The organism is Streptococcus dentiloxodontae (assembly GCF_053206925.1).
Map to the genome: position 1 here is coordinate 1 of NZ_JBRUHR010000010.1, position 57,671 is coordinate 57,671.

The 57,671-nt window shown below is 40.1% G+C and carries 50 protein-coding genes, 2 tRNA genes and 3 pseudogenes (1 of these 55 running past the window's edge); 41 read left to right on the forward strand and 14 right to left on the reverse strand.

The window, feature by feature from the left end; genetic code table 11:
* The first annotated feature begins 256 nt into the window (after positions 1–256).
* From ACVRZ8_RS06305 to ACVRZ8_RS06345, 9 genes and pseudogenes are all read left to right on the forward strand, one after another.
* Entirely contained in the window at positions 257–973 is a 717-nt protein-coding gene (locus tag ACVRZ8_RS06305) for a YebC/PmpR family DNA-binding transcriptional regulator (RefSeq protein WP_447448473.1), read from the forward strand.
* A gap of 167 nt (positions 974–1,140) precedes the next feature.
* On the forward strand, positions 1,141–1,533 hold the full coding sequence (locus tag ACVRZ8_RS06310) for a preprotein translocase subunit YajC (protein WP_447448474.1): 393 nt from the start codon (positions 1,141–1,143) through the stop codon (positions 1,531–1,533).
* Between the two features lie 119 nt (positions 1,534–1,652).
* Positions 1,653–2,402 carry an undecaprenyl pyrophosphate synthase gene (uppS, locus tag ACVRZ8_RS06315; protein ID WP_447448475.1) on the forward strand — a complete coding sequence of 250 codons (750 nt, stop codon included), beginning with the start codon at positions 1,653–1,655 and terminating at the stop codon, positions 2,400–2,402.
* 12 nt (positions 2,403–2,414) lie between these two features.
* Entirely contained in the window at positions 2,415–3,209 is a 795-nt protein-coding gene (locus tag ACVRZ8_RS06320; protein ID WP_447448476.1) for a phosphatidate cytidylyltransferase, read from the forward strand.
* 19 nt (positions 3,210–3,228) lie between these two features.
* Positions 3,229–4,491, forward strand: a complete 1,263-nt coding sequence (rseP, locus tag ACVRZ8_RS06325; protein ID WP_447448477.1) for an RIP metalloprotease RseP — start codon at positions 3,229–3,231, stop codon at positions 4,489–4,491.
* 176 nt (positions 4,492–4,667) lie between these two features.
* Positions 4,668–6,524, forward strand: a complete 1,857-nt coding sequence (locus tag ACVRZ8_RS06330; protein WP_447448478.1) for a proline--tRNA ligase — start codon at positions 4,668–4,670, stop codon at positions 6,522–6,524.
* A 416-nt stretch (positions 6,525–6,940) separates the two neighbouring features.
* Positions 6,941–8,863 carry an ABC transporter substrate binding protein gene (locus ACVRZ8_RS06335; protein ID WP_447448479.1) on the forward strand — a complete coding sequence of 641 codons (1,923 nt, stop codon included), beginning with the start codon at positions 6,941–6,943 and terminating at the stop codon, positions 8,861–8,863.
* Entirely contained in the window at positions 8,863–9,666 is an 804-nt protein-coding gene (locus tag ACVRZ8_RS06340) for an ABC transporter ATP-binding protein (protein WP_447448480.1), read from the forward strand. Before ACVRZ8_RS06335 ends, ACVRZ8_RS06340 begins: the two co-directional genes overlap by 1 nt.
* Positions 9,667–9,699: 33 nt before the next feature.
* Positions 9,700–10,092 (forward strand): annotated as a pseudogene (locus ACVRZ8_RS06345) (hypothetical protein).
* 24 nt (positions 10,093–10,116) lie between these two features.
* Here the strand turns inward: ACVRZ8_RS06345 and ACVRZ8_RS06350 are convergent.
* Both ACVRZ8_RS06350 and ACVRZ8_RS06355 read right to left on the reverse strand, forming a co-directional pair.
* Positions 10,117–10,205: transfer RNA gene (locus tag ACVRZ8_RS06350), tRNA-Ser, on the reverse strand.
* A gap of 141 nt (positions 10,206–10,346) precedes the next feature.
* Positions 10,347–10,429, reverse strand: a tRNA-Leu gene (locus ACVRZ8_RS06355).
* A gap of 116 nt (positions 10,430–10,545) precedes the next feature.
* Here ACVRZ8_RS06355 and rsgA point away from each other — a divergent pair.
* The 20 genes and pseudogenes from rsgA to ACVRZ8_RS06455 all read left to right on the forward strand — a co-directional run bounded on the left by rsgA (position 10,546) and on the right by ACVRZ8_RS06455 (position 35,963).
* Positions 10,546–11,418, forward strand: a complete 873-nt coding sequence (gene rsgA / locus ACVRZ8_RS06360) for a ribosome small subunit-dependent GTPase A (protein WP_447448481.1) — start codon at positions 10,546–10,548, stop codon at positions 11,416–11,418.
* 9 nt (positions 11,419–11,427) lie between these two features.
* Positions 11,428–12,087, forward strand: coding sequence for a ribulose-phosphate 3-epimerase (rpe, locus tag ACVRZ8_RS06365; protein ID WP_447448482.1), 660 nt, complete (start codon positions 11,428–11,430; stop codon positions 12,085–12,087).
* Positions 12,080–12,721, forward strand: a complete 642-nt coding sequence (locus ACVRZ8_RS06370; protein WP_447448483.1) for a thiamine diphosphokinase — start codon at positions 12,080–12,082, stop codon at positions 12,719–12,721. Before rpe ends, ACVRZ8_RS06370 begins: the two co-directional genes overlap by 8 nt.
* 65 nt (positions 12,722–12,786) lie before the next feature.
* Positions 12,787–13,992 (forward strand): DNA recombination protein RmuC, encoded by a 1,206-nt coding sequence (locus ACVRZ8_RS06375; protein WP_447448523.1) that lies wholly within the window; start codon positions 12,787–12,789, stop codon positions 13,990–13,992.
* A complete protein-coding gene (locus ACVRZ8_RS06380) occupies positions 13,982–14,923 on the forward strand; it encodes a 3'-5' exoribonuclease YhaM family protein (protein ID WP_447448484.1) in 942 nt (313 codons plus the stop codon). The genes ACVRZ8_RS06375 and ACVRZ8_RS06380 overlap by 11 nt, the downstream gene beginning before the upstream one ends.
* A 94-nt stretch (positions 14,924–15,017) precedes the next feature.
* Positions 15,018–15,830, forward strand: coding sequence for a pur operon repressor (gene purR / locus ACVRZ8_RS06385; RefSeq protein ID WP_447448485.1), 813 nt, complete (start codon positions 15,018–15,020; stop codon positions 15,828–15,830).
* Positions 15,831–16,228: 398 nt separating this feature from the next.
* The gene (gene rpsL / locus ACVRZ8_RS06390) at positions 16,229–16,642 is read left to right on the forward strand and encodes a 30S ribosomal protein S12 (RefSeq protein WP_447448486.1); all 414 of its coding nucleotides are present in this window, start codon (positions 16,229–16,231) and stop codon (positions 16,640–16,642) included.
* A gap of 20 nt (positions 16,643–16,662) precedes the next feature.
* Positions 16,663–17,133, forward strand: a complete 471-nt coding sequence (gene rpsG, locus ACVRZ8_RS06395) for a 30S ribosomal protein S7 (protein ID WP_447448487.1) — start codon at positions 16,663–16,665, stop codon at positions 17,131–17,133.
* Positions 17,134–17,367: 234 nt separating this feature from the next.
* Positions 17,368–19,446, forward strand: a complete 2,079-nt coding sequence (gene fusA / locus ACVRZ8_RS06400) for an elongation factor G (RefSeq protein ID WP_447448488.1) — start codon at positions 17,368–17,370, stop codon at positions 19,444–19,446.
* A 192-nt stretch (positions 19,447–19,638) separates the two neighbouring features.
* Complete coding sequence (gap, locus tag ACVRZ8_RS06405) at positions 19,639–20,652, forward strand: type I glyceraldehyde-3-phosphate dehydrogenase (RefSeq protein ID WP_447448489.1); 1,014 nt, start codon at positions 19,639–19,641, stop codon at positions 20,650–20,652.
* Between the two features lie 152 nt (positions 20,653–20,804).
* Positions 20,805–22,001 carry a phosphoglycerate kinase gene (locus tag ACVRZ8_RS06410; RefSeq protein WP_447448490.1) on the forward strand — a complete coding sequence of 399 codons (1,197 nt, stop codon included), beginning with the start codon at positions 20,805–20,807 and terminating at the stop codon, positions 21,999–22,001.
* A 912-nt stretch (positions 22,002–22,913) separates the two neighbouring features.
* A pseudogene (locus tag ACVRZ8_RS06415) lies at positions 22,914–23,391 on the forward strand (FUSC family protein).
* An 80-nt stretch (positions 23,392–23,471) separates the two neighbouring features.
* On the forward strand, positions 23,472–23,843 hold the full coding sequence (locus ACVRZ8_RS06420; protein WP_447448491.1) for a MerR family transcriptional regulator: 372 nt from the start codon (positions 23,472–23,474) through the stop codon (positions 23,841–23,843).
* 39 nt (positions 23,844–23,882) lie between these two features.
* Entirely contained in the window at positions 23,883–25,229 is a 1,347-nt protein-coding gene (glnA, locus tag ACVRZ8_RS06425) for a type I glutamate--ammonia ligase (RefSeq protein ID WP_447448492.1), read from the forward strand.
* Between the two features lie 167 nt (positions 25,230–25,396).
* Positions 25,397–29,914 carry a glutamate synthase large subunit gene (gene gltB / locus ACVRZ8_RS06430; RefSeq protein WP_447448493.1) on the forward strand — a complete coding sequence of 1,506 codons (4,518 nt, stop codon included), beginning with the start codon at positions 25,397–25,399 and terminating at the stop codon, positions 29,912–29,914.
* Position 29,915: 1 nt separating this feature from the next.
* A complete protein-coding gene (locus ACVRZ8_RS06435; protein ID WP_447448494.1) occupies positions 29,916–31,352 on the forward strand; it encodes a glutamate synthase subunit beta in 1,437 nt (478 codons plus the stop codon).
* Between the two features lie 819 nt (positions 31,353–32,171).
* A complete protein-coding gene (locus ACVRZ8_RS06440) occupies positions 32,172–32,696 on the forward strand; it encodes an FUSC family protein (protein ID WP_447448495.1) in 525 nt (174 codons plus the stop codon).
* Positions 32,697–32,793: 97 nt separating this feature from the next.
* The gene (locus tag ACVRZ8_RS06445) at positions 32,794–33,168 is read left to right on the forward strand and encodes a MerR family transcriptional regulator (protein ID WP_447448496.1); all 375 of its coding nucleotides are present in this window, start codon (positions 32,794–32,796) and stop codon (positions 33,166–33,168) included.
* Positions 33,169–33,213: 45 nt separating this feature from the next.
* Positions 33,214–34,557: a type I glutamate--ammonia ligase gene (gene glnA, locus ACVRZ8_RS06450; RefSeq protein WP_447448497.1), complete on the forward strand. Its 1,344-nt coding sequence runs from the start codon at positions 33,214–33,216 to the stop codon at positions 34,555–34,557.
* Positions 34,558–35,321: 764 nt separating this feature from the next.
* The gene (locus ACVRZ8_RS06455; RefSeq protein ID WP_447448498.1) at positions 35,322–35,963 is read left to right on the forward strand and encodes a CHAP domain-containing protein; all 642 of its coding nucleotides are present in this window, start codon (positions 35,322–35,324) and stop codon (positions 35,961–35,963) included.
* Positions 35,964–36,004: 41 nt separating this feature from the next.
* Here ACVRZ8_RS06455 and rnjA read toward each other — a convergent pair whose 3' ends face one another.
* From rnjA to ACVRZ8_RS06475, 4 genes are all read right to left on the reverse strand, one after another.
* Entirely contained in the window at positions 36,005–37,690 is a 1,686-nt protein-coding gene (rnjA, locus tag ACVRZ8_RS06460; RefSeq protein WP_447448499.1) for a ribonuclease J1, read from the reverse strand.
* Between the two features lies 1 nt (position 37,691).
* Positions 37,692–37,922 (reverse strand): RNA polymerase epsilon subunit, encoded by a 231-nt coding sequence (locus tag ACVRZ8_RS06465; RefSeq protein ID WP_447448500.1) that lies wholly within the window; start codon positions 37,920–37,922, stop codon positions 37,692–37,694.
* A gap of 195 nt (positions 37,923–38,117) precedes the next feature.
* Entirely contained in the window at positions 38,118–38,564 is a 447-nt protein-coding gene (locus tag ACVRZ8_RS06470; protein WP_447448501.1) for a DUF6790 family protein, read from the reverse strand.
* Positions 38,564–39,022, reverse strand: a complete 459-nt coding sequence (locus ACVRZ8_RS06475) for a MarR family winged helix-turn-helix transcriptional regulator (protein WP_447448502.1) — start codon at positions 39,020–39,022, stop codon at positions 38,564–38,566. The genes ACVRZ8_RS06470 and ACVRZ8_RS06475 overlap by 1 nt, the downstream gene beginning before the upstream one ends.
* Before the next feature lie 166 nt (positions 39,023–39,188).
* Here ACVRZ8_RS06475 and ACVRZ8_RS06480 point away from each other — a divergent pair, with 166 nt between their 5' ends.
* Positions 39,189–39,479 (forward strand): putative quinol monooxygenase, encoded by a 291-nt coding sequence (locus tag ACVRZ8_RS06480; protein WP_447448503.1) that lies wholly within the window; start codon positions 39,189–39,191, stop codon positions 39,477–39,479.
* 56 nt (positions 39,480–39,535) lie between these two features.
* Here the strand turns inward: ACVRZ8_RS06480 and ACVRZ8_RS06485 are convergent, their stop codons facing one another.
* A complete protein-coding gene (locus ACVRZ8_RS06485) occupies positions 39,536–40,573 on the reverse strand; it encodes an SDR family oxidoreductase (protein ID WP_447448504.1) in 1,038 nt (345 codons plus the stop codon).
* A gap of 139 nt (positions 40,574–40,712) precedes the next feature.
* Between ACVRZ8_RS06485 and ACVRZ8_RS06490 the strand changes: the two genes are divergently transcribed.
* The 6 genes from ACVRZ8_RS06490 to ACVRZ8_RS06515 are packed head-to-tail and all read left to right on the forward strand — an operon-like array spanning position 40,713 to position 44,370.
* Positions 40,713–41,213: a MarR family winged helix-turn-helix transcriptional regulator gene (locus ACVRZ8_RS06490; RefSeq protein WP_447448505.1), complete on the forward strand. Its 501-nt coding sequence runs from the start codon at positions 40,713–40,715 to the stop codon at positions 41,211–41,213.
* Positions 41,194–41,880, forward strand: a complete 687-nt coding sequence (gene tsaB, locus ACVRZ8_RS06495) for a tRNA (adenosine(37)-N6)-threonylcarbamoyltransferase complex dimerization subunit type 1 TsaB (protein ID WP_447448506.1) — start codon at positions 41,194–41,196, stop codon at positions 41,878–41,880. The genes ACVRZ8_RS06490 and tsaB overlap by 20 nt, the downstream gene beginning before the upstream one ends.
* Before the next feature lies 1 nt (position 41,881).
* A complete protein-coding gene (gene rimI / locus ACVRZ8_RS06500) occupies positions 41,882–42,295 on the forward strand; it encodes a ribosomal protein S18-alanine N-acetyltransferase (protein ID WP_447448508.1) in 414 nt (137 codons plus the stop codon).
* 11 nt (positions 42,296–42,306) lie between these two features.
* On the forward strand, positions 42,307–43,317 hold the full coding sequence (tsaD, locus tag ACVRZ8_RS06505; RefSeq protein WP_447448509.1) for a tRNA (adenosine(37)-N6)-threonylcarbamoyltransferase complex transferase subunit TsaD: 1,011 nt from the start codon (positions 42,307–42,309) through the stop codon (positions 43,315–43,317).
* 47 nt (positions 43,318–43,364) lie between these two features.
* Positions 43,365–44,057, forward strand: coding sequence for an AzlC family ABC transporter permease (locus ACVRZ8_RS06510; RefSeq protein WP_447448510.1), 693 nt, complete (start codon positions 43,365–43,367; stop codon positions 44,055–44,057).
* Positions 44,044–44,370, forward strand: coding sequence for a branched-chain amino acid transport AzlD family protein (locus tag ACVRZ8_RS06515; RefSeq protein WP_447448524.1), 327 nt, complete (start codon positions 44,044–44,046; stop codon positions 44,368–44,370). The genes ACVRZ8_RS06510 and ACVRZ8_RS06515 overlap by 14 nt, the downstream gene beginning before the upstream one ends.
* Before the next feature lie 380 nt (positions 44,371–44,750).
* On the opposite strand, the pseudogene recD2 reads toward ACVRZ8_RS06515, so the two are convergent.
* The 3 genes and pseudogenes from recD2 to rnhC form a co-directional block, all read right to left on the reverse strand.
* Positions 44,751–46,949: pseudogene (recD2, locus tag ACVRZ8_RS06520) on the reverse strand (SF1B family DNA helicase RecD2); the annotation flags it as partial.
* A gap of 47 nt (positions 46,950–46,996) precedes the next feature.
* Positions 46,997–47,611 carry a signal peptidase I gene (gene lepB / locus ACVRZ8_RS06525; protein ID WP_447448511.1) on the reverse strand — a complete coding sequence of 205 codons (615 nt, stop codon included), beginning with the start codon at positions 47,609–47,611 and terminating at the stop codon, positions 46,997–46,999.
* 10 nt (positions 47,612–47,621) lie between these two features.
* Positions 47,622–48,518: a ribonuclease HIII gene (gene rnhC / locus ACVRZ8_RS06530; RefSeq protein ID WP_447448512.1), complete on the reverse strand. Its 897-nt coding sequence runs from the start codon at positions 48,516–48,518 to the stop codon at positions 47,622–47,624.
* 263 nt (positions 48,519–48,781) lie between these two features.
* On the opposite strand from rnhC, the gene ACVRZ8_RS06535 reads away from it, so the two are divergent.
* Positions 48,782–49,099: a cell division protein ZapA gene (locus ACVRZ8_RS06535; RefSeq protein WP_447448513.1), complete on the forward strand. Its 318-nt coding sequence runs from the start codon at positions 48,782–48,784 to the stop codon at positions 49,097–49,099.
* A complete protein-coding gene (locus tag ACVRZ8_RS06540; RefSeq protein ID WP_447448514.1) occupies positions 49,096–49,638 on the forward strand; it encodes a CvpA family protein in 543 nt (180 codons plus the stop codon). The genes ACVRZ8_RS06535 and ACVRZ8_RS06540 overlap by 4 nt, the downstream gene beginning before the upstream one ends.
* 122 nt (positions 49,639–49,760) lie before the next feature.
* Here the strand turns inward: ACVRZ8_RS06540 and ACVRZ8_RS06545 are convergent, their stop codons facing one another.
* A complete protein-coding gene (locus tag ACVRZ8_RS06545) occupies positions 49,761–52,106 on the reverse strand; it encodes an endonuclease MutS2 (RefSeq protein WP_447448515.1) in 2,346 nt (781 codons plus the stop codon).
* Between the two features lie 58 nt (positions 52,107–52,164).
* Positions 52,165–52,320, reverse strand: a complete 156-nt coding sequence (locus tag ACVRZ8_RS06550) for a hypothetical protein (protein WP_447448516.1) — start codon at positions 52,318–52,320, stop codon at positions 52,165–52,167.
* A gap of 165 nt (positions 52,321–52,485) precedes the next feature.
* Here ACVRZ8_RS06550 and polA point away from each other — a divergent pair, with 165 nt between their 5' ends.
* Complete coding sequence (gene polA / locus ACVRZ8_RS06555) at positions 52,486–55,125, forward strand: DNA polymerase I (RefSeq protein WP_447448517.1); 2,640 nt, start codon at positions 52,486–52,488, stop codon at positions 55,123–55,125.
* A 94-nt stretch (positions 55,126–55,219) separates the two neighbouring features.
* Positions 55,220–55,651 (forward strand): CoA-binding protein, encoded by a 432-nt coding sequence (locus ACVRZ8_RS06560; protein WP_447448518.1) that lies wholly within the window; start codon positions 55,220–55,222, stop codon positions 55,649–55,651.
* 170 nt (positions 55,652–55,821) lie between these two features.
* Here ACVRZ8_RS06560 and ACVRZ8_RS06565 read toward each other — a convergent pair whose 3' ends face one another.
* Both ACVRZ8_RS06565 and ACVRZ8_RS06570 read right to left on the reverse strand, forming a co-directional pair.
* A complete protein-coding gene (locus ACVRZ8_RS06565) occupies positions 55,822–56,283 on the reverse strand; it encodes a DUF975 family protein (RefSeq protein ID WP_447448519.1) in 462 nt (153 codons plus the stop codon).
* Positions 56,240–56,548: a hypothetical protein gene (locus ACVRZ8_RS06570; RefSeq protein WP_447448520.1), complete on the reverse strand. Its 309-nt coding sequence runs from the start codon at positions 56,546–56,548 to the stop codon at positions 56,240–56,242. Before ACVRZ8_RS06570 ends, ACVRZ8_RS06565 begins: the two co-directional genes overlap by 44 nt.
* A 140-nt stretch (positions 56,549–56,688) precedes the next feature.
* Here ACVRZ8_RS06570 and tgt point away from each other — a divergent pair, with 140 nt between their 5' ends.
* Positions 56,689–57,671, forward strand: partial view of a tRNA guanosine(34) transglycosylase Tgt gene (tgt, locus tag ACVRZ8_RS06575; RefSeq protein WP_447448521.1) — the 5' portion only. The gene runs 160 nt beyond the window's last position; the window shows 983 of its 1,143 coding nt (coding positions 1–983); it begins with the start codon at positions 56,689–56,691; the stop codon falls past the right edge of the window.

Genomic DNA, 57,671 nt, shown 5'->3' on the forward strand with positions numbered 1-57,671 from the left:
CATAGGAATCTTTCTAATGATGGTTTTGTCGCTTTTCATTATAAGTCATATGGGACTTTTTGTGTATACACTCAAAAAGCCCTATAATATCTGAATGAGATTTACCCACTACAGATATTATAGAGCCCCTTTTGACAGGGGGCTTTTTGAGAATTTGATTTTACTAACGCTTGCCAAAGTGCTATAATACTAAGGATATTGCAGAGAGGCTCTGCAATTTTCCAAATAAGAAAAACGATAGTAAGAGGTGTTTATAATGGGACGCAAATGGGCTAATATTGTAGCTAAAAAAACTGCCAAAGATGGGGCTACTTCCAAAGTTTATGCTAAATTTGGGGTTGAAATCTATGTAGCTGCTAAACAAGGTGATCCAGATCCAGAGTCAAATTCAGCTCTCAAATTTGTTTTGGAACGTGCAAAACAAGCACAAGTACCAAAACATGTTATTGATAAAGCTATTGACAAGGCTAAGGGAAATACAGATGAAACCTTTGTTGAAGGACGTTACGAAGGTTTTGGTCCTAATGGTTCTATGATTATTGTAGATACTCTGACATCAAACGTCAATCGTACGGCGGCCAATGTGCGTACTGCTTACGGGAAAAATGGTGGTAACATGGGAGCGTCAGGGTCTGTATCGTATATGTTTGATAAAAAGGGTGTTATCGTGTTTAAGGGTGATGATGCTGATAGTATCTTTGAACTGCTTTTAGAAAATGATGTTGATGTTGATGATGTTGAAGCAGAAGAGGGTTCAATTACTGTCTACACAGCTCCAACTGACCTTCATAAAGGGATTGAAACCCTGCGTGCTAATGGTGTTGAGGAGTTTCAGGTTACCGAACTGGAGATGATTCCGCAATCGGAAGTCACTCTTGAGGGTGAAGATTTAGCAATTTTTGAAAAATTGGTTGATGCACTTGAAGCTGATGATGACGTTCAAAAAGTCTATCACAATGTAGCAGACTTTTAGATGACTTGATAGTAAAAGCTGTATCTTGGCATAGTATGTTGAATAGCTAAGCAGATTTTTAGCTATTAGCAAAAAAGAGTTGTGTAAACAGCTGATATTCTGTCTTGCCTGCTCTGCTTTATTTTGATATAGTAGTAGCCAAGCTATATTAGTTGGAGGAATTCGAGATGAATATGTGGACATTGCTGTTAATTTATGCAGTAATTATGGTGATTTGGTTTTCTTATTCGCGTCGCAAGCAAACGAAAGCACAGGAAGATCGCTTTGCTAGTTTGAAAAAAGGTGCAGAGGTAGAAACTATCGGTGGTTTGATTGGAATTGTTGACGAGATTGATAAAGACAACAATCGTATTGTTTTAGATGTTGAAGGAGTCTATCTGCCTTTTGACTTGAATCGTTCCATTTTGAAAGTTTTGACGCCTGCGTCAGCTGATGATACGAATCAAGAGGATACAGCAGTTGAGTCTGACGATAAAGAAAACAATGAAACGGCTGATAATGGTATTTCTGAAACAAGTGAAACAGTCAGTGAGGCTGATGAAACAGCCATTCAAGAATAGATTTTTACTTCTCAAGTCTGAGATTATTGTCTCGGGCTTTTTGATTTCACACCAAATGTTACTCAAAATAGTTAGTTATGTGGTAAAATAAAAGGTAAAGTACATTTTGAGGATGACGTATGTTTAACTTTAAAAGAAAAATGAAGGCTGAAAATTTAGACAAGATTCCTAAACATATTGGTATTATCATGGATGGGAACGGCCGTTGGGCTAAAAAACGTTTTCAGCCGCGTGTTATGGGGCATAAGGCAGGAATGGATGCTTTGCAAGATGTGACCATTCAAGCCTCAGAACTCGGTGTTAAGGTTTTGACTGTCTATGCTTTCTCAACGGAAAATTGGTCGCGTCCAGAGGATGAAGTGGCTTTTATCATGAATCTTCCTGTTGAATTTTTTGATAAATATGTGCCCAAACTTCATGAAAATAATGTTCGTATTTTGACAATGGGTGATAATTCACGTCTGCCTGAAGCAACTTTGGAAGCGCTCAAAAAAGCAGTGGAGAAGACTAAACATAATTCTGGTTTAATTTTGAATTTCGCCTTGAATTACGGAGGGCGTGCTGAGCTTGTTCGAGCTATTAGTTTAATTTCTCAAGATGTTTTGGATGCTAAGATTAATCCTGATGATATTACAGAGGATCTTGTGTCAGATTATCTATTAACCAATCAGCTTCCTTATCTTTACCGAGATCCTGATTTGGTGATTCGAACGAGTGGGGAGTTACGTCTGAGTAATTTCCTACCTTGGCAGACAGCATACAGTGAACTTTATTTCACAGATGTGCTTTGGCCCGATTTTAATAAATCAGGCTTACGCTCTGCCATTTCAGAATATAATAACCGTCATCGTCGTTTTGGTGGCGTATAGAAAGGAATACCCATGCGTGAACGTGTTATTGGAGGAGGAATTGCAGCGGCTATTTTTCTTCCCTTGATGTTTATTGGAGGCCTGCCTTTTCAGCTTTTAGTCGGAGCAATGGCTATGATTGCTGTTTCTGAAATGCTGAGAATGAAGGGGTTGGAAATTTTTTCTTTGGAAGGTGTGCTGGCTATGTTTGCTAGCTTTATCTTGGTTATCCCTGTTGATCATTATATAGCAGGTCTTCCTATGGATGCCAGCGTGACTGGCTTTGCTCTCGTATCGTTTTTGATTTTGGCGGGAACAGTACTTAACAACAGCCGTTACTCTTTTGAAGATGCGGCTTATCCAATAGCAGCAGCCTTTTATGTTGGTTTTGGTTTTCAACATCTGGTTAATGCTCGTTTAGATAGCTGGGATAAGGTGCTTTTTGCTCTTTTCATCATCTGGGCGACGGATATAGGTGCTTATTTAGTGGGCCGCCAATTTGGCCAGCGTAAGCTTTTAGCCAGCGTTTCACCTAACAAAACAGTCGAGGGAAGTTTAGGCGGTATTGGTATAGCCGTTCTTGTAGCAGCTCTTTTTATGCTTATTGACAAATCCGTTTATCAGCCGCATAATTTTTTGGTGATGATTATCTTTGTGATCCTATTTAGCATTTTTGGTCAATTTGGTGATCTGGTTGAGTCAGCTCTTAAACGTCATTTTGGTGTCAAAGATTCTGGCAAACTTATTCCAGGACATGGCGGTATTTTAGATCGTTGTGATAGTTGGATTTTCGTCTTTCCTATCATGCACTTTTTAGGCCTCTTTTAGAATAGCGGAGCTAAGTTAGATGAAAGCTATTATTACATTTATCATTATTTTTTGTGTCATTGTTGTTGTCCATGAATTTGGTCATTTCTTCTTTGCCAAACGTTCTGGGATTCTGGTTCGCGAATTTGCTATTGGAATGGGACCTAAGATCTTTGCGCATACAGGAAAAGATGGGACAGCTTACACTGTTCGTATTCTGCCTCTAGGAGGCTACGTTCGTATGGCTGGCTGGGGCGAAGATAAGACAGAGATTAAAACAGGAAGTCCAGCTAGTCTGACCATCGGCCAAGATGGCAAGGTGACTCGGATTAACTTGTCTAGTCATCAAATTGATCAGACAGCTCTGCCCATGAATGTAACGGGCTATGACTTGGAAGATGAGCTGACAATTACGGGTCTTGTTCTTGACGAAAGTAAGACTTATTCGGTGGATCATGATGCAACAATTGTTGAAGAAGATGGGACCGAACTTAGAATTGCGCCGCTGGATGTCCAGTATCAAAATGCCAGCGTCTGGGGACGTCTTATTACTAATTTTGCTGGGCCGATGAATAATTTTATTTTAAGTCTTGTGGTTTTCATTGCCTTGGCTTTTGTTCAAGGCGGTGCTCAAGACACCTCAACAAATGCGGTAACTGTTACTAGTGGCGGAGCCATGCAGGCAGCTGGCATCAAAACAGGCGATGAGATCCTTTCGATTGATGGTGACAGTATTACGGATTGGGCCAGTCTGAAAGAAGCTGTTGCTGAGAATACAGCTGATTTTTCAGAAGAAGACAGTTTGTCGGTTGCTGTTAAAAGCAGTGATGGTGTGAAAAAGACGGTTGAGGTAAAGCCTGAAGAACATGATGGTTCTTACTTTATCGGTGTCAGTCCAGCACTCAAAACAGGATTTTGGGATAAAATCGTTGGTGGGATACAGCAAACCTGGATAGGTGCAACAGCCATTTTTTCTGCCTTGGGAAATTTGATTACTAATTTTAGTCTCAACAAACTAGGTGGGCCGGTGGCCATGTATCAAATGTCAGCTCAAGCCTCTGAAGCAGGGTTAGCATCAGTTCTTTATCTGATGGGAATGATTTCCATTAACCTTGGTATCTTTAACCTGATTCCTATACCAGCTTTAGATGGCGGGAAAATTGTCATTAATATTATTGAAGCTGTCCGGCGTAAACCTTTGAAACAAGAAACGGAGACTTATATTACCCTAGCAGGAGTTGCTGTCATGTTTGTCCTGATGATTGCAGTCACATGGAATGACATCATGCGCGCATTCTTCTGATCTTAGGTCTCTTTAAATAATCATAAACCTGCTGTATTTGCACAGGTTATCTCTTTAAGTTAAGAATGAAAGGAATTGATCGTAAGTTAAAACTTTAGCAATGGCTTGTTTTTCTTATACTGCCACATGGCAGACGTGACTTTGCTTAGTTTTAAATGCTTTTGGTATCTTATTTTATGAAACAATCAAAAATGCTTATTCCGACACTTCGCGAAATGCCTAGTGATGCTCAAGTTATTAGCCATGCCCTCATGTTGCGTGCAGGTTATGTCCGTCAGGTTTCTGCTGGAATTTATGCTTATTTGCCGCTGGCCAATCGTACCATTGAAAAATTCAAGACCATCATGCGTCAGGAATTTGAAAAAATCGGTGCAGTAGAAATGCAGGCGCCAGCTCTCTTGACAGCAGATCTTTGGCGTGAATCGGGACGGTATGAAACTTATGGTGAAGATCTGTATAAACTTCAAAACCGTGACAAGTCTGATTTTATTTTGGGGCCAACCCATGAGGAAACCTTTACGACTCTCATTCGTGATGCGGTCAAATCTTACAAACAGCTTCCGCTTAATCTTTATCAAATTCAGTCTAAATACCGTGACGAAAAACGTCCGCGCAATGGGCTTCTCAGAACTCGTGAATTCATTATGAAAGATGGCTATAGTTTTCATGCTAATTATGAAGACCTTGATGTGACTTACGAAGACTACCGTAGAGCCTATGAAGCAATATTCACACGGGCAGGACTTGATTTTAAGGGAATTATTGGTGATGGCGGAGCTATGGGAGGTAAAGACTCTCAGGAATTTATGGCTATTACCCCAGACCGAACTGACCTTGAACACTGGCTGGTTTTGGATAAGACAATTGCGTCTATTGATGATATCCCTGAAGATGTTTTAGCAGATATCAGAAAAGAATTAGATTCGTGGTTGGTTTCAGGTGAAGACACGGTTGCTTATTCTAGCGAATCTAGCTATGCAGCGAATCTGGAAATGGCTGCTAACGAATATAAACCTTCAACCAGAGTCGTTACCCAAGAAGAGCTTGCAAAAGTTGAAACACCTGACTGTAAATCTATTGATGATGTTGCTGCTTTCTTGAAGGTTGATGAATCTCAAACAATCAAGACTCTTCTTTTCATTGCTGATGAAGAACCTGTTATTGCTTTACTAGTTGGCAATGATCAAGTTAATGATGTCAAATTGAAAAATTACCTTGGCGCCTCATTTCTTGAGCCAGCAACTGAGGAAGAGGCACAAAACGTTTTTGGTGCTAATTTTGGCTCTCTTGGTCCAGTTAATGTTAAAGAAGGCATTCGTATTATAGCTGACCGAAAGGTTCAAGATACTGCTAATGCTATTGTCGGTGCTAATGAGGATGGCTTCCATTTCACAGGCGTTAATCCGGGACGTGATTTCCAAGCGGAATATACCGATATTCGCGAAGTTAAAGAAGGAGAAGTCTCTCCGGACGGTCAGGGAGTTCTCAAGTTTGCTCGCGGCATCGAAATTGGCCACATTTTCAAATTGGGCACACGCTATTCTGAAAGCATGGGGGCTAATGTTCTGGATGAAAATGGCCGAGCTGTTCCTATTATTATGGGAAGCTACGGAATCGGTGTCAGCCGTATCTTATCGGCTGTTATTGAACAGCATGCGCGTCTCTTTGTGACCAAGACACCAAAAGGCCTTTACCGTTTTTCTTGGGGGATTAATTTCCCTAAAGAATTAGCGCCATTTGATGTGCATGTCATCACGGTTAATGTCAAAGACGAAGCAGCCAATACTCTGACGAAACGTATTGAAGACATTCTGCAAACCAATGGCTATGAGGTACTAACTGATGATCGTAATGAACGTGTCGGATCAAAATTCTCAGACAGCGATTTGATTGGTTTGCCAATTCGTGTGACGGTTGGTAAAAAAGCAGCAGATGGTGTTGTTGAAGTAAAAATGAAAGCAACTGGCGATACAATTGAAGTTAATGCGGAAAATCTGATTGAGACCCTTACCATTTTGACACAAAATGCTTAAAGGGGACAAACAGCCGTTTGAATAAAAAATGAAACCGTGATTTCAAAAAGTCACGGTTTTTCAATGAGCTATTAATAGGTAAAGGAAGCATTATTGACAGAAATTTACAAATAGTGTAAACTTAAAGAAATCATAAAAGGAGATATCGTATGTGCCATCACTTGCCCTGCTTGGGAAATCATAAAGTTTATTATTACTTTAGTTTCTTTAGATAAGGCATTTGTATTTTTATAGATGCAAATGTCACTAGTGTTTGTATCTATGAAGCTAAGGCATTTTGTGATGGATTAGCCGATTAGATGATAGGTCTAACCGGCAGATAAAGGCTAGTTTTCACTGGCTAACTTGTATCGAACCAGTTAGATATCGTCTGACTGGTTTTTTCCTGCATGATAAAAAATATAGAGGTAAGGAAAATGAAGAAAATCTTAGTTAGCTTAGCGGCTATCTTGTCAGTAGCCCTTCTTTTGACCGCATGTAGCAAGTCATCTGACAGTCAAAATAAGACAGTTCATATTGGGATTCTCCAGTACGTGGAACACGAGTCATTAACGGCAGCACGCAAAGGTTTTGTTGAAGAATTGGCAGACGAAGGCTATGTTGATGGTGACAATATCGTCATTGATTATGAAAATGCTCAAGGAGATCAATCCAATTTGCAAACGATTTCGCAGTCTCTGCTTGATGATAATGACCTAGTGCTTGGGATTGCTACACCAGCGGCTCAGTCTTTGGCAAATTTGTCGGAAGACAAACCCATTCTATTTACAGCGGTAACGGATCCTGTTTCAGCTAAATTGGTTAAGAGCATGGATAATGTTGGTGGTAATGCAACAGGAACCAGTGACATGTCTCCGATTGCAAAACAGGTAGAGCTGCTCCAAAAAGTGATGCCGGATGTCAAGACCGTTGGGATTATGTACACAACTAATGAGCGTAATGCTGAAGTACAGGTTGAAGAAGCAGAAAAAGCCTTCTCTGATGCTGGTATCAAAACAATTACAAAAGGCATCTCATCAACCAATGACGTTCAAGATACGGCTAAAAGTTTGATGAGTCAGACTGAGGTGCTCTTCATTCCAACGGATAATACAATTGTGTCTGCCATCAATTTGGTAACAGATTTGTCTAAGGAAATGAAGGTTCCAGTTGTCGGCGGTTCGGCAGATATTGTGGAAAGCGGTGTTCTTTTTACTTATGGAGCGAATTATAAAGCTCTTGGACGTCAAACAGCAAAGATGGCTGTGCGTCTGATTGAGGGTGAAAAAGTTAGTGATATTGCAGCCGAATACCCTGATACCCTTGATGTTGTTGTCAATGAAGATATGGCTAAGCTTCTTGGTATAGATGTGTCTGCCATCAAAGAAGGTGCTTCAACCACTGGCAATAGCACTAAGGAAGCCTCGGATAATTCAAACGCATCATCTTCGAACGGTTTTCTTGATGTTATTTTATCAGCTATTTCTCAAGGTCTCTTGTGGGCAATCATGGCGATTGGTGTTTTCATTACCTTCCGTATCTTAGATATTGCCGATTTGACCGCTGAAGGCGCTTTTCCTCTGGGTGCTGCTGCAACAACAATTATGATTGTAAATGGTATTAATCCTCTTATTGCTACTTTGGGAGGTTTTGTGGCAGGTATGTTTGCAGGAGCAGTTTCTGGTTTCTTACACACCAAGATGAAGATTCCTGCGCTTTTGACAGGGATTATTACGCTGACTGCTCTTTACTCTGTTAACCTTTTGGTCTTGGGAAGTTCCAATGTTTCTTTATCAGATCAAAAAACTTTAGTAACCATGATGACAGGATTTGGCCTGCCTAAGCTTTACGGAGTCATTGTTTTGGGTGTCATTTTTGTCAGTCTGGTTATCGGATTGCTTGTTATACTTTTGAATACTCAGATTGGTCTGGCTCTGCGTGCGACAGGAGATAATCTTGCCATGGGAGAAGCAAACGGCATTAAAGTTGTTCGTATGAAGATTCTGGGTTACATGATTTCAAATGGTTTGATTGCTCTTTCGGGTGCTCTTTTGGCACAAAATAATGGCTACGCGGATATGAATATGGGGACAGGTACCATTGTTAATGGTCTGGCTGCTATTATTCTGGCAGAAGTTATTGTCAAATACCTGCCGTTAGGAAAACGTCTCTGGTCTATTGTGTTGGGAGCAGTGCTCTACCGTTTGGTATTGGTTATTATTCTTGCTATGAATGTAGATGCTCAAATGCTGAAATTAGCGTCAGCTATTCTCCTTGCTATTATCCTCTATGTCCCAGAAATTCGTAAGAGACTGCATATTAAACCAAACAAAACATTGACACCAGGAGGTAAAGACTAATGACTCTTTTAACTCTAAAAAATATTCATAAAACATTTGAAAAAGGGACTGTAAATGAAAACCACGTTTTGCAGGGCCTGAATCTGGATATTGAACAGGGGGATTTCATCTCTGTTATCGGTGGTAACGGCGCTGGAAAATCCACTCTCATGAATTCTATTGCAGGCGTTCTCAGTGTTGATGAAGGAGATATTCTTTTAGAAGGGCAATCTATCAAAAATTTGTCGGTTGATGTTCGTTCTAAAGATATTAGCCGCGTTTTCCAAGATCCCCGCATGGGGACAGCGACCAACCTCTCTATTGAGGAAAATATGGCGATTGCTTATCGTCGCGGAAAAAAACGCAGCTTCTTCAAAAAATCTATCACAGAAGATGAGCGTAAGATTTTCAAGGAATCTCTGTTGGAACTTGGTCTTGGTCTGGAAGAACGCATGAAAACGGATGCTAACTTTCTCTCAGGAGGTCAGCGTCAGGCTTTGACTCTAGCAATGGCAACCTTAGTTCGTCCTAAAATTTTGCTACTAGATGAGCATACCGCGGCTCTTGATCCTAAAACTAGTGATATGGTTATGCATCTGACTAAAAAAATCGTTGAGGAGCAAGAGCTGACCACTCTCATGATTACGCATAATATGGAACACGCTATTGAATATGGCAATCGTCTTGTGATGCTTTATCATGGTAAAATTGTTGTTGATGTCCGCGGTGATGAGAAGAAAAATCTTACTGTTGCTCAGCTTATGGATCTCTTCCACAAAAATAGCGGTCAGGCACTTAGTGATGATGCTTTAGTGTTAGGATAAAATATTAAGCGATCTTGCAAAATGGAGTTAATCATGAAACTGAGAAAATATTTAAGCAGTTTTTGTGCACTGCTTTATTTGCTGCAAGCCATCCTGCATTTGCTGATTTTGCTGGGTTTACCCTTAGGCGGCTTCTTTTTCGGAGGCATTTACACTGTCTTTCCTCTCTGGTTGAGACCGGTTAATTTCTTTTTTGTTCTAGCCTAGTCATTTTTCGCTTATTTTTATTTAGCTTATGGTCAAGTTCTGCCAAGCCGCTGGACAAAAGCAAGGCTGGATCATGACAGTTTTATCTTTTCTGGTAACCCTTTTCAATTTATTTGTCAGCAACAGCCCTCTTGAAAATACGGGACAGGCAGTTTGACAACGTTGACATTCTTTTGCAGTGTCTGGATGATAATCTTATCAAAAACCCCTCACCTATAATAGGTGGGGGTTTCAAGTATTATAAGGAAAGGACGGGATTTGAACCCGCGTGTGAACAATGTCCACTTGCCGGATTTCGAGTCCGGTGCCGTACCAAGCTGGGCCACCTTTCCATGGTAAAAATAAAAGTCAGCAAAAATTGCCAACGCATAAATAATTCAGGATTCATTTTGCGAAAATAATAGATGGACAAAATGAAAGGATTTGAAGAAACATTTGGAAAAAAACGACAAAGTAGTCAAAAAGTCCAAAGATGCGGAGAAAGGGATTTGAACCCTCACGCCCGAAAGGGCACATGCGCCTGAAGCATGCGTGTCTGCCGTTCCACCATCTCCGCGTATCTTCTATTCTACCTTTTTCCTGAAAAAATTCAAGAGGGAAATCCAGAATTTCTATAAGTTTTAAGCGTTTTCTGTTATAATAAAAGAAGGAATCTGCAATAAAGGAGTTCATTTGCAAGGAAGAATTATTAAAGCGTTGGCAGGCTTTTACTATGTTGAAAGCGGCAATACGGTTTATCAGACCAGAGCGCGTGGAAATTTTAGAAAAAAGGGTCAGACCCCTTACGTTGGTGATTTTGTGGATTTTTCAGCAAAAGAAAATTCTGAAGGTTACATTCTTAAGATTCATGAACGAAAAAACAGCTTGGTGCGTCCGCCTATTGTCAATATTGATCAGGCCGTTGTCATCATGTCTGCGAAAGAACCTGATTTCAACAGTAATCTTTTGGATCGCTTCTTAGTTCTTTTAGAGCATAAAGCCATTCAGCCACTGATTTATATTTCTAAACTGGATCTGCTAAGCAGCAGAAAAGAGCTGAACGAAATTCGCAGCTGCTACACGAAAATTGGTTATGATTTTGTAACTTCCCTTGATGAATTGCGGCCGCTGCTTAGAAAAAAAGTAACAGTGTTTATGGGGCAGACGGGCGTTGGAAAGTCCACTTTGCTCAATAAAATTGCCCCAGAGCTGGAACTAGAGACTGCTCAAATTTCAGACAGTCTAGGACGCGGGAAACACACAACGCGTGCAGTCAGTTTCTATGATGTTTATGGCGGTAAAATTGCGGATACACCAGGATTTTCATCTTTGGATTATGAAGTGGATAATGCTGAAGATCTCAATGAGACTTTTCCTGAGATTAGAAAGGCTAGCCATAACTGCAAGTTCCGTTCCTGTACTCATACGCATGAACCTGACTGTGCTGTGAAATCAGCCCTTGCTGCAGGGGAAATCTGGCAGGTTCGTTATGATAATTATTTGCAGTTTCTCTCTGAGATTGAAAATCGCCGTGAAGTCTATAAAAAAACAATTAAAAGAAAGTAGGTTTAAATAATGTCATATAAAATCGCTCCTTCTATTTTAGCTGCTGACTATGCTAATTTCGCTGCTGAACTGCAACGTATTGACGCTACAGGTGCAGAATACGTTCATATTGATATTATGGATGGCCAATTTGTCCCCAATATTAGTTTTGGTGCTGATGTAGTAGCAAGCATGCGCAAACACAGCAAGCTTGTTTTTGACTGTCACCTGATGGTAGTTAATCCTGAACGCTATGTGGAGGCTTTTGCTCAGGCTGGAGCAGATATCATGACCATTCATGTAGAAGCAACCAATCATGTTCATGGTGCTCTGCAAAAAATCAAGGCAGCTGGTATGAAGGCTGGCGTTGTTATCAATCCTGGAACACCTATTGAGGCGCTGAGTCCTGTTTTAGCTTTAGTAGATCATGTCTTGATTATGACAGTAAATCCAGGTTTTGGCGGACAAGCCTTTTTGCCAGAAATGTTAGAAAAGGTTGCTGCTGTTGCAAAAATTCGTGATGAAAAAGGCTACTGTTATGATATTGAAGTTGATGGTGGCGTGGACGACCAAACCATTAAAGCTTGTGCAGATGCAGGTGCCAATGTTTTTGTGGCAGGATCCTACCTTTTTAAAGCTAATGATTTGACTGCTCAAGTTCAGACTTTGAGAGATGCTTTAAATGACTAGGATTAAGGTTGCCGTGCTGGCAGGCGGAGATGTAACTCTGCCTAATGCGGTCTATGATTATTATGTTGGCGTTGATCGCGGCAGCTTAATTCTTTTGGAAAATCATTTTCCTTTAGATATGGCAGTTGGGGATTTTGATTCGGTGACTTCCCATGAATGGGAGATAATCCAGAGTCGATCCGCAGAGCTTGTTAGAGCGCAGGCAGAGAAAAATGATACAGATACTGAACTTGCTCTGAAGCTAATTTTTGACCGATTTCCTCAAGCGCAGGTAACGCTTTACGGTGCTTTTGGCGGACGATTAGATCATCTGATGTCCAACATTTTCTTGCCAAGTGATCCTGCGCTGACTCCTTTCATGACTCAGATAAGGCTTTTGGATAATCAAAATGCGGTTAGTTATTTGCCAGCAGGCAGGCACAGCATTTTCCCTGATGAAAAGATGACCTATATCTCTTTTATGACAGAAGGCCAAGGTCGGCTAAGTATTCATGGGGCAAAGTATGAACTAACACCCGCTAATTTTTTTACTAAAAAAATGTACTCAAGTAATGAGTTTAAGGATCAGCCTATTGATGTTACACTTACAGCGGGTTATTTAATTGTCATTCAGACTCGAGATAGGAGAAAATAGTGATTTATGTTGTTGCCTTGTTTGCTTTGTTAGGCTTAGGAATTTCCTACCTTTCTTTTAGGGAAATAGCAGAGCTGCAAAAGGAATTAAAAACTCAGCAGGAAGATTTTGCAGATAATTTATCAGAGCAAATCACTTATCAGCTTAACACTGCCAGTCAGCAGGAACAGCTTCATCTGACTAAAGAGCTTAACCGCCTGCAGCAGGAATTGTATCAGCAGCTTTTGGATATTCGAGAAGTTCTCCATCAAAATTTATCAGAAAATCGCGATCGCTCCGATAAGCGTTTAGAGTTAATCAACCAGAATCTGACAGAATCAGTCAAGGAAATGCAGCTTTCCAATGAAAAACGATTGGAACAAATGCGTTTAACGGTTGAAGAAAAATTGGAACAAACGTTGCAGAATCGCCTTCGGGCTTCTTTTGAGACCGTTTCAAAGCAATTGGAGTCGGTCAATCAAGGATTGGGTGAGATGAAAACCGTTGCTCAAGATGTCGGCAATCTTAATAAAGTCTTATCTAATACCAAAACGCGTGGTATTCTAGGGGAATTACAGTTAGGACAAATTATTGAGGACATTCTAACTGAGCAGCAATACGAGAGAGAAATTCCAACGGTGTCTGGCTCATCCGAACGCGTTGAGTATGCTATCAAGATGCCTGGAGTCGGCCGTGATGAGTATGTTTATCTGCCGATTGATTCTAAATTTCCATTGGAAGATTATTATCGACTGGAGGAAGCCTATGAAGCTGGGAATAAAGAATTAGTTGACGATTACCGTAAGTCGTTGCTGTCTAGTATCAAACGTTTTGCCAAATCCATCAATCAAAAATACCTTAATCCGCCAGAAACCACTAATTTTGGAATTCTTTTTTTACCAACTGAAGGTCTCTATGCGGAGGTGGTTAGACAGGCTGCATTCTTTGACAGTCTGCGTCGAGAGGAAAATATTGTTGTGGCTGGTCCATCAACTTTATCGGCACTTCTAAATTCCTTGTCAGTTGGATTTAGAACGTTGAATATTCAGAAGAATGCAGATGATATTAGTAAGGTTTTGGGTAATGTTAAATTAGAATTTGGCAAGTTCAGTGATATGTTAGTCAAAGCCCAGAAGCAGCTGAATACGGCTTCCAAGACAGTTGACAGCCTGTTGAATACGCGCAGCAATGCTATTGTAAGAGCTCTTAATACAGTAGAAACTTATCAGGATAAGGCGACTCGAAGTCTATTAGATTTACCTTTAGAGAGGGAGGATGACTATGAAGATTAGTCAAATGAAAAAAGATGAACTTTTTGAAGGTTTTTACCTAATCAAAAAGGCAGAAGTGAGAAAGACGCGTGCAGGAAAGGATTACATTGCCTTAACCTTTCAAGATGACAGCGGTGAGATTTCAGGGAATTTGTGGGATGCCCAGCCTCATAATGTAGAAGACTTTACGGCAGGCAAGGTTGTTCATATGAAAGGCCGGCGTGAAGTTTATAACGGAACGCCACAGGTCAATCAAATTATTCTACGCCTTCCAGAAGCCGGTGAACCTAATAATCCAGCCGATTTTAAAGAAAAGCCGCCAGTAAATCCAGCAGAAGTAAGAGATTATTTGGAACAAATGATTTTCAAGATTGAAGAAGCAACTTGGCAACGTCTGGTTCGTGCTCTCTATCGTAAATACAATCATGAATTTTTTACTTATCCAGCTGCTAAGACAAATCATCATGCCTTTGAATCGGGTTTAGCTTATCATACAGCAACCATGGTTAGACTGGCCGATAGTATTGGAGATATTTATCCTGAGCTCAATAAAAGTCTCCTGTTTGCAGGAATAATGCTACACGATCTAGCAAAAGTTATTGAGCTATCTGGACCAGAAAATACAGAGTATACAATCAGAGGAAACTTGATTGGTCATATTGCTTTAATTGATGAAGAGATCACTAAGGCATTAATTGAGCTAAATATTGATGATACAAGAGAAGATGTAACGATTTTACGTCATGTTATCCTCAGCCATCACGGCCTTCTGGAATATGGCAGTCCCGTTCGTCCCCGTATTATGGAAGCCGAAATTATCCATATGATTGATAATCTGGATGCCAGTATGATGATGATGACAACTGCGCTTAACCGAGTAGACCAAGGAGAAATGACGAGCCGTCTTTTTGCTATGGACAATCGTTCCTTCTACAAACCCCGTTTAGACTAAGAATATCAGAAAGAAATGAGCATTTTTGAGTAAAATGTTCGTTTTTTACTTAATATATGTTATAATACTTAAAAATACAGAAAAAGGATAGCTTATGAAACTCAAGCGCAGTGAACGTATGGTAGTTATTTCTAACTACCTCATTAATCATCCGTATCAATTGACGAGTTTAAACACATTTGCTGAAAAATATGAAGCGGCAAAATCGTCTATTTCTGAAGACATTGGTATTATTAAAAAAGCTTTTGAAGAGAGTCAAATTGGGGAAATCGAAACAGTAACTGGTGCTTCAGGCGGAGTTGTTTTTACACCAACCATTTCTGAGAAAGAGGCCAAAGAATTAATACAGGAACTTTGTAAGCGTTTATCTGAGAGTGACCGTATTTTGCCAGGAGGCTACCTTTATTTGTCAGATCTTTTGAGCACGCCTGCTATTTTAAAAAATGTTGGTCGTATCATTGCCAGCAGTTTTAGAGATCAAAAGATTGATGCGGTTATGACTGTAGCAACCAAAGGTGTTCCTTTGGCAAATGCTGTTGCAAATGTACTTAATGTTCCTTTTGTTATTGTTCGCAGAGACTTAAAAATTACGGAAGGTTCAACAGTATCAGTCAACTATGTCAGCGGCTCAAGCGATCGAATTGAAAAAATGTTCCTTTCAAAGCGCAGCTTGCAGCCAAACAGCCGTGTTTTAATTGTGGATGACTTTCTCAAGGGCGGCGGCACTATTTCCGGCATGATAAGCCTGCTCAAAGAATTTGACAGTGAATTGGTAGGAGTTGCTGTCTTTGCTGAAAACACCAAAGAGGAGCGTGATCTTCATGATTATAAATCACTTCTTAGTGTATCAGATATTGATGTCAAAACAAATCGTGTCACAGTTGATTTAGGAAATATTTTTGATTAAATCTATCAGTTGTCACTTCTGAACCATAAAAGGCGGGACGTAGTCCTTCCTTTTTTGAATTCTAAAAGTTTGAAATCCTTCAACTTTTTTGCTAATCGAAACAGAGCAGGGGAAACTCCGATAGTGTTTTTTCTTCAGTAACATACCCTTGCTACTATTGAACGATTTAGGCATTCATGTGATTTTGTTGGCATTCCTAATAATTTTTGAGTGCCATTAGTAAAAATAATTGACACATCTAGGTTATTTGTGATATTATACTGAACGGTACTTTTTACTTTTGGTCTCTCAAAAGTGTACAGAGACGTGCTGACAAATGTTGCAAAAGTACACACAGACAAGGGTTGTCACCAAATGCCTTGTCAACCAAAAATAAAAAAATAACAGGAGAAATGTAGATGCCTACAATTAATCAATTGGTTCGCAAACCACGCAAATCAAAAGTAGAAAAATCTAAATCACCAGCTTTAAATGTTGGTTACAACAGTCACAGACAAGTTCCAACAAATGTATCATCACCGCAAAAACGCGGCGTTGCGACTCGTGTCGGGACAATGACTCCCAAAAAACCAAACTCAGCTCTTCGTAAATTTGCTCGTGTACGTTTGAGCAATCTTATTGAAGTTACTGCCTATATTCCAGGTATTGGACATAACCTCCAAGAACACAGCGTTGTGCTTATCCGTGGTGGACGTGTAAAAGACCTTCCAGGGGTACGTTATCATATTGTTCGCGGAGCACTTGATACTGCAGGTGTTGCTGATCGTAAACAAGGCCGTTCAAAATACGGTGCTAAACGTCCTAAGGGCTAATAGAAGGGAGATAAGTTAATATGAGTCGTAAAAATCGTGCTCCAAAACGTGAAGTTTTACCAGATCCATTGTACAATTCAAAATTGGTAACACGTCTTATCAACCGTGTTATGCTTGATGGGAAACGTGGAACCGCTGCATCAATTGTTTATGGTGCATTTGAACAAATTAAAGAAGCTACAGGCAATGATGCTCTTGAAGTATTTGAGACAGCTATGGATAATATCATGCCTGTTCTTGAAGTTCGTGCTCGCCGTGTAGGTGGCTCTAACTACCAAGTTCCAGTTGAAGTTCGTCCAGAACGTCGTACGACGCTTGGCCTTCGTTGGTTAGTCAATGCTTCACGTTCTCGTGGTGAACATACTATGAAAGATCGTCTCGCAAAAGAAATCTTAGATGCATCTAATAACACCGGTGCTTCAGTTAAGAAACGCGAAGATACACATAAAATGGCTGAAGCTAACCGTGCCTTTGCACACTTCCGCTGGTAAAAATAAGATGCAAAAGGCGTTAAAAACGCAACGTAAAAATAGGCAATCTGATAAAGAGACCTTAGTCTCTAATAAGATTTATCTTTTTACACAGCGTTTAGCTTGAGCTCAATTTAACGCATTTTGTTGAACATAATTTGTACAAAACCAAAAAACGGGTAGGTCCTGCCTATCCGTTTTTGCTAAATCATGCTATAATAAGCTGTAAACAAAATTTTATAGGAGAATAACCTAATGGCACGTGAATTTTCACTCGAAAAAACTCGTAACATCGGTATCATGGCTCACGTTGATGCCGGTAAAACAACAACAACCGAACGTATCCTTTATTACACTGGTAAAATCCATAAAATTGGTGAAACTCATGAGGGAGCTTCACAAATGGACTGGATGGAGCAAGAGCAAGAACGTGGGATTACAATTACATCTGCTGCAACGACAGCACAATGGGACGGTCACCGCGTTAACATCATTGACACACCAGGGCACGTGGACTTCACTATCGAAGTTCAACGTTCTCTTCGTGTTCTTGATGGTGCAGTAACTGTACTTGACGCTCAATCAGGTGTAGAACCTCAAACAGAAACTGTTTGGCGCCAAGCGACTGAATATGGTGTTCCGCGTATTGTTTTTGCTAATAAAATGGATAAAATCGGTGCTGACTTCCTTTATTCTGTAAGCACACTTCATGACCGTCTTCAAGCAAATGCTCACCCAATTCAATTGCCAATCGGTTCAGAAGATGATTTCCGCGGTATCATTGATTTGATTACCATGAAGGCTGAGATTTACACAAATGATCTTGGAACAGATATTCTTGAAGAAGATATCCCAGCTGAATATATTGATCAAGCAAATGAATATCGTGAAAAACTGGTGGAAGCAGTTGCTGAAACTGATGAAGACCTCATGATGAAATATCTTGAAGGTGAGGAAATCACTAATGAAGAGTTGAAAGCAGCTATCCGTAAAGCTACTATCAATGTTGAATTCTATCCAGTTCTTTGTGGCTCTGCCTTCAAGAATAAGGGGGTTCAAATGATGCTTGATGCGGTTATTGATTATCTTCCAAGTCCGCTTGATATCCCTGCTATTAAAGGTATTAATCCAGATACAGACGAAGAAGAAACACGTCCTGCTTCTGATGACGAACCATTTTCAGCACTCGCCTTCAAGATCATGACAGACCCATTCGTTGGTCGCTTGACTTTCTTCCGTGTTTACTCAGGTGTTCTTAATTCAGGTTCATACGTATTGAACACATCTAAAGGTAAGCGTGAACGTATCGGACGTATCCTTCAAATGCACGCGAATAGCCGTAACGAAATCGAAACGGTTTACTCCGGAGATATCGCTGCAGCTGTTGGTTTGAAAGATACAACAACTGGTGACTCATTGACTGATGAAAAAGCTAAAATTATTCTTGAGTCAATCGAAGTTCCAGAACCAGTTATCCAACTCATGGTTGAGCCAAAATCAAAAGCTGACCAAGACAAGATGGGAATTGCTCTTCAAAAATTGGCTGAAGAAGATCCAACCTTCCGCGTTGAAACAAATGTTGAAACAGGTGAAACAGTTATCTCTGGTATGGGTGAGCTTCACTTGGATGTCCTTGTCGACCGTATGAAGCGTGAATTCAAGGTTGAAGCTAATGTCGGTGCGCCTCAGGTATCTTACCGTGAAACTTTCCGTGCTTCTACACAGGCTCGCGGATTCTTCAAACGTCAATCCGGTGGTAAAGGTCAATTCGGTGATGTTTGGATTGAATTTACTCCAAACGAAGAAGGTAAAGGTTTCGAGTTTGAGAATGCCATTGTTGGTGGTGTGGTTCCTCGTGAATTTGTTCCAGCCGTTGAAAAAGGTTTGATTGAGTCTATGGCAAACGGTGTTCTTGCGGGTTACCCATTGGTTGACGTTAAGGCTAAACTTTACGATGGTTCATACCACGATGTCGATTCATCTGAAACTGCCTTCAAGATTGCTGCTTCATTGGCTCTTAAAGAAGCTGCTAAAACAGCACAGCCAGCTATCCTTGAACCAATGATGCTGGTAACCATTACGGCTCCAGAAGATAATCTTGGTGATGTTATGGGACATGTAACAGCACGTCGCGGCCGTGTTGATGGTATGGAAGCACGCGGTAATACGCAAGTTGTCCGTGCTTATGTACCGCTTGCTGAAATGTTTGGTTATGCAACAGTTCTTCGTTCTGCAACTCAGGGACGCGGTACATTTATGATGGTATTTGACCATTACGAAGATGTTCCTAAGTCAGTTCAGGAAGAAATTATTAAGAAAAATTCTGGTGAATAATCTACCATTGGAAATCAAAAAGGTACTTGTGAAAACAAGTGCCTTTTCTGTTTGCAATTTAGGGCAAAAAATTATATAATAACCATGTTGAGAGGTGGCTTGGCTGTAACCAAGTTAACCTTTTCACAATTTGTCGGAGGGTTGTCCCTCAAAAATATTATTTACTTGATTTTCATAAGGAGGAAATCACAAATGACAGTTAAAGTTGGTATTAACGGTTTCGGTCGTATCGGTCGTCTTGCATTCCGTCGTATCCAAAACGTAGAAGGTGTTGAAGTTGCTCGTATCAATGACCTTACAGATCCAAACATGCTTGCGCATTTGTTGAAATATGATTCAACTCAAGGTCGTTTTGATGGTGACGTTGAAGTTAAAGAAGGCGGATTTGAAGTTAATGGTAAATTCGTTAAAGTTTCTGCTGAACGCGATCCAGAACAAATCGATTGGGCTGCTGATGGTGTAGAAATTGTTCTTGAAGCAACTGGTTTCTTTGCAAGTAAAGCAGCAGCTGAAAAACATTTGCATGCTAATGGTGGTGCTAAAAAAGTTGTTATCACTGCACCAGGTGGTAATGATATTAAAACAATCGTATTTAACACTAACCACGATATTCTTGATGGTACTGAAACAGTAATTTCAGGTGCTTCATGTACTACAAACTGTCTTGCACCAATGGCTAAAGCTTTGCATGATAACTTTGGTATCAAAGAAGGTTTGATGACAACTATCCATGCTTACACTGGTGACCAAATGGTTCTTGATGGACCACACCGTAAAGGTGACCTTCGTCGTGCACGTGCTGCTGCTGCAAACATTGTTCCTAACTCAACTGGTGCTGCTAAAGCTATTGGTCTTGTTATTCCTGAATTGAATGGTAAACTTGATGGTGCTGCACAACGTGTTCCAGTTCCAACAGGATCAGTTACTGAATTAGTTGCTGTGCTTGACAAAAATGTAACTGCTGATGAAGTTAACGCTGCTATGAAAGCTGCTTCGAATGAATCTTACGGTTACACTGAAGATCCAATCGTATCTTCAGATATCGTTGGTATCTCTTACGGTTCATTGTTTGATGCAACTCAAACTAAAGTTCTTGATGTTGATGGTAAACAATTGGTTAAAGTTGTTTCATGGTATGACAACGAAATGTCTTACACTTCACAACTTGTACGTACTCTTGAGTACTTCGCAAAAATTGCTAAATAATAATTTATTGGTTTAGTAAAGGGAGAGGTTATCCTCTCTCTTTTTGCTTTTATTCTTGTGAAAAACTGAATTTATTATTATGAAATTGAGAATTCTTGTCAGAAATATGCTATAATACAGAAGTATAAAATTTTTTTAAGGAGTCTTAAAACATGGCTAAATTAACTGTTAAAGATGTTGATTTGAAAGGGAAGAAAGTTCTCGTTCGTGTTGACTTTAATGTGCCTTTGAAAGATGGCGTTATCACTAACGACAACCGTATCACTGCGGCTCTTCCAACTATTAAGTACATCATCGAACATGGTGGTCGTGCAATTCTTTTCTCTCACCTTGGACGTGTGAAAGAAGAAGCTGACAAAGAAGGTAAATCACTTGCTCCTGTAGCTGCTGATTTAGCTAAAAAACTTGGTCAAGACGTTGTTTTCCCAGGTGTTACTCGTGGTGAAAAACTTGAAGCAGCTATCAATGCTCTTGAAGATGGACAAGTTCTTTTGGTTGAAAACACTCGTTTTGAAGATGTTGATGGCAAGAAAGAATCTAAAAATGATTCAGAACTTGGTAAATATTGGGCAAGCCTTGGTGATGGCATCTTCGTAAACGATGCATTTGGTACAGCTCACCGTGCGCATGCTTCAAATGTTGGTATCTCAGCTAACGTTGAAAAAGCAGTTGCTGGTTTCCTTCTTGAAAATGAAATTGCTTACATTCAAGAAGCTGTTGATAATCCAGTTCGTCCATTTATCGCTATCCTTGGTGGTTCAAAAGTTTCAGATAAGATTGGTGTTATCGAGAACTTGTTGAAGAAAGCTGATAAAGTCCTTATTGGTGGTGGTATGACTTATACTTTCTTTAAAGCACAAGGTATTGAAATCGGTAACTCATTGGTTGAAGAAGATAAACTTGATGTTGCCAAAGATCTTTTGGCTAAAGCAAATGGTAAACTGATCTTGCCAGTTGACTCAAAAGAAGCGAATGCCTTTGCTGACTACACTGAGGTCAAAGATACTGAAGGTGCAGCAGTAGATCCTGGTTTCCTTGGTCTTGACATCGGTCCTAAATCAATTGCTGAATTCGATAAAGAATTGACAGGAGCTAAAACAGTTGTCTGGAACGGACCTATGGGTGTCTTTGAAAATCCTGACTTCCAAGCTGGTACAATCGGTGTAATGGACGCTATTGTTAAACAACCAGGCGTTAAGTCAATCATCGGTGGTGGAGACTCAGCTGCAGCTGCTATCAACCTTGGCCGTGCAGACAAATTCTCATGGATTTCTACAGGCGGAGGCGCAAGCATGGAGTTGTTGGAAGGTAAAGTGTTACCTGGTCTCGCAGCCTTAACAGAGAAATAATCACTTGCGACGAAAAGAGTTGTGAAAACAACTCTTTTCTAGTGCATAGGCTAGATTTTCTATGAAACGTAGTGAGTTTAGAAAATCAGCCTAGGTAAAGGGAAAGGTAAAGTGTTGCTTGGCTGTTTTGACTGAAAAGTAAAAACTTGCGATAAAAAGAGTTGTGAAGGCAACTCTTTTTTAGTCCCTACAGTAGATTTTTTGCGGAACAAGGTAAGCCTAGAGAATCAGAAGAGATGAAGGAAAAATCTTCTGAGGGTGATTGTGTGGCGACCATATCTATCTGTCCAATTCCCTGTAATATGATGTTAGCTTTGATGGAATAATACTCCTTGAAAATCAAAATCAGACGTCGTTAACTTCGCCTTGCCATACTCCAGTGATACAAGTTAGGTTTGTCTCATTTCAGCCTTAACTATCCACTGGATAATTGAAGTTGTCTGCGGTTCGTTGCGACGCGAGGAGGTGAAATCGCTATTATTTCACCAACGAGCTAGTAAGGTCTTTAGCCAGCTCCATAGAGCTTGGCGTAGAAAATTCAGCATTAGCGGATTTTTTTAAGACGTTTGCGACGTGAGCCGGAGAAGCCGATAATGCTTCGGTAGGCGAGCTAGTAAGTTTTTTTAGCCAAGGCCCTTATAGGACATGGCGTAGCAAATTCAGCGTCAGCGAATTTTCTTAAGACGTTTGCGACGTGAGCCGGAGGAGCCGATAATGCTTCGGTAGGCGAGCTAGTAAGGTCTTTAGCCAAGGTCCTTATAGGACATGGCGTAGCAAATTCAGCGTCAGCGAATTTGCTTAAGACGTTGCCTAGTCTGATTTTGATTTTCTTTGAGTATAAGATGAGACTGAAATGATAAGAGGTAGTTTTCAAATAAACTTCATTTTGATCCTCAAAAATTTACATTAGGTATGCGGACGTTCAAATCAAGCTGGGCCGTTTTTTTAGTGCTCTTACTTTTTGGATTGTTTAATTGGAAAGGTTTTTAAATTGGCGCTTTAACAGCTGTGTGTAGCTTGCGTGAAGATTTTGATAAAAGTGTTCATTTTGGGACATCTCGTATCGTTGGCAACAGTATTGGTGGTGTTTATTCACTCGTGTTTTTTTCTGATCAATAGTCTATTGTATTATCAATATTGGGTCACAGTCATTTTTATTCCAATAGTTACCATGTTAACTATTATGACTAATGTTGCCATGAATAACAAAACGGTAATTATCGGTGGTGTTGCAGTTTTGCTTATTATCACTTTGTCTATTTCTAAGGATGAAACCATTCTTTATGTTTGTGCTCGAATTTTTGAAACTTTTGTGGGTGTTTTCATTGTCATTTCTGTTAATTCAGATATTGATAAAGTCCGAAAATTCTTTAAGAAAGAAAAAGTTTGAAGTTAATGTTATAAAATATGACATATAGGATTGACAGCTATGAATTTTCAGAATATAATAGACAATGAAAGGAGGAAATCATGAAAGAAAAAGAGCTTCGACGATCAATGGCGGTTTTTCCTATCGGGACTGTAATGAAATTGACGGATTTAACAGCTCGTCAGATTCGTTATTATGAGGACCAAGGATTACTGACACCGGATCGTAGTTCTGGAAATCGACGTCTTTACTCGCTAAATGATATGGATGTTTTACTGGAAATCAAGGACTTCTTGGATGAAGGATTAAATATTGCAGCTATCAAGAAAGAGTATGCTGATCGTAGAGATCGTGCCCTGAAAAAGCAAAAAACTTTGACAGATGCGGATGTTCGACGTATCTTACATGACGAACTCCGAACTCAGGGCCGTTTTTCGACCCCAACGCAACATCTTGGTGGTTTACGTATGTAAATACGTAACGTGGCATTTAATTTTTAAAAGGAGGCCGTTATGGCAATCACAGCAGCAGACATCCGTCGCGAAGTTAAAGAGAAAAATGTTACTTTCCTTCGTTTAATGTTTACGGATATTTTGGGAATCATGAAAAATGTAGAAATCCCAGCTACTGACGAACAATTAGACAAAGTACTTTCAAACAAAGCGATGTTTGATGGCTCTTCAATCGAAGGTTTTGTACGTATTAATGAATCAGACATGTATCTTTACCCTGATCTTAATACTTGGACTGTTTTTCCTTGGGGAGATGAAAATGGAGCCGTTGCTGGACTAATCTGTGATATTTATACAGCAGAAGGGGAACCATTTGCTGGTGACCCACGTGGTAATTTGAAAAAGGCTTTGCGTCATATGGAAAAGCTTGGTTATAAATCATTTAACCTTGGTCCAGAACCTGAATTCTTCCTTTTCAAAATGGATGAATTTGGCAATCCTACAACCGAAGTAAATGATAAGGGTGGTTACTTTGATTTAGCACCTACTGACCTTGCAGACAATACACGTCGTGAAATTGTTAATGTATTGACTAAAATGGGATTTGAAGTTGAAGCTAGTCACCATGAAGTAGCTATTGGTCAACATGAAATTGATTTTAAATATGCTGATGTTTTAACTGCTTGTGATAAAATTCAACTGTTCAAATTAGTTGTTAAAACCATTGCTCGTAAGCATGGCTTGTATGCAACCTTTATGGCTAAACCTAAATTTGGAATTAATGGTTCGGGAATGCATTGTAACATGTCCTTGTTCGATAACGAGGGTAAAAATGCTTTCTTTGATCCAAAAGATCCTACAGGAATGCAATTATCTGAAGCAGCTTACTACTTCTTAGGCGGTTTGGTAAAACATGCTTACAGCTACACTGCTATTATGAATCCAACAGTTAACTCATACAAACGTTTGGTTCCTGGTTATGAAGCTCCAGTATATATCGCTTGGGCAGGACGTAACCGTTCACCATTGATCCGCGTTCCTGCATCACGCGGCGTCAGCACACGTTTGGAATTGCGTTCAGTTGACCCTACAGCTAATCCATACTTAGCCTTGGCTGTCCTTCTAGAATCTGGACTTGATGGTATTGAAAATAAAATTGAAGCACCAGCACCTGTAGAATCAAATATTTATGTCATGACTGTTGAAGAACGTAAAGAAGCTGGCATTGCAGATCTTCCATCAACTCTTCACAATGCACTGAAAGCATTACAAGAAGATGAAGTGGTTAAAGCAGCTTTAGGTGATCACATTTATACAAGCTTCCTTGAAGCTAAACGTATTGAATGGTCAAGCTATGCTGCCTTTGTATCACAATGGGAAGTTGATAACTATTTGGATCTTTATTAAGGTTGAAAAAACAGTCGATAGTCGGCTGTTTTTTTAGATTATCTAAATAATTGAATTTTCAGATTTTTTCTGCGATACTCTGTATTTCTGCATAATTATGTGATATAATTTAACCGTCTATTCAAAAAAATTGAGAATTCATTACATTTAGTTAGGAGTAAAAACATATGAGAGAGGTTATTAAAAAGGCACAGCAAACGACCCTGTGGGATCCGTCTTTTGAATCAGATGCTTGTGGGATGGGATTTGTTGCTCAGATTGACGGCATTGCTAGCCATCAATTAGTTGATTATGCCTTAACAATGTTAGAGAGAATGAACCATCGTGGTGGTACAGGTGCTGAGCCTGATACAGGAGATGGAGCTGGTATGTTGTTGGCCATGCCAGATGAATTCTTTAGATTGAAAGCTAAAGAAGAAGAGATTGATTTACCGCCATTGGGAGATTATGCTGTTGCTCAATTGTTTCTTCCTCAAGATAAGGTGGCAAAAACAATTTTAGAAGACAGTCTGACTAGTGAAATCAAAAGATTAGGCTTTCATGTATTGCTGTCGCGTGATGTTCCTTTTAATTATGACAACTGTGGTCCAGCTGCTCAGGAAATCATGCCAAGTTTTGTGCAGCTTTTTATTGAAAAACCAACTGAAACACAGAGCGGACGCGCATTTGAAGATAGACTTTTCCGTCTGCGTCGCAAGTTGGAAAAAACGTTTGCTGCAGATGAACTTTTTATTTGTTCCTTGTCAAGTAAGACGATTGTTTATAAGGGAATGCTGCATGCCTTCCAAGTGCGTCTTTTCTATCCTGATTTATCAGATGAGCACTTTAAATCACATATCGCTTTGACCCATTCACGTTTTTCAACGAATACGTTTCCTTCTTGGGATCGTGCTCAGCCTTTCCGCTTCTTAGCGCATAATGGAGAAATCAATACGCTTCGTGGTGCTGAAAATTGGATGCATAGCCATCAAATTGAAGTTTATAATGAAGAAAATTCAGACTCTGCTAAATTAGAAAACTGTCTAGAGTATCTTTACCGTCATGGTCGTGATATTCCGCAAAGTCTATTGATGATGGTACCTGAAGCTTGGGGAAAAGATGCAGGACTTTCTAGGGAATTAACAGCCTTTTACGAATATGCTTCCAGTTTTGTCGCTCCTTGGGATGGCCCAGCTGCTCTTGTTTTCACTGATGGCGAGATGGTTGGAGCTCGTTTGGATCGTAATGGTCTTCGTCCTAGTCGCTATTCTCGCACCAAAGATAATTTTTTAATTTGTTCTAGCGAATCTGGTGTAGTTGACATAGCACCTAGTCAGGTTGTTGAAAAAGGGGTTCTTGGTCCTGGTAATATGATGTTAATTGATACCAAAAAAGGTTTGGTATTAAAGAACGAAGAAGTTAAAGAGCATTATTCTAAACAACACCCTTATCAACAGTGGGTGCAAGAAAATGTTACTCTTTTGGATGACTTTGCTGCTCAAGAAGAAATTGTCAATGATTATGATGTGAATCAAATGTGGAAAATTTTTGGTTATACAGATGAGACAATTCGGACAGTTATTCTGCCTATGTCAGAAAAAGGAGAAGAACCTGTTATTTCAATGGGCTTTGATAGTCCATTAGCGGTATTATCAAAGAAACCACAATCTCTCTTTACTTACTTTAAACAACAATTTGCTCAAGTAACCAATCCTCCTATTGATGCTATTCGTGAACAATTAGTGGTGTCAACGACAGTCTTTTTAGGTGGGGATGGCGATATCCGTCAAGATAGTGCTGATAATTGTGTCAAGGTTCGGGTTGATAGTCCTGTCCTTTCTAGTCAAGATTTTGCAAAATTAGCCAATTTAACAGATGAACGTTACAAGGCAACAACTCTATCCACCGTTTATGACTTAGGAGATTCTGACAATAATCGTCTGCAATATGCTTTGGAAGATCTTTTCAAAAAAGCCGATGAAGCAGTTAATCAAGGCAGTAAGATTATCATCTTGTCAGATAGAGGTGTCACAAAAGGCCGCATAGCCATTCCTATTTTATTGGCAGTTTCTGGTTTGAATAATTACATGGTTGTCAAAGGAAAAGCTAGTCAATTTTCAATTGTTGTTGATACGGCAGAGGCTTTTGAAGTTCATCATTTTGCAACCTTAGTTGGTTTTGGAGCAACAGCTATTCATCCTTATGGGGCTTATGCAACCTTAAAAGCTTTTGATAAGACCAGTGACTCTTTTGAAAAATATCGTAAGGCTGCTGAAAAAGGTATTGTTAAAGTCATGAGTCGTATGGGGATTTCGACAGTACTTGGTTATAAAGGTGCTCAGCTTTTTGAAGCAATTGGTCTTTCTGCTGCTGTTGTTAACCAATATTTTAGAGGAACAGCTACGCGTATTGAAGGTTTGAGCCTAAATCAAATCGAAAAAGAGTATTTAGAACGTGTTGATTTTGCTTTTGGACCAAGAGCTAATGATTTCTTACCTTCTGGTGGTTCTTATCAGTATAAGACAGATGGAGAATATCACCTCTTTAACCCACGATCTATCTACAATTTCCAACAATCTATTCGTCGCGGTGACTACGGTCTCTTTAAACAATATTCAACTGAACTAGATAACGAGGCTCTAAAGCAGCCGACAACTCTGCGTTCTCTTTGGAAATTTCATTCTAATCGACCAAAAGTTGATTTAGCAGAAGTTGAACCAGCCAAGGAAATTGTTAAACGTTTTAAAGTTGGTGCCATGAGTTTTGGTTCTCTTTCTAAGGAAGCACACGAAACAATTGCGCAAGCCATGAACGCTATCGGAGCCAAATCAAATTCTGGTGAAGGCGGGGAAAATCGCAAACGCTTCAAACCGCAAGCTGACGGTCGCAATATTAATTCTAAAATTAAACAAGTGGCTTCTGGACGGTTTGGTGTTAATGCAGAATACCTCATGTCTGCAGAAGAACTGCAAATCAAATTAGCACAAGGAGCTAAGCCTGGTGAAGGTGGACAGCTTCCTGGTCAAAAGGTCTTCCCTTGGATTGCTGAAATTCGCGGAGCAACCCCAGGTGTACGCTTGATTTCGCCACCACCTCATCATGATATTTATTCCATTGAAGACTTGGCACAGTTAATTTATGATTTGAAGGCTATCAATCCTTATGCCAAAATCAATGTTAAATTAGTGTCAAGTACAGGTGTTGGTACCATTGCTACAGGCTGTGTCAAAGCAGGTGCTGATAAGGTTGTTATTTCAGGTTATGATGGTGGTACAGGTGCTTCTCCGCGTAATTCTGTTCGTGATGCAGGACTTCCATGGGAAATGGGCTTAGCTGAAGCACATCAGACCTTGTCCATGAATCGTCTTCGTCAACGTATGACTCTGGAAACAGATGGGAAATTAATGACGGGTCGCGATATTGCTATTGCTACATTATTAGGTGCAGAGGAATATTCATTTGCTAGTTTGGCTTTGATTTCAGTTGGCTGTGTCATGATGCGTGTTTGCTCACTCAATACCTGTCCTGTGGGTGTTGCAACACAAAATCCTGAATTACGTAAAAACTTTTCAGGTAAGCCAGAACATGTCATTAACATGATGACTTTCCTAGCAGAAGAGTTACGCGAATACATGGCTGAATTAGGCTTCCGTTCTGTTGATGAGATGGTTGGGCATGCAGAAGTCTTGAAATCAAGATTTGTTGCACAAGGTAAAGCAAAATCTCTTGATTTTTCAAGGGTTATTGGCAATAGTTTCCCAATTGATCGGAAAAATGAAGATCCTTTTGCAGAAGAACGCCAATGGAAAGAGCTAGATGGTTTTGCTGCTGCAGCAATTGAAACTGGAACCAGCGTGACTGTTGAAAATACCATCAATAATGTGGATCGTTCAGTAGGAAGTCGTATGGCTGGCTGGATGGCAGAACGTTATGGCAATGATTCTGTCAAGGAAGGCTTGATAAAATATCACTATACTGGAATTGCAGGTCAAAGTTTTGCTAGTTATATTACACAAGGTTTGGAATATACTTTGGTCGGTGAAGCCAATGACTATATTGCAAAATCCATGTCAGGTGGACGTTTAATTGTCAAACCTCCGCACGATGCTGCCTATGATGTTGAAAATTCACCAATTGTTGGTAATGTCTCACTTTTTGGTGCAGTCAAGGGTGAAGCTTACTTTGCAGGTCGTGCTGGTGAACGCTTCTGTGTTCGTAATTCGGGAGCCAAAGTCGTTGTTGAGGGTGTCGGTGCCCATGGTTGTGAATACATGACTGGTGGTGTCGCTGTTATTCTTGGAACGACAGGTCGTAATTTTGCTGCTGGTATGAGCGGTGGGGTTGCTTATGTCTACGATGTTGACGGAGACTTTAAAGAAAAAGTAAACATGGACATGGTTGACTTGTACACTATCGGTGAAACACGTGGTGATGACATCTTAAAAGACATGATTGAAAAGCATCATGAATATACAGGAAGTGCCAAGGCTAAACGCCTTCTGGATAATTGGGATGAAGAAGTTGAAAAGTTCATCAAGGTTTACCCAAGTGATTTCCATGAAATTAATGATATTGAACATGCTCTCAGTCAAAAGGGCATGACTGGTGATGAGCTTGAATTGCATACATTTGAAGTAGCCACTGGTGGCGATGCCACAGCGCAAGAGCGTCAAGCTTTGTTGGCTAGTGTAACAGGAGGGAAATGAGATGGCAGATCCATTTGGATTTTTAAAATATGAACGCAAGGACAATCCCTATCGTCCTGTTAGTGAGCGTATCAAAGATTTTGAAGAATTGCAGACAACTTTATCAATTGAAGAGCGTCAAAAGCAAGCAGCTCGTTGTATGAATTGTGGCATTCCTTTCTGTCACGAGGGAACATTCTATGGTGGTGGTCGCGCTGTTTCAGGTTGTCCCAATGACAATTTAATTCCCGAATGGAATGATTTGGTATACAAGGGCGATTTCAGACGTGCTTTTGAACGCTTGACACGAACCAATCCTTTACCAGAAATGACAGGACGTGTTTGCCCAGCTCCTTGTGAAAAGGCCTGTACAGAAGGTTTGAACGGTTCTGGTGTTACCATTCATGACAATGAACGTTTTATTATTGATAATGCCTTCGAAGAGGGCTGGGTAGCCGATTCTGGTCGTCCTATTGCACGAACCGGTTTTAAAGTAGCTGTCGTCGGTTCAGGTCCAGCTGGCTTATCAGCAGCTTGGCGTCTCAATCAACTCGGTCACAGCGTGACAGTTTTTGAACGCTCTGATCGTTTTGGTGGCTTACTCATGTATGGTATTCCCAATATGAAATTGGATAAGAAAATTGTCCAACGTCGTATTGATACCATGGCTTCAATTGGTATTAATTTTGTTGCCAATACCGAAATTGGTCGTGATATCACAGCAGAAGAATTATTAGAAAAATTTGACCGTGTAATCTTGGCAACTGGAGCTAGCGTTCCTCGTGACTTGGATGTTCCAGGCCGTGACTTAAAAGGCATTCGCTTCGCTGTTGATTTCTTGACAGAAACAACTAAAAATCTTTTGGATAGTGAAGAACAACAATTACCGCGTTCACTTGAAGGTAAGCATGTTCTGGTCATTGGCGGTGGGGATACAGGAAATGACTGTATTGGTACGGCTGTTCGTTTGGGAGCGGCTAGTGTTAAACAATTAGAAATTACTCCACAATTGCCTGAAAAGCGTCTTCCAACAAATCCATGGCCCCAATATCCCATGATTAATCGTACAGGCTATGGACAAGAAGAAGCTAATTTTGTACAGGATAGTGAATTAACGGACTATACAACATCTACTGTAGAATTTTTAGGAGAAAATGGTCAGGTAACTGCCGCTAAAACAGTCAAAGTTGGACTTGGTTTCAAAGTCATTGAAGACACTGAAGAAATGATCAAAGCAGATCTTGTACTTCTTGCAATGGGCTTCACAGGTGCTGAAAAATCGCTTTTTGATCAATTCCAAGTAGAATGTGTCTATGATGATTATTCAACCCGTAACGAAAAAGTTTTTGTTGCAGGTGATGCACGTCGCGGACCTAGTCTTGTTATCTGGGGCATTCGCGAAGGACGCAAAACAGCAGAAAAAATTGATCAAAACCTCAGAATGATGGTTACAGAATGAGGCAGGGACAAAAGTCTCTAGACTTGTCATATAGAGTCATTCAGTTTTCCTTTTATGACTTCGTTAACTCACTTTGCCATGCGCTAGGCTAGTACTACCTGCAGATCGTTGCTTAGTCCTAAAAGCAAACGGAAAACTATAATAGTCATACCAGTTCGATGCAGTAGTTGAGAGTAAGACTTATTGGCTCAGCCAACTTAGTCTTACCCCTGCACAGTTTATTAGGTGCTTTTGATATTTGCTTCGCAAGTCCTATTTCCCACCTCAAACAATTCTCAATTGTCTGAGCAATAAACCACTGCTGGTTGGATAGCCTTATCTCTTGCTAAACAAGACACAAAGAGCGTTCGCGGATAAAGTCAAAATAGGCGTTTTGACGAAGAGTCACAAGACTCTAGGAGAAACTATCTTTTTGACACAGCTCGCAGCTCGTGTTCAATTGACAAGATACAAAGAGCGTTTACGAGCAAAGGCAAAATAGGAGTTTTGACGAAGAGTCACAAGACTCTAGGAGAAACTATCTTTTTGACACAGCTCGCAGCTCGTGTTCAATTACGCAAGTGATATTGGTCTCTCTAACCAACTGTGCGGGGTTGGGACTACAAAATTGATTTCAACGAAATCCCGATTCGCTTTTTTGTTTTTAAGCTCATGAAGAAAACATCCAAAAGAGTGTTGTACAGAGTGTCAAGTTTTATAAGTTTGTTTATATCGTGGCTGAGTGTGATACGAAAGAGAATAAATTGACTTATTCTTTTAGAACTTACAATTCCGCTGAAAATATGTTACACTTAAACGGTGTTTTTTCTAAAGGATAAAATGATGAATCATAAATTTGATTTCAAGAAATTTAAGCTCGGTATGAGGACAGCCAAGACGGGTCTTGCGGTTTTCTTAGTTCTATTGTTATTTACTTGCTTGGGTTGGGAAGGTTTGCAGATTGGGGCTCTGACAGCTGTTTTTAGCCTTCGGGAGGATTTCGATAAGAGTGTGCATTTTGGAGCCTCTCGTATTCTTGGGAATACCATTGGTGGTTTCTACTCTTTGATTTTTATTGCTATTTATAGTATTTTTCATAGTGCCATATGGGTTACTCTGATTTTTGTACCCATATTTACAATGCTGACTATCATGACTAATGTTGCTGTGGATAATAAAGCAGGGATTATTGGTGGGGTCGCTGCTATGTTGATTATTACACTTTCTATTCCAGTAGGAGATAGCTTTAGCTATGCAATTGCCCGTGTTTTTGAAACGTTCTGTGGTGTTTTCGTTGCCATACTGGTTAACACAGATATTGATGTGATTAGAACATATCTGCAAAATAAGAGGAAAAGAGATTGACCTCTTTTTTTGTAACATCAAAGAAATGTTAGAAAAAGTGACATTGCAGGTTGACAGGTCGGAATTTTCAGAATATAATGGATAAGAAAGGAGAATCATGGCAAGAGAAAAAGAACTAAGGCGTTCGCTAGCTGTTTTTCCTATTGGGACGGTTATGAAATTGACTGATTTAACAGCAAGACAGATACGCTATTATGAGGATCAAGAGTTAATTACCCCAGAGAGAACTGCTGGAAATCGTAGGATGTACTCGCTCAATGATATGGATCGTCTGCTGGAAATCAAAGATTTTTTAGATGATGGCTATAACATTGCGGCTATTAAGCGAGAATATGAAAATCGCAAAGTACGTTCTCAACAAAAGCAGAAATCGCTGACAGATGCAGATGTTCGACGTATTTTACATGATGAACTTCTTCATCAGGGGAGGTTTTCGACCCCCACTCAACAAATTGGTAACATGCGTATTTAATACGCTTTCTATAATTTTAGGTTTAATAAAAGGAGACCTCACATTATGACAATCACAGCCGCTGATATTCGTCGCGAAGTTAAGGAAAAAAATGTTACTTTCCTTCGTCTAATGTTTTCAGATATTCTTGGAGCGATGAAAAACGTTGAAATTCCAGCAACCGAGGAGCAATTGGATAAGGTACTGTCAAACAAGGCTATGTTTGATGGATCCTCTATTGAAGGTTTTGTACGCATCAACGAATCGGATATGTACCTCTATCCAGACCTTGATACTTGGACAGTTTTCCCTTGGGGGGATGAGAATGGAGCTGTCGCTGGCTTGATTTGTGATATTTATACCTCTGAAGGAGAACCGTTTGCAGGAGATCCTCGTGGGAATTTGAAAAAGGCTTTGCGTCATATGGAAGAAATCGGTTATAAGTCATTTAACCTTGGTCCAGAACCAGAATTTTTCCTCTTTAAAATGGATGAACAAGGCCAGCCAACACTGGAAGTGAATGACCATGGCGGTTATTTTGACCTTGCACCAACTGACCTTGCGGATAACACGCGTCGCGAAATTGTTAATGTTTTGACAGAAATGGGCTTTGAGGTTGAAGCTTCTCACCATGAAGTTGCGGTTGGTCAGCATGAGATTGACTTTAAATATGCAGATGCTTTGAAAGCATGTGATAACATCCAATTGTTTAAGTTGGTTGTCAAAACGATTGCTCGTAAGCATGGTCTTTACGCAACCTTTATGGCTAAACCTAAATACGGTATTGCTGGAAGCGGGATGCATTGTAACATGTCTCTGTTCAAGGAAGAAGGAAATGCTTTCTTTGATCCTGAAGATCCGCATGGTATGCAGCTGTCTCAGGATGCTTACTACTTCCTAGGTGGTTTGATGAAACATGCCTACAGCTACACCGCTATTATGAATCCAACCGTTAACTCTTATAAACGCTTGGTACCAGGTTATGAAGCTCCTGTTTACATTGCTTGGGCTGGTAGCAACCGCTCACCGTTGATTCGTGTTCCTGCATCACGTGGTATGGGAACTCGTCTGGAACTGCGTTCGGTTGACCCAATGGCTAATCCATATCTAGCTTTGTCAGTTCTTTTAGAAGCTGGTCTGGATGGGATTGAAAATAAAATTGAAGCTCCAGAGCCAGTGGAAACTAATATTTATTCTATGACTGCAGAAGAGCGCCAAGAAGCTGGTATCATTGACCTGCCATCAACACTTCACAATGCTCTTAAAGCCCTTCAGGCTGATGATGTGGTACGCAAGGCATTAGGAGAACATATCTACTTGAATTTCTTAGATGCAAAACGTATGGAATGGGCAAGTTACGCAACTTTCGTTTCGCAATGGGAAATTGATAACTACTTGGATCTTTATTAAGCAATTCAAAAATGAAGCTGAGACAAAAGTGCTCAGCTTCGTTTGTTTATATAGTCATCATTATAAGACGCAGAGTTTCTCCTGCACAGTTCATTAGGTATTTTTTGATACTTGCTTCGCAAGTCCTATTACCCGTCTCAAACAACTCTCAATTGTTTGGGCAATAAACCCTTGCTGGTTGGATATCCTTCTCCCTTACTAGACAAGTACAAAGAACGTTCGCGGATAAAGTCAAAATAGGGATTTCACCAATGAGTCGTTAAGCAGCTCTAGGCGAAACTATCTTTTTGACACAGTTCGTAGCTCGTGTTCAATTATTAAGATACAAAGAGCGTTTACGAGTAAAGGCAAAATAGGAGTTTTGACGAAGAGTCACAAGACTCTAGGAGAAACTATCTTTTTGACACAGCTCGTAGCTCGTGTTCAATTACGCAAATGATAGCTCCAACAGTTTGGGGAACTGTTGGAGCTTATCTAATCCCATGAACGTTGGTTCATATCAATTCTAACCAACTGTGCAGAGGTGGGTTTAAAAGGTCTCCCAGACCTTTTAAATCGGGAAATGAAACTTGCGAAGCAAGTGTCAAATTTTCGTCCCACTCTTTTTATTCTTGGAAATTATTTTGTTTTGAAAGTTTTTCTCTGTTACAAAAAACACATTGTCTTTGATTTGTAATATTATTTCATTTTATCTTAATTCACATTAGGATAATAGCATGATAAACTAAATAACAAACTATAATTTAGGGAGAATAATCGGATTTATGAAAACATCAAAAAAACTTATCCTTGCAGCTTCAGGCAGTATCTTACTTGGTTTTGGTTTGGCTCAGTCAGCTTCAGCAGATTCTTATACTATCCAAAATGGTGATTCATTTTTCAGTATTGCTGACAGTTACGGAGTAGATCCTTATCAATTGGCAGCTGATAATGGAATGACAATTTGGTCTACGATCTTACCGGGACAAACAATTACTGTTTCTGGCGCACAAACAACAGTAGAACAGCAGACAGAAGCAAGTGCAGAAGTAACAGAAGCTGCCTCAGCAACAGAGGATACGGCGGACTCTTCTGAAAATCTTTACCCAATTGGACAATGCACTTGGGGTGTTAAAGAAATGGCAACTTGGGCAAGTAACTGGTGGGGTAATGGAGGTGACTGGGCTTCTAGTGCATCTAGCCAAGGCTATACGGTTGGAACAACTCCAGTTGCAGGTTCTATTGTTTGTTGGACAGATGGCGGCTATGGACATGTTGCTTATGTAACAGCAGTAGCAGAAGATGGTAAAATCCAAGTTATGGAAGCCAACTACAAAGATCAGCAGGCTATCAATAATTATCGTGGCTGGTTTGATCCACAAAATTCAGTTACACCTGGTACAGTGACTTATATTTACCCTTATTAATTAAAAAATCGGTTGAGAAGATCAACCGATTTTTTTGATGTTTATGAATCATTATCAGGTGTTAATACCATTGGGATAATAATGGGTTCCCGTTCCGTTTTTTCATATAAAAATGGACGCAGAGCATTGACAATAGCACCGTTAACAGACTGTATGCTGGCATCTTTGTTTTTGAGGGCAATACGGATAGCATTGAATAGTATGCGTTGACTGTCACGAATAAGATCGCCGGACTCACGCATATAGATGAAACCGCGACTAAGGATATCTGGCCCTGCTAGAATCATTTTAGATTTAAAATCAACAGTTGCAACAGCTAGCACGACTCCATCTTCAGATAAATCGTGGCGATCCCGCAGAACGGCAGCCCCAATATCCCCGATGCCATTACCATCAACATAAATATCCTGAGCATTGAAATGTCCTGCACGACGGGCAGAATCTTTGGTTAAAGCTAAGACGTCACCATTTTCCATAATAAAGATATTATCTTTTGGAATACCACAGTCTATAGCCAATCCTGCATGAACTTTCTGCATACGGTATTCTCCGTGAACTGGCATAAAGAACTTGGGTTGAATCAAGCGAAGCATGAGTTTTTGTTCTTGTTGGCCACCGTGCCCAGATGTGTGAATATTATTGACTTTGCCGTGAATGACATCAACTCCGGCTTCCTGAATTGTATTGATAAGACGATTAACACTGGTTGTGTTGCCAGGAATAGGACTTGATGAGAAAATGACTGTGTCACCTGGCTGTAAGGTTACTTGACGGTGCATACCATTGGCAATGCGTGCCAGTGCCGCCATTGATTCTCCTTGGGAACCTGTACACATGATGAGAATTTCACTAGCATGATAATTTTTCATCTCACTCGGTTCAATAATAGTTCCTTTAGGCACTTTGATATAACCGAGCTCAACTCCGTTTACGATGGCTTTTTCCATGGAACGGCCAAATACAACAATCTTACGGCCGGTTTTAACGGCAGCTTCAGCAGCTTGTTGCAGACGGAAGATATTTGAAGCAAAAGAAGCGAAGATAATACGTCCATGAATACCTTCAATAATCTTCATAATAGACTGGCCAACGACTTTTTCTGAATTGGTAAAAGTAGGCACTTCAGCATTGGTTGAATCAGAAAGCAGGCAAAGCACCCCATCTTCACCCAGCGCTGCCATTCTATGTAAATCTGCTGGTTCGCCGACTGGGGTAAAGTCAAATTTGAAGTCACCGGTACAAACAATTTTACCTTGCGGTGTGTGAATGACAATTCCAAGAGGTTCTGGGATAGAGTGAGTTGTCCGAAAAAAAGTCACGCTGAGATTTTTAAAGGTCAGCTCACTGTTGTGATTAATTTCATAGAGGGTTGCATCACGGAGCAATCCATGCTCTTCTAGTTTTCCTTTAATAAGGGCAAGAGCAAGCGGTCCAGCATAAATAGGGATATTAGCTTGTTTGAGCAGAAAAGGGATACCGCCGATATGATCTTCATGTCCGTGGGTAATGACCAAGGCCTTGATACGATTAATATTTTCAACAATATAGGAATAGTCGGGGATGACATAGTCAATACCAAGTAGGTCATCTTCGGGGAACTTGATCCCAGCATCAACGATAATAATCTCATCCTGATATTCAATACCATAGGTATTTTTACCGATTTCCCCTAAACCGCCGATGGCATAAACACCAACTTCTTCGGATTTTAAATTAATATTTGCCATCTCAGAACTCCGTTACTTCAAAAACGCCAGTTTCTTTCTCATACTCAAGGGCTTTTTCAGAAAGAAGTTCAATATATTCAATGTTGTAAGCTGTATTTTCTTCAATTAATTTACGAGCTACAATGCGGCCTTCAAGTTCGTTGTCTGCATTAATATCAAGATAAATAGTTTGTGTTTGTTCACGGCGTGGGTTACGCTCTTTAACTTCTTGATAGAAAACTTTATAAATCATGGGATTCCTTTCTATGGTAAAGGCTCTGCCATTATACAAAAAATCTGCCAAGAAAACAGCAGTGCAACTTTTTTGGCGAAAGGTTATTTAATTTTATGAGTAATAGCTCAAAGCCTTGATTCGTTAACAATTAGTTAAATTATACCATAAAAGCAGGGATTCGTAAAAGAAAGAAGAAATAAGATGATTTCTGTATCACTGAGATAAGAATAAAAGAAACAAGGTGACAGGAATTAAGAAATCTGGAATGATAATGATAGTATTACCTAACTGAAAATTTTTATCATTGATAATTTCTGTAATGTGGTGGATACCTGCACCAATTAGAAAGAAGGCAAGGATAATAATGAGTGACATTGACTCTAGACCGTTATGAACAAAACCACTATACATGCCACTGACACTAATACCAAGCGAAATAAGACCAATCTCTTTTTGGAAGCCATTTGATACCCAGCCAATACTTTTAGCAACCCTTTCACTAAAGAGATAATGTCCAATAAAGTTAAATGCACCAAAAAAGCCAACTCCAAAAATCAAGTGTGCCTGAAGCAAAGAAGTCAGTAGTCCTTTCTCAGGATGATAGAAATAGATTATGAAACCTATAACCCAACTTAAAATATATGAAATGATATAAACCATTACGATTCCTCCCTAATCTTTGTCTCTAAAAAGTCTTCAAATAATTGAAAGTAGTGAATCATATCATTTAGATATTCAGTCGGCATATCTTCTAGCAGTTTAAAATTTTCCTTATCTGTTTCTTTGTGAAATTTTTGCCATCCTTGGTAATTGCTATATCCATCGGAAGTCAATTTTAGGACGATTTCACGGCCGTTAGTAGTAGATTTTTGTTTGGTGATAAGCTTTTTTAGAATGAGCTTTTGAACCATTTGAGTCACAGCACCTTTTGTAATTCCTAATTTGTCGGCTAATGTGACGCTATTGATAGCTGGCTGATTGCCGATTTCTGCTATAATCTGTATTTCTGATCTTGTTAGCTGTTCTGCTGTTCCATAGGATCTGGGTTGGTTCATCCATTGAACATATTTATTGGCAACACGGTTAAATAGGTTATTAAAAGTAGCAGCGTTGTTCATTTGTAATCTTCCTTTCAAAATAGTATAGCTGCTAAACTATTTTAGAGAATAAGAGAATAATTGTCAATAAGGAGGCTGTTTAAGATGGATGAAAGGAGACATTCGCTTATTAATTGACAAAATAGATGATATGTCATATAATCAAAATTGAAAGGAGGGCGGTAAAATGACAGTTGGTTGCTATACATTGTGTCACGTAGATCCTAGTAAAACTTCAGAGTTTGAGGCTGTGGCCAGGAAATTTGTGACAGAATCTCACACGCATCAGGGATGTTTGCACTATGACTTCGGAAAAGTAGTGGACAGTGAGAATGATTATGCCTTTGTTGAAAAATGGGGCAATCATGATGATTTTAATGCCCACATCAATCACCCGTTTTTCTTAGCCAATGCTCCCCTGATGGCAGGTTACACAGTAGATGGCGTTTTACATACTGAACTGGTTGATTTGTTTTAGTCAGTTTCAGCTGAAATATAAATAGCACCAGCTATGCTGATGCTATTTTATATTGACTAATCTAGATACCCATGATTACGATACCAGCGAACAGTGTCTAATAAGGTCTCTTCAAAAGGTCTAAATTGACCGCCCAGCTCTTTTTCCATCTTAGCAGAATCAAAATGGGTGCACTGGTATTCCTCAGTAAAGAGCTCTACTAAATCTTTGCTGACTAAGACGGGCTTACCAGTAATTTGGTGGTAGATTTCATTCCAAATGGCAAATAGCCGAAGTAAAGGTCTGGAAATTTTCCTTTTTGGTGTAGGAATTCCTGTAGCAGTCTCTAAGGTCTTCATCACTTCAGCCATGGTCATGTATCGACCGGCAGCTAGATACCGCTCGCCGCTGCGCCCGTATTTCATAGCTCGGATATGAATATCAGCCACGTCTCTAGCATCCACAACGCTGTAACTGGCCTTGATGATTCCTGCCAATTTTTGTTGCATATAATCTAAAACCAACTGGCCAGTAGAGGTTGGTCCCATGTCTCCTGGACCGTACATGGAACCCGGAAGGACAAAGGTAATGAAGATATCAGGATGCTTAGCAAGAAAACCACGAACAGCATCTTCGCTCAAAATCTTGCTGCGATAGTATTCGATTTTGGTATTTGGATCCCGTGACATGGTTTCGTCGATGAGCTGATTGGGCTCGCCTTTGAGGACAGCAATGGATGAAGTATGAACAATTTGGCGGATACCAGCATCATAGGCGGTCTGCAGGAGATTGAGAGTGCCTGTAACATTGGTATCATAAAGTTCCTGCCAATGCTTGCCGCCCTTATGACTGTCGCGGAAAAAGGCGGCTGTGTGAAAAAGAGTATCGCAGTCAGTCAGGTTGTCGCGGAATTCTTCTGGTTTAAGTATGTCCCCCTTCACGATACGGATGGGCAGATTACCAAACTGGATTTTAGCCTTTTCTTCGGAGCGAACCAGAGCGGTGACTTTTATACCTTGGTTAAGTAAAGCACGAACAAGATTGTTGCCCAAAAGACCAGTAGCACCAGTCACAAAGGCATGTTTGATGTCTCTAGGTGTTTTTTGTGCAATCATAGATGTCTCCTTTTAGAAGTTCAAATTAGATGACATGTCATCTAATTGACTTTATTTTATCTTTTTGAGAATTTATTGTCAACAATTTGCTTAATCTAGTGTAAAATAGTAAAAGACATTAAAATAAAAAAGGAGAGCCATGGGTTCCTTAGGTAAACAATTTAGATATTTATTTAGAAGTGCTGACAATATTGCTATAAAAGAATACAGTCGTCTAATGGCACCTTTAGGGATTACCCCCAATCAAAGTGAAGTTCTTTTGGTTTTGAAAAATTATGAACCACTGTCTTTAAAAGCTTTGGGAGAGCTGCTGATTTGCGAAGAAAAAAGTCCTAGCAGACTGGTAAAGAGTTTAATTCAAAAAGGATTGGTAGCCAAGGAAATATCAACCGAAGACAGACGCAGTTCTCTGTTATTTCTGACAGAAGCTGGCAAACAGTTGATTCCTAAAATCAAGCAACAAGAACAGCTTTTTGATCAATCCATGGAAAACTGCTATTCGGAAGCATTAAAAACACTCAATGATTTGCTGTCAGAATATGTTCAAGACAGTCTTTACGAGGAAAAATTAAAACGCCGTGCTCTTTGGAACCGCGAGAAAGAATCGGAGAATAAAACAGATGAAAATTTTAGCGTTTGATAGCTCCAGTAAGGCATTGTCGGTCGCCTTACTTGAAGATGATCAGTTAATGGCTGAAACAAGACTCAATGTAAAAAAAAATCATAGCATTAGTCTCATGCCAACCATTGATTTTTTGATGGATCAGGTAGATTGGCAGCCCAGCGATTTAGAGCGGATTGCAGTAGCACAAGGGCCAGGCTCTTATACAGGCTTGCGTGTGGCTGTTGCGACGGCTAAGACCTTGGCTTATAGCCTTAGTATTGATCTGGTAGCTGTTTCCAGCCTTTACGCTTTGACAGATATAGGTGCAATGGGACTGTTGATTCCTATCATGGATGCCAGACGTCAGCATGTTTATGTTGGCTTTTATGACAATGGCAAAGCCGTCGAACCAGAACAGTATGCCTCTTTTGAAGAGGTTTTATCTCATCTGCAGGGTCAAAAACAAGTGACCTTTGTTGGTGAAGTTAGCCAATTTCAGGAACAAATTAAGGCTGCTCTACCTAGTGCAGTTATCGTAGAAACTCTGCCGTCTGCAGCTCTGATTGGCCGAACAGGAAGAACTTTGCCAGCAGTAGATGTGCATGCCTTTGTTCCTAATTATCTTAAACGTGTTGAAGCTGAGGAAAATTGGCTTAAAACCCACAACGAAGGCGATACGAGTTCTTATATTAAGCGAGTTTAAAATGAAAGCAGAATCATTTGCAGCAGCTGTTTTTACTATCTTATCGGACGTCTATGATACCTCCCCATGGACATTGACACAAATTGAGTCAGATATGGCACAGGAAAATACAGATTATTTTTTTGTTTACGAAGAGAAAAAGGCTGTGGGTTTTTTAGCGATACAAAACTTAGTGGGGGAATTAGAGATTACAAATATCGCTGTTTTATCTGATTATCAAGGGAAAGGCTATGCCTCACAGCTAATGAATTATTTAGAAAATAGAAGTGAATCTATTTTTTTAGAAGTTAGATCTTCTAACCAAGCAGCGCAGAACCTGTACCAAAAGTATGGTTTTGAAAAAATGGGCCAGCGTAAACATTATTATCATAATCCGACAGAGGATGCGGTGATTATGAGACGTGAAACAAAATAATGAGGAGTGAAATGAAAGACAGATATATTTTGGCTATTGAAAGTTCTTGTGATGAGACATCAGTGGCTGTTCTGAAAAATGAGACAGAGTTGCTGTCAAATATTATCGCCAGTCAGGTAGAGAGCCATAAGCGGTTTGGAGGTGTCGTGCCTGAGGTGGCTAGCCGTCACCATGTTGAAGTCATCACGACTTGTATTGAAGATGCTTTAACAGAAGCAGGCGTTTCAGCTACTGATTTGAATGCGGTGGCTGTTACCTACGGGCCAGGACTTGTCGGAGCGCTTTTAGTAGGAATGGCTGCTGCAAAAGCATTTGCTTGGGCACATGGCTTACCGCTTATTCCAGTTAATCATATGGCAGGGCATCTCATGGCTGCGCGTGAAGTTAAAGAGCTGCAGTATCCGCTTTTAGCACTTTTAGTGTCAGGCGGTCATACTGAGTTGGTTTATGTGACAGAAGCAGGGCACTATCATATCGTCGGTGAAACGCGTGATGATGCCGTTGGCGAAGCTTATGATAAGGTCGGGCGTGTCATGGGACTTACTTATCCGGCGGGAAGAGAAATTGATGAACTGGCTCATAGAGGGCAAGATGTCTATGATTTTCCCCGTGCTATGATTAAGGAAGATAATCTGGAATTTTCATTTTCAGGTCTCAAGTCTGCTTTCATTAACCTCCATCACAATGCAGAACAAAAAGGTGAAGCATTAGTTTTGGAAGACTTGTGTGCTTCTTTTCAGGCGGCTGTTTTAGATATTCTTCTAACGAAAACGAAAAAAGCACTAAAACAATACCCTGTTAAGCAGCTGATAGTTGCTGGCGGTGTTGCAGCCAATCAAGGTCTGCGCCAGCGTCTAGCTGACGAAATCATAAATGTTGATCTCCTTATCCCGCCTTTACGTCTTTGCGGGGATAATGCTGGTATGATTGCTTTGGCAGCAGCCATCGAATACGAAAAGGGGAGCTTTGCAGAATTTGATTTGAATGCTAAACCAAGTTTGGCTTTTACTGGGCTAAAATAGGAAAAATTTGTGTTTTATCAATTTTTTAAAATAATAGAAAGGGCATTATGTCAGAATTTTATAAGGGCATGAAGGCAGCTTTACCAACTGCTATGGGCTACGTTTCTATCGGTTTAGCCTTTGGTGTGGTCGCATCAGCTTCTCAGTTATCGCCTTTAGAAGTCGGCCTGATGAGTGCTTTAGTTTATGGCGGGTCAGCTCAGTTTGCTATGTGTGCTCTCATGGTTGCTGGTGCTGGTTTGGGGATGATTACGCTGACCGTTTTTTTGGTCAATTTACGCAATATGCTTATGAGTCTGCATACTACGACTATTTTTACGACAACTAAATTTTTGGATAATCTAGGGATTGCCAGTCTGATTACAGATGAGAGCTATGGAGTATTGTTGGGGGAATATGTTCATCATAAAACGATTTCTGCCAGCTGGATGCACGGCAATAATATTCTCAGTTACCTTGTCTGGATTGTATCTTCTATAGTTGGAACTTTGATTGGCTCTCTTATTCCTAATCCTGAACAATTTGGGCTGGATTTTGCCCTAATTGCCATGTTTATTGGACTTTTGACCAGCCAGTTAGAGGTTATGCTGAGCGAGGGAATGAAAAAGCTGCTCCTGATTTTGCTGGCTGTCGCTGTTGTTTATATTGGGCTGTCTATGCTTTTGTCAGAGTCTTTAGCTGTTTTAGCAGCGACACTTATTGGTTGCGGTGTGGGGGTGGTTTATGATGACTATCAGTAGTTTCACCTTGGCTGCTATCTTGCTGGGCTTTGCAGTCAGCTGGATTCCGCGTGTAGCTCCCGTTGTCCTTGTTAAATACAAGGGCTTGCCGAATCTTGTGGTTCGTTTCCTTAAATATCTGCCAGTCTCTATCCTTTTTGCCCTAACCTTGTCCAGTCTCATGGAGGAAAGGATTGGGAATTTCCCAATGCTTAAGGGCTTGGAAGTTTTAGCAGCTTTGCCAACTTTTTGGGTGGCCTTTCGTACTAAAAATCTACTTTATGCTGTTGTGACAGGCATTGCTTGCATGGCAGTTCTGCGGTTTATATTTTAGCTTATAGCATTAAAAAAAGCGGAATAACAAAGCGATTTTCTGATGAGAATCTGCTTTTATTCTGCTTTCTTTTTTTATCATTTAAAAAAGAATTCTATATCATCCTGACTAAGGCCAATCATAGGATCAATAGCAATCCAATTTGATTCAGTCAAACGATAAGATAGTTGTTCTTCCTCTGTCTGATGGATCGAAGGTTTGTCTATAGACTGTGAATGGTTCTGGATGTTCGCTTCTTGTTCAAAAAGTGTCAGCTGCCCCTTTTTTTCTGCGCTTGGTACTTGATCTTTAGTCTGTTCTTCAGACGATGGCTCAGTAGTAATAAGGGCTTTTTTTTCATAGGTTTGATTTTGTAAAGGAGACTTGGAAAACTGTTGGTTGGCTTCAAAGCGCTGGACGAGATAGGTACGGCGTTTGGCTCCTTCATTTTTGATAGCATAATCAAAGGCTGTTATTTCTCCCAGCATGACCAGCTTACTTTTAGAGCGTGTAATAGCTGTGTAAAGCAGGTTGCGCTGCAGCATACGGTTGCTTTGGCGTGTGATTGGTAAAATAACTACTGGAAATTCACTGCCTTGGGATTTATGGATAGACATGGCATAAGCTAATGTGATTTTTTGCCATTCGCTGCGAGGGTAGATGACTTCATTACCATCAAAATCCATGTAAATTTCATCTTGTTTGGATTCGGTGTATTTAGCTGGTATCAAATCGGTGATGTGTCCGATATCACCATTGAAGACATTGAGCTCAGCATCGTTAATCAGATGGAGAATCTTGTCATTTTTTCGGAAAACAAGGTCATTATAAGCGAATTCATTTTGCTTATCTTTAGGATTGAGGAGTTCCTGTGTGAGATTGTTGAGGTTGTTAATGCCGGCCTGTCCGCGGTACATGGGTGCTAAAATTTGTAAATCTTGAGCAGGGATTCCGCTTTTAAGAGCCGATGTGATAATTTTTTGAACCATCTGTGGAATATGTTCTGCCTGAGCTTCAAAGTAAGAACGATCGGCTTTTTTAGCTGAGAAATCAGCAGGCAGCAGCCCCTCACGGATTTGCGCTGCTAATGTGACAATAGTTGAGTCCTTAGACTGGCGAAAAATTTTAGTCAGGGTCAGCTTTGGCAGCTCTGCTATTTTTAAGAGGTCGGCTAAAACCTGACCAGGTCCCACAGACGGAAGTTGGTCGCTGTCGCCGACTATGATGACCTGAGTGTGACTGGCAATGGCGTCAAACAGCTGATTAGCCAGCCAAGTATCCACCATAGAGAACTCATCAATGATAATCAGTTCACAGTCTAAGTAATCATCAAGCGTCTGGTAATCACCATCGCTGTTAAGTCCCAGATGCCGATGGATGGTAGCAGCAGGCAGCCCCGTTAATTCAGTCATGCGTCTAGCGGCCCGTCCGGTCGGAGCGGCTAGAACGATAGGAATTTCTCCCTTGTTAAGATCTATGTCATGCAAGTCGGCATAAGCATTGATAATTCCGTTGATAACAGTTGTTTTACCTGTTCCGGGACCACCTGTCAGAATGAAAACTTTACTGCTCAAAGCCTGACTAATCGCTTTTTGCTGGCTGTCATCATAACTGATATCTTGCTCTTTTTGAAGGCGGCTGATTGTGTTCAAAAGCTCAGTATTATCAAGCTTTTCTGCATCTTCTGCAAGAATCCGTGTTAAATTTTTCTTGATACCTTCTTCGGCAAAAAAAAGGCTGTTGTCAAAGATTTTAGTATCAATGTTTTGAACTTTATCTTCTTGGATAAGCTGAGTTAATTGCTGTGCGACAAGTTCTGGCGATAATTCTATCTGGCGGGCCTCTTCCAAAAGAAAAATGGAGCGTTCCAAGAGCTGCCGCGCCTCAATATAGGTGTCACCTTCTTCTAAGGAAGCTTCTAAAAGGCAATGCAAGAGAGCCGCCTGCAGCCGTTCAGGAGCGTCCCCAGCAATTCCTAGCCGCTGTGCCAGCTGGTCAGCCATTTTAAAGCCTACCCCTTGAACTTCCTGAACCAGAAGGTAGGGATGCTGTTCAATTATTTCGATTGCTTCTTCTTTATAGGTGCTGAAAATCTGTGAGGCTGCTTTAGGAGTTAGGCCATATTCTGCTAATTTAGAAAGGATTTGTTCAGTGCCATAGTTGAGTTTGAGCTTGGCAACGAAAGCTTCACGATTGACTTTAGACAGGCCGCTGATATTTTCCAACTTGGAAGGGTCAGCTAAAATTTTGTCAATAGGCTCTTCGCCATAAGTTTCCACAATACGCTCTGCTATTTTCTTTCCAATACCTTTAAAGTGGTTGCTGGAAAAATATTTGATTAATCCTGAAGCAGAAGGTTTGGTCCGCTCATAGCGGATCGCTTGGAGCTGCTGGCCATAGCGGGGGTGATTGGTCAGCTGTCCCCAAAAAGTAAAATCTTCACCTTCTGTAATTTGTCCCATAGTACCTGTGACAATAATTTCGTAATCGTCAAAATCAGAATTAGTTTCGTCAATTTCTAGGAGTAAAATGCGAAAAAGGTTGGCCTCGTTTTCAAAAATAATGCGCTCAATTCGTCCAGAGAAATAAATGTCATTCATGGCTGTTTTTCCTTATAGAAATAGGCTGGGCTGCCCCAACCTTAAGATTAGTTATCATTGCCGACAGCACCGAAGCTGCTGAATGGCCAAAAGATGAATTTGGCCTCGCCAACAATCCTATTTTTAGAAAAGTTTCCCACTTCGCGGCTGTCTTTAGAGACGATACGATTATCTCCAAGAAGGAAATAATCATTATCTCCAACGGTGACTGTAAATTCAGTATTGCCAGCGGTGTCAGTTGTAAACGCCGAAGATGATGTGGCTAACTGCTGGAAGAACTTCTTGTAGCTGTATTCGCTCTGCAATTTATCATCGGCAAAAGCTTTTTTGTATTTTGACAAATAGTTTTCTTTAACTTTTTTACCATTGACATAAAGACTGTCATTTTTATACGTAATAGTATCTCCTGGCAGGCCGATAACACGCTTGACAATTTGTTTGGTCTCGCCATTTTCTGTTTCAGTTGCAACCACAATATCAAAGCGTTCAATTTTAGTGTGTTTCAAAACGAATAAGCGCTCGCCATTTTGCAGTGTTGGATCCATAGAATGCCCATCTACCTTGACAGGTGTCCAAATGAAGAAACGCGACAAAAGAAAAAGAGAGATAAATAGGATAAAAATTCCCCATTCTTTGAGGAAATTAATGATAGCAGATTTCATGATAGACCTTTCAGAATTGATTTAAAAGTTTATAGGCTTTCTGGGTGTTAGCAAAATGATATTTGGCTGTGGAGAGTAAAGCACTGTCGCCATAGGCGGCAAGGAGCTTTGCAGCTACTTGATCGGATTTGTTTCCAGCACCTGAAGGCAGAGTATAGCCAACCTCACGGCTGAGCTGCTCTAGGTTTTCCAGAAAGAGGTTTCTGGCTATGATAGAGCTAACAGCGACAGCAAGGTATTTGGCTTCAGCTTTTTCTTCCAAGGTTAAAGGATTGGAAAAATGATTGCTTTCGTTTTTTAGGTATTTTTGATAATTTTTTTCGGAAGTAAAGGCATCTACCACGATTTTGTCGGGGCAAACGCCTGTTTGCAAAAGCAGGTAGATAGCTTGGTTATGAAGAGCCACTTTAACTGAGACAGCATTGTGGTCTTTATCTTTTCCGACTATTTGGTTGTATTTTTTAGGGGATAATAGCAGAGCCTTATGAGGAATTTTTTCCTCCAGAAGCGGAGCTATTGTCCTGATTTTAGAATCAGTTAACCGTTTAGAATCATCAACTCCCAGCGATTTAAGAAAATCATGCTCAGCTGGTGTGACATAGCTTGCCACTACAGCTAGCCCGCCAAAATAAGAACCGTTTCCTACCTCGTCAGAGCCAATCAGAGCCATATCCTGTCTTGCAGAGCTGGAATCGGCCTCAACTTTGTAGCCGAACTGGCTAGCAATTTTTTCCGGATGCGTTCCTTGAAAGGTCACTTTGCCAGATGTGTAGGCAATAACACTTGTTCCTGCGACTTTAGCTGAAAAAAAAGCATAGGGATTTTTCTTTGGGACAGCATAAGTCGCTAATTGTTTTTTGAGCTCAGTTAACTCAGCTGATGTCATCTTTAATACGATTGTACCCATGCTATCTATTTTAGCATAAGTTGGGACAGGTGTCTCTGAAAGAGAAAGGAAAAATAATAAAAAAAGAGGAGAGAAAGGTCAAAGGCTGTTCTGTCTCGTTTTTGTAAAGATAAGCCATTAAAATGTGACTAAACTTAAACTTTTGCCATTTACGAATAGTAGCTTTTAGGTTATAATGAAAGGTAAGTTAAGAAAGGAGAAGCTGCTGGTTTTGACTATAAAGCTCTGCTATTTAGTTATAGTTTAGGCAGTTGATAACTCTTATGACAAGTACGAATCGCTATAAATTTAACTTTGGAGAAAAATCACTGACACTGACTACCGATAAGGACAACCTCTTTATGGAAGAAGTTGAGCGTGTAGCTCATGAAAAGTATGAAGGCATTAAAGAAAAACTGCCAAATGCTGACAATGAGACAGTGGCAATTCTTATGGCTATCAATGCCCTTTCGACTCAGCTTAGCCGTGAAATTGAGATTGAAGACCTTGAAAAAGAATTGGACAATCTTCGGGCCAAACATTTAGAAGAGTTGAGAGAAAAGGCTTCGATTGTGATTCCTGATGACGAGGAACAGGAATGATTGGTCTTGTCGTTTTGCTTTTTGCGGCTTGGAATTTTTATATCGGATATCGCCGTGGTCTTTTTTTGCAAGGCTATTATGCGGCTGCAGCTCTAATCAGTCTTTGTCTTGCCAGTGTCTTTTATAAGGACTTGGGCAAGGCAATTTATCTTTGGGTTCCTTATTCCAGTCCAGGGAAAGATGCTAGCATTAGCTTTTTTTTAGATGTTGATTTATTCAGTTTGGATAAGGTCTATTATGCTGGAGTTGCCTTTTTTGCTATTTATGTCGGAAGTTATTATGCTCTGCGGCTGATTGGGATTTTGATGCACTTAGTTGATTTGGAAAAATGGGATCAGACACGTCTGCGTTTGATTTCAGGGGCAATAGCAGTGCTGGTTAGTTTGCTGCCGTTCTCTATGGCTTTCAATATATTGGCGACTTTGCCTCTTTCTCCAATTCAGTCAATCTTATCAAGTAGCTGGACAGCTCACTTTTTAATAGACTATTTTATTCCTTTTAGCAGTTTACTTCACATGTTATGGACAAGTGCTGTTTAAACTATTGATACTAAAAATAATAAAATCACTCAGACTAGTCCGAGTGATTTTTAAAAGCTCTATAATTTCTGCAGCGGGTAGAATTCCCACCAGAAGTTATAGGGCTTTTTGAATAAGTAAAACTATCCCAATGTTACAATAGTGCAGCCTGAACCTCCAGCATTTTGCGGAGCGTATTCAAAATGTTTGACGTGGCGGTTGCGGTGGAGATATTTGGTGACACCGTCGCGGATAGCGCCGGTTCCGATACCGTGAATGATATCCACTTGATTCATATTATTAAGCAGGGCTTGATCAATGAAGGCGTCTAACTCCTGCATAGCCTCTTCGTAGCGTTTGCCGCGTAGATCCAGTCTGGCATGCGGAGAGCTTGTTCCTTGTTTGGGTTTGGCTTTTTTTACAACATTAATCTGTTTTTTCTTAGGTTTTTTGGTCTCCCTTTGGCTTTTGACAAGGCTAAATTCATCTTCGTTCAGCGTCATCTTGATGAGCCCCACCTGAGCCTCCCACTTGTGATCTTTAATCTGAGCGGTCAGCGTACCTCGCTGACCGTAGGCAGTGACAATAATATCATCGCCAATCCGCGGAGTTCTTAATTTTTTAGCCTTTTTTAGGACTTTATTGTGAGAGAGCTGAGTTTCGGGTGCCAATTTTTTCAGTTCAGTTTTGGCCTCTATAATTTGATGCGGTTTGAGCTGGGCTTTGTCCTGTAAATTTTGCAGAATAGCGTCACTTTTATTGATAGCCTCCTCAACAATTTCATGAGCTTTGGCTGTTGCTTTTTCAATTTCTTTGTCCTTAGCGTGGGAAAATTCATTGTAAAGCTTTTTGACAGCACGATTAAACTTAAGATTTTCCTGTTCAACCTCTCGAATGTGATCCAATCTGCGACGGGTTTCCAAAGTTTGATTTTCCAGTTCTTCAATGATACGGTTGACATCAGTGTCATGGTTGGTCATCTGCTCTGCTTCATTAACAATAAATTCAGAAAGGCCAAGTCTACGTGCAATTTCAAAGGCATTGGAGCGTCCTGGGACTCCTTGCATGAAACGATAGGTTGGACTTAGAGTTGCTGCATTGAATTCCATACTGGCATTTTCTACAAATTCGGTCTCAATGCCATAGGCTTTCAGCTCAGGATAATGGGTGGTAGCCATGGTCTTAACCTGAGTCAGCCGCAGGTGTTCTAGAATAGCCATCGCTAAGCTGGCACCTTCTTGAGGATCCGTACCTGCTCCGAGTTCATCAATAAGCACCAAGCTGTCGCTGTCAGCTGCCTCTAATATCTCAACAATGTGTGTCATATGACTTGAAAAGGTTGACAGGTTTTGCTCAATAGACTGTTCATCACCGATATCTGCAAATACTTCCGTAAAAATACTAACCTTGCTGCCTTTGTCGGCTAAAATAGGCAGACCTGACTGAGCCATAAGCTGAGCTAGCCCCAATGTTTTTAACATGACTGTCTTACCACCAGTGTTGGGGCCTGTGATGACAATAGCTGTTAATTTGTCTGCAAAATGCAAATCATTGGCAATGGGGTTAGTTAAAAGAGGATGACGAAGGTTGAGTAACTCTATTTCTTTATCAGTTGAAAGTTCAGGAATAACAGCCTTTTTATCATGAAGGTAGAGGAACTTAGCTCTAATAAGATCCAGATGACCAATAATCCAAGCATTATTGCGAATAGTCTGACTATGCGGGCGCAGCAATTGACTCAATTCATGAAGGATATGAGTTATTTCGTGACGTTCATCTGCATACAGCTGGGTAATGTCCTCATTAAGCTGAACGGCTGCACGCGGTTCAATATAGACGGTACTGCCAGATGCTGAGATATCATGGACGACCCCGTTAATACGATGGCGATGGGTATTTTTTACAGGCAAAACGGATCGACCGTTACGGCTGGCAATAAGACTCTCTGACAAGTAATCGGCATTTTTTTTGAGAATATCCTGCAGCACCTGACGCATTTGGCTGTCGCTGGCTTTAATTTGACGACGGATATTTTCGAGCTCTGGGCTGGCAAAATTTTCAATAAACCCACCATCATTAACAGCTTGTAAGCTGCCTTGCAGTTTTGGAAAATTTTCTAACCCCTCAAAGAGACGTTTCAAACTTTGTAGTTTTACATTTTCCAAACTGTCATAAAAACGTGTCAGCTCAGCTGTTACGGTTAGAACTTTTTTGACAGCCAATAATTCTGGGATATTGAGGTCGGCATCAAACTCCAGACGGCGCAGCGGTTCTTTTATATCCTTTAAGCTTCCTGCAGCAAAGCCATGTTTTTCTACAAAAATCTCAGCCATCTCAGCTATTTCAGCAAATTGAGTCTGAATTTTATTTTTGTCAGTCATAGGAGCTAATTGCTCCAACTCGGCTAGACCTTGCTCAGTTTGTAAATAGGGTTCAAATTGTTCCTTGACTTTATCAAATTCTAATTGCTCTAAAATCTTGTTATTCATGATAACTATTATATCAAAAACTAATGAAAATCGGTTCTATCGCTGATGCAAAAGAATTTTAATTGTTCAGCTGATTTGTGGTCTTAGCGGCCAATTCTCTTTTTCTTTGTTCAATAAATAAGAAGAAAGCAAAACTGAAATTCAGCCATTTTAGAATAGTTATCATATTTTCACCTTCTTTTTCATCCGTTGTTGACAAAAAATGGCTGTTCATTATTTGAAGATTCTGCATTTGAAAAGGTTTTGCCCTTATATTAAAAAGAAAACGTTTTTATTTTGTCAAAGCGAATATTGCTATTAACAAGTTTAGCGCCGCGTTTGTGAGAACTCTTTAAGCTCAGACAACATCAAGATAGCCTAGGTATGTTATAATGAAACTATGACTAACAAGAATAAATTACTTCTCATTGACGGCTCGTCCGTTGCTTTTCGTGCTTTCTTTGCACTCTATAATCAAATTGAGCGTTTCAAAAACAATACAGGGCTTCATACTAATGCCATTTATGGATTTCATCTGATGTTAAACCATCTCATGGAGCGTGTACAGCCAACCCATGTCTTAGTAGCGTTTGATGCAGGTAAAACTACTTTTCGCACAGAGATGTTTACAGAATATAAAGCTGGGCGCGCTAAGACTCCGGATGAGTTTCGTGAGCAGCTGCCTTATATTCGTGAAATGCTGACAAATTTGGGGATTAGATTTTACGAACTGCAAAACTACGAAGCAGATGATATCATTGGTACTCTGGATAAAATGGCAGAGCAGACAGCCATTCCTTTTGATGTCACAATTGTCAGTGGTGATAAAGATTTAATTCAGCTGACTGACGATAATACAATCGTTGAAATTTCTAAAAAAGGGGTAGCTGAGTTTGAAGAATTTACCCCAGCTTATCTTATGGAAAAAATGGGCATCACTCCAACTCAGTTTATTGACCTCAAAGCACTTATGGGAGACAAGTCAGATAATATTCCCGGTGTGACAAAAATTGGTGAAAAGACGGGCCTGAAGCTCCTTCACGAATACGGCAGTTTAGAGGGAATTTATGATAACATTGACAGTTTCAAAGCCTCAAAAATGAAGGAAAATCTGATTAATGATAAAGAACAGGCTTTTTTATCTAAGACCCTTGCGACAATTAATACGGCTTCACCTATTGAAATAAGCTTGGAAGACACAGTCTATAATGGTCCAAAAACTGATGACTTGGCAGCTTTCTATGATGATATGGGCTTTGTCCAATTAAAGAAAGCTCTGTTAGGAGAAGCTGCTCCTAAAACATTTGAAGTCAGCTACAGCGAACCTGAAACGGTAACAAATGAGCACTTTAGTCCAGATGACTTCTTCTATTTTGAAGTGCTCAGAGATAATTACCATATTGAACCTATGATTGGGTTTGCTTGGGGGAATAGCAAAGCCATTTATGCCAGTACGGATTTGTCTCTCCTAGAGAGTCCGGCCTTTAAGGCTGCTCTGTCAAAACCTATTAATACTTATGATTTCAAGCGCAGCAAGGTCTTGCTCAGCCATCTGGGAATTGATTTGCCGACAGCTGCTTTTGATGCACGTTTGGGCAAGTATTTACTCTCAACGATAGAGGACAACAATCTCTCGACTATTGCCCGTCTTTATACAGATTTGCCTTTAGAAACCGATGAAGCTGTCTATGGCAAAGGTGCAAAGCGTACTGTTCCTGAAAAAGATGTTCTGCTCAGCCATTTGGCTAAAAAAATCCAAGTCCTAATCGAATCAAAGCCAGTTATTTTAGAAAAATTGGCAGAGCATAATCAATCAGAGCTTCTTTTCAATATGGAGCTGCCGCTGGCCAATGTTCTTGCCAAAATGGAGATTGCAGGCATCAGGGTTAAGGGACAAACGCTCAATGAGATGGCAATAGAAAATCAAAAAGCTATTGATCGTTTGACTCATGAAATTTATGATTTGGCAGGTACAGAATTTAATATCAACTCTCCAAAACAGCTGGGAGAAGTTCTTTTTGATAAAATGCAGCTGCCTCTGGAATATACCAAAAAGACCAAGACTGGCTATTCAACAGCTGTTGATGTGCTGGAACGCTTAGCACCAATTTCGCCGGTTGTTACTAAAATTTTAAATTACCGTCAGATCACAAAACTTCAGTCGACCTATGTTATTGGCCTGCAGGATTTTATTTTAGAAGACGGTAAGATTCATACACGTTATGTGCAGGATTTGACTCAGACAGGACGTCTGTCCAGTGTAGATCCTAACCTGCAAAATATACCTATTCGTTTAGAGCAAGGTCGGCTTATTCGTAAGGCCTTTGTGGCATCTGACAGCAATGCAGTGCTGCTTAGCTCGGATTATTCACAGATTGAATTGCGGGTTTTGGCACATATTTCAAGAGATGAACATTTAATTGCTGCATTTAGAGAAGGCGCGGATATTCATACGTCCACGGCCATGCGAGTTTTTGGTATTGAAAAACCAGAAGACGTCACACCAAATGACCGCCGCAACGCCAAAGCTGTTAATTTCGGCATAGTTTATGGTATTTCAGACTTTGGTCTGGCCAATAATCTTGGTATTCCTCGTAAATTGGCTAAAAATTATATTGATACCTACTTTGAACGTTATCCCGGTATAAAGAGCTATATGGAAAATATAGTACGCGAAGCCAAAGATAAAGGCTATGTAGAGACCTTATTCCACCGTCGCCGTGAATTGCCGGATATTAATTCCCGTAACTTTAATATTCGCAACTTTGCAGAACGCACAGCTATTAATTCCCCAATTCAGGGCAGTGCAGCTGATATTCTCAAAATTGCCATGATTAATTTGGATAAGGCTTTGACCAAAGCTAATTACCAAGCAAAAATGCTTCTTCAAGTTCACGATGAAATCGTTCTTGAAGTTCCAAAGAGCGAATTAGACGCTGTCAAGCAACTCGTTAAAGACATTATGGAAGCAGCTGTAGAGTTAGCGGTTCCTCTATTGGCTGATGAAAATGATGGGGAAACTTGGTATGAAGCAAAATAAAAAGGCTAGACAGCCTTTTTATTTTGTATTATTTACATGTAAGCTCTTTCAAAATGTGATATACTTACTAGTAAAAAAGAAAGGAAGCATGAATATGGCTTATACATTTCAAAATCCTAGTGCAGAAGTAATAAAAAGCTATCTTCAGGCTGCAAAAACCATTGCCATTGTTGGTTTATCCAATCGTCAAGAGACTGCAGCATACAAGGTAGCGCAGGTTCTTAAGGATGCTGGCTATGTCATCATACCTATCAATCCAAAGTTGGCAGGAACAGAAATTTTAGGAGAAAAAGCCTATGCTACTTTGCAGGATATTCCGATTCATGTAGATATCGTTGATATTTTCAGACGCAGTGAATTCCTGCCAGATGTAGCGCGTGACTTTTTAGAAACAGATGCAGACATTTATTGGGCACAGCTTGGTCTGGAAAATGAAGAGGCTGAAAAAATTCTACGTCAAGCAGGACGTGATAAAATTGTCATGAATCGCTGTATCAAACTTGATTATCAAGAGCTGGTCAATTGAAAAAATCTGGTTTTCCAGATTTTTTAGTTTTCTTTATTTTTGATGGGCGCTTCATTCCCGTAATCCTTGCTACCTGTCATTTTTATCATCTGTTAAATTGTCACTCTTGCTATCTTGTATTTGAATTGATTCAGAAAGTTTCGTCATTTTCTTGTTTAAGGACAATTTAATCATAAAAAATAGAAAAGGCTGTACAGTGCAGGGACAAGATATTTAGACCAGCCGTATTGACGCAGAGAAGAAATGATAGCTTTAGCTCTAGGATAATTATCCTCATAATAAACGTAATTATAGAGAAGATAATAACTCATACTATAGGATAGAGATTTTTTGATAACTAAGAAACATCCCCATATCATAATTCCTATACCGCTAATCATAAATACCATACTTGAACCTGTATTTGCACCGAAAGCAGAAGCTAAGACGTAATAGCCAAAACCTTCAAGAAAAAAGAAGGCTCCTATTGCAAAAACTAAAGACCAAAGAAAAAGATACACGGTTTCTAACAAAATCACTAGAAAAATCTTGCTAAATACTTCATCTGCAAAGCTGCACCAAATATCCTTAAAACTGATATTTTTTCTTTCACCGCGTGCAATTTCCAGAAAAACAAATTGGATTGATGCCAAAAAGTAAATAATAAGGTAGAAAAAAAGCAGTGAAAATGAGTAACAAGTGACTAGTTGGGTTAAGTTCTACTGGACTGAGATTGAACTCTTCTCTGAGTCTAAAGGCTGTCATTAATTTGTTATCGTATAAAGTTATAGTTCTTAGTAAAGTAGATATGGCTAGGAGAAAACTTGATACTATAAAAGGCAAGGTCAAAAATACGATTTTACCCGAAATCTTTCCAAGAAGTTCTCTAGCCTGAGTTTTAATTTGTGCAATGGTCATAATAAATTCCTAATATCATAGAAACTTTGGCTGCTTTTGTTTTTTTGAAAATAGCAGAGCTGACAGTTAGTAGAATTTCTGATAAACTAGATAGGTTGAAAAAGCTCAGGACTGTTTATCCTGATAGCAAGGAGAAATGAATGACAGATTATCCCATAACTTATCGATTAATTAAAAAGGAAAAGCATACAGGGGCTCGTTTAGGTGAGATTATAACTCCCCATGGTACTTATCCAACGCCTATGTTTATGCCAGTTGGAACGCAAGCGACGGTTAAAACACAGTCTCCAGAAGAATTAAAGCAGATGGGGTCAGGTATTATTTTAGCTAATACTTACCACCTTTGGCTAAGACCAGGAGATGATCTTATTGCAGAGGCTGGGGGTCTTCATAAATTTATGAACTGGGATCAGCCTATTTTAACAGACAGTGGCGGTTTTCAGGTTTATTCTTTAGCTGACTCGCGCAATATTACAGAAGAAGGGGTTACTTTCAAAAACCACCTGAATGGCTCTAAAATGTTTTTATCTCCGGAAAAAGCCATCTCAATTCAAAATAATTTAGGTTCTGATATCATGATGTCTTTTGATGAATGTCCTCAGTTCTACCAACCTTATGATTATGTAAAGAAATCTATTGAACGTACCAGCCGTTGGGCAGAGCGCGGACTTAAAGCGCACCGACGCCCACAGGAACAAGGACTCTTTGGGATCATACAGGGAGCAGGCTTTGAGGACTTACGCCGTCAATCGGCTCAGGATTTAGTCGGTATGGATTTTTCAGGTTATTCCATCGGCGGATTAGCTGTTGGCGAATCTCATGAGGAGATGAATGCCGTTTTAGATTTTACTGCGCCGCTTTTACCAGAAAATAAACCTCGCTACCTTATGGGGGTTGGAGCACCGGACAGCCTTATTGATGGGGTTATTCGTGGTATTGACATGTTTGACTGTGTGCTGCCAACCCGTATTGCCAGAAATGGAACCTGTATGACCAGTCAAGGTCGTCTGGTTGTCAAAAATGCTCAGTTTGCTAAAGATTTCACTCCACTTGATCATAATTGTGATTGTTATACTTGTACTCATTATACCCGTGCTTATCTCCGCCATTTGCTTAAGGCTGA

What these genes read in the sequence shown, in the direction of transcription:
- ACVRZ8_RS06305 (WP_447448473.1), top strand. Translation starts at nt 257, where the DNA reads ATGGGACGCAAATGGGCTAATATTGTAGCTAAAAAAACTGCCAAAGAT.
- ACVRZ8_RS06310 (WP_447448474.1), top strand. Translation starts at nt 1,141, where the DNA reads ATGAATATGTGGACATTGCTGTTAATTTATGCAGTAATTATGGTGATT.
- uppS (WP_447448475.1), top strand. Translation starts at nt 1,653, where the DNA reads ATGTTTAACTTTAAAAGAAAAATGAAGGCTGAAAATTTAGACAAGATT.
- ACVRZ8_RS06320 (WP_447448476.1), top strand. Translation starts at nt 2,415, where the DNA reads ATGCGTGAACGTGTTATTGGAGGAGGAATTGCAGCGGCTATTTTTCTT.
- rseP (WP_447448477.1), top strand. Translation starts at nt 3,229, where the DNA reads ATGAAAGCTATTATTACATTTATCATTATTTTTTGTGTCATTGTTGTT.
- ACVRZ8_RS06330 (WP_447448478.1), top strand. Translation starts at nt 4,668, where the DNA reads ATGAAACAATCAAAAATGCTTATTCCGACACTTCGCGAAATGCCTAGT.
- ACVRZ8_RS06335 (WP_447448479.1), top strand. Translation starts at nt 6,941, where the DNA reads ATGAAGAAAATCTTAGTTAGCTTAGCGGCTATCTTGTCAGTAGCCCTT.
- ACVRZ8_RS06340 (WP_447448480.1), top strand. Translation starts at nt 8,863, where the DNA reads ATGACTCTTTTAACTCTAAAAAATATTCATAAAACATTTGAAAAAGGG.
- rpe (WP_447448482.1), top strand. Translation starts at nt 11,428, where the DNA reads ATGTCATATAAAATCGCTCCTTCTATTTTAGCTGCTGACTATGCTAAT.
- ACVRZ8_RS06370 (WP_447448483.1), top strand. Translation starts at nt 12,080, where the DNA reads ATGACTAGGATTAAGGTTGCCGTGCTGGCAGGCGGAGATGTAACTCTG.
- ACVRZ8_RS06380 (WP_447448484.1), top strand. Translation starts at nt 13,982, where the DNA reads ATGAAGATTAGTCAAATGAAAAAAGATGAACTTTTTGAAGGTTTTTAC.
- purR (WP_447448485.1), top strand. Translation starts at nt 15,018, where the DNA reads ATGAAACTCAAGCGCAGTGAACGTATGGTAGTTATTTCTAACTACCTC.
- rpsL (WP_447448486.1), top strand. Translation starts at nt 16,229, where the DNA reads ATGCCTACAATTAATCAATTGGTTCGCAAACCACGCAAATCAAAAGTA.
- rpsG (WP_447448487.1), top strand. Translation starts at nt 16,663, where the DNA reads ATGAGTCGTAAAAATCGTGCTCCAAAACGTGAAGTTTTACCAGATCCA.
- fusA (WP_447448488.1), top strand. Translation starts at nt 17,368, where the DNA reads ATGGCACGTGAATTTTCACTCGAAAAAACTCGTAACATCGGTATCATG.
- gap (WP_447448489.1), top strand. Translation starts at nt 19,639, where the DNA reads ATGACAGTTAAAGTTGGTATTAACGGTTTCGGTCGTATCGGTCGTCTT.
- ACVRZ8_RS06410 (WP_447448490.1), top strand. Translation starts at nt 20,805, where the DNA reads ATGGCTAAATTAACTGTTAAAGATGTTGATTTGAAAGGGAAGAAAGTT.
- ACVRZ8_RS06420 (WP_447448491.1), top strand. Translation starts at nt 23,472, where the DNA reads ATGAAAGAAAAAGAGCTTCGACGATCAATGGCGGTTTTTCCTATCGGG.
- glnA (WP_447448492.1), top strand. Translation starts at nt 23,883, where the DNA reads ATGGCAATCACAGCAGCAGACATCCGTCGCGAAGTTAAAGAGAAAAAT.
- gltB (WP_447448493.1), top strand. Translation starts at nt 25,397, where the DNA reads ATGAGAGAGGTTATTAAAAAGGCACAGCAAACGACCCTGTGGGATCCG.
- ACVRZ8_RS06435 (WP_447448494.1), top strand. Translation starts at nt 29,916, where the DNA reads ATGGCAGATCCATTTGGATTTTTAAAATATGAACGCAAGGACAATCCC.
- ACVRZ8_RS06440 (WP_447448495.1), top strand. Translation starts at nt 32,172, where the DNA reads ATGATGAATCATAAATTTGATTTCAAGAAATTTAAGCTCGGTATGAGG.
- ACVRZ8_RS06445 (WP_447448496.1), top strand. Translation starts at nt 32,794, where the DNA reads ATGGCAAGAGAAAAAGAACTAAGGCGTTCGCTAGCTGTTTTTCCTATT.
- glnA (WP_447448497.1), top strand. Translation starts at nt 33,214, where the DNA reads ATGACAATCACAGCCGCTGATATTCGTCGCGAAGTTAAGGAAAAAAAT.
- ACVRZ8_RS06455 (WP_447448498.1), top strand. Translation starts at nt 35,322, where the DNA reads ATGAAAACATCAAAAAAACTTATCCTTGCAGCTTCAGGCAGTATCTTA.
- rnjA (WP_447448499.1), bottom strand. Translation starts at nt 37,690, where the DNA reads ATGGCAAATATTAATTTAAAATCCGAAGAAGTTGGTGTTTATGCCATC.
- ACVRZ8_RS06465 (WP_447448500.1), bottom strand. Translation starts at nt 37,922, where the DNA reads ATGATTTATAAAGTTTTCTATCAAGAAGTTAAAGAGCGTAACCCACGC.
- ACVRZ8_RS06470 (WP_447448501.1), bottom strand. Translation starts at nt 38,564, where the DNA reads ATGGTTTATATCATTTCATATATTTTAAGTTGGGTTATAGGTTTCATA.
- ACVRZ8_RS06475 (WP_447448502.1), bottom strand. Translation starts at nt 39,022, where the DNA reads ATGAACAACGCTGCTACTTTTAATAACCTATTTAACCGTGTTGCCAAT.
- ACVRZ8_RS06480 (WP_447448503.1), top strand. Translation starts at nt 39,189, where the DNA reads ATGACAGTTGGTTGCTATACATTGTGTCACGTAGATCCTAGTAAAACT.
- ACVRZ8_RS06485 (WP_447448504.1), bottom strand. Translation starts at nt 40,573, where the DNA reads ATGATTGCACAAAAAACACCTAGAGACATCAAACATGCCTTTGTGACT.
- ACVRZ8_RS06490 (WP_447448505.1), top strand. Translation starts at nt 40,713, where the DNA reads ATGGGTTCCTTAGGTAAACAATTTAGATATTTATTTAGAAGTGCTGAC.
- tsaB (WP_447448506.1), top strand. Translation starts at nt 41,194, where the DNA reads ATGAAAATTTTAGCGTTTGATAGCTCCAGTAAGGCATTGTCGGTCGCC.
- rimI (WP_447448508.1), top strand. Translation starts at nt 41,882, where the DNA reads ATGAAAGCAGAATCATTTGCAGCAGCTGTTTTTACTATCTTATCGGAC.
- tsaD (WP_447448509.1), top strand. Translation starts at nt 42,307, where the DNA reads ATGAAAGACAGATATATTTTGGCTATTGAAAGTTCTTGTGATGAGACA.
- ACVRZ8_RS06510 (WP_447448510.1), top strand. Translation starts at nt 43,365, where the DNA reads ATGTCAGAATTTTATAAGGGCATGAAGGCAGCTTTACCAACTGCTATG.
- ACVRZ8_RS06515 (WP_447448524.1), top strand. Translation starts at nt 44,044, where the DNA reads ATGACTATCAGTAGTTTCACCTTGGCTGCTATCTTGCTGGGCTTTGCA.
- lepB (WP_447448511.1), bottom strand. Translation starts at nt 47,611, where the DNA reads ATGAAATCTGCTATCATTAATTTCCTCAAAGAATGGGGAATTTTTATC.
- rnhC (WP_447448512.1), bottom strand. Translation starts at nt 48,518, where the DNA reads ATGGGTACAATCGTATTAAAGATGACATCAGCTGAGTTAACTGAGCTC.
- ACVRZ8_RS06535 (WP_447448513.1), top strand. Translation starts at nt 48,782, where the DNA reads ATGACAAGTACGAATCGCTATAAATTTAACTTTGGAGAAAAATCACTG.
- ACVRZ8_RS06540 (WP_447448514.1), top strand. Translation starts at nt 49,096, where the DNA reads ATGATTGGTCTTGTCGTTTTGCTTTTTGCGGCTTGGAATTTTTATATC.
- ACVRZ8_RS06545 (WP_447448515.1), bottom strand. Translation starts at nt 52,106, where the DNA reads ATGAATAACAAGATTTTAGAGCAATTAGAATTTGATAAAGTCAAGGAA.
- ACVRZ8_RS06550 (WP_447448516.1), bottom strand. Translation starts at nt 52,320, where the DNA reads ATGAACAGCCATTTTTTGTCAACAACGGATGAAAAAGAAGGTGAAAAT.
- polA (WP_447448517.1), top strand. Translation starts at nt 52,486, where the DNA reads ATGACTAACAAGAATAAATTACTTCTCATTGACGGCTCGTCCGTTGCT.
- ACVRZ8_RS06560 (WP_447448518.1), top strand. Translation starts at nt 55,220, where the DNA reads ATGGCTTATACATTTCAAAATCCTAGTGCAGAAGTAATAAAAAGCTAT.
- ACVRZ8_RS06570 (WP_447448520.1), bottom strand. Translation starts at nt 56,548, where the DNA reads ATGACCATTGCACAAATTAAAACTCAGGCTAGAGAACTTCTTGGAAAG.